Source organism: Methylosinus sp. sav-2, from assembly GCF_004366495.1.
Classification (GTDB): domain Bacteria; phylum Pseudomonadota; class Alphaproteobacteria; order Rhizobiales; family Beijerinckiaceae; genus Methylosinus.
In genome coordinates this window covers 1-56,020 of the sequence record NZ_SOEJ01000005.1, presented here as the reverse complement: position 1 = coordinate 56,020, position 56,020 = coordinate 1, and the positions used below count along the sequence as shown (strand labels likewise).

Genomic DNA, 56,020 nt, shown 5'->3' with positions numbered 1-56,020 from the left:
CGCGGGCCGACGCCGCGAGGGGCGGTGCTCATCGGCGGCGGCCTCTCGCTGATCGGCGCCGATCCCATGCCGACCGGCTGGTATGTCCTCGGCCGCACGCCCGAGCGTCTCTTCGCGCCGGAGCGCGATCCCTCCTTTTTCGTCGAGGTCGGCGATGCGCTGCGCTTCGAGCCGATCGACGAAGCGACATTTCGCGCGCTCGAGGAGAAAGGCGCGCGCGGCGAGATGATCGCGCGGCGCGAGACGACGCGATGAGCGCGCGGCTGATCCTCCGCGCGGTGGGGCCGGGCGTCACTCTGCAAGACGCCGGGCGGCGCGGCAGCCTGCGCTTCGGCGTGACGCCGGCCGGCCCGATGGACGCCCGCGCCTTCGCCGCCGCCAATCTCGCGGCGGGGGCCGCTCTGGGCGCTGCGGCGATCGAGGTTTCGCTCGGCGGATTGGAGCTGACGGCGGAAGGCGAGACCATCGGCCTCGCCATCGCCGGAGGCGAATTCGACATTCGCCTCGATGGCGCGCCGCTTCCCTTCGCTTGCGCGCTCTCGCTGGAGCCGGGCGCGCGGCTTACCATTCGCGCGGGGCGGAGCGGGGCGTGGTGCTATGTCGCCATCGCGGGCCGCATCGATCTGCCGCCGACGCTGGGCTCGCTCGCGACACATACGCGCTCTTTCATGGGCGGGCTCGAGGGGCGGGGCTTGCGCGCCGGCGATGTTCTGCCGCTCGCGGATATTATATCGCCGCCGCGGGAATTGCTGGCGCTCGAGGCGCCCTGGCTCGCCGCCTCGGAGGAGCCCATCCGCGCCGTGCTCGGGCCGCAGGCGGATTATTTTTCGCAAGAGGCGATCGGCGAATTTCTGTCGGCGCGCTGGCGGGTCGGGCAGCGCAGCGATCGCATGGCCTATCGGCTGGAAGGCGGGCGCCTCGCCCACGCCAAGGGCCATGACATTGTTTCGGATGGGGTGGCGCTCGGCGCGATACAGGTTCCGGGGGATGGCGCGCCGCTCGTGCTGATGGCCGATCGCCAGCCGACCGGAGGCTATCCGAAGATCGCCAATGTCATCGGCGCCGATATCGGCCGTCTCGCGCAGCGGCGGCCGGGCGAGGCGTTTTCCTTTTCCACAGTTTCGATCGAGCAGGCCGTCGCGGCGCGGCGGGCGCTGGGCGAGGCGATCGGCGCAGGCGTGCGGCTGCGCGCCGTGGGCGGGGAGATTTCGACGGAATTGCTGCTGTCCGCCAATTTGATCGGCGGCGTCGCCGATGCGTATCGGCCTTTGGATAAAGAGTAGGGCTTGCCCCCTCCCGTACCCTCCCCCGTTACGCGTGAGAGGGGAGGCGGCAAGCATTGCGCAAACTTTTGTGAAGGGCCGAATCTGCTCCCTCTCCCGCGCAGCGGGGGAGGGCTGGGGAGGGGGGCGTCCAGCGGCTAGACTACTCCTGCAACGGTCCCCAGGACGGATCAGACGCGTAGGACGGCGTCGGCACGGGGAATTCCGAGCGGCCGAAAATATCGACCATGAAAATCTTGGCGCCGCCGCCGCCGCCCGGATCGCGGAAGAACATCAGGAACAGTCCGTTCGGCGCCCAGGTCGGGCCTTCATTATGAAAACCTTCGGTGAGGATGCGCTCGCCGGAGCCGTCCGGCTTCATCACGCCAATGCCGAAGGAGCCGGAGGATTGCTTGGTGAAGGCGATGTAATCGCCCTTGGGCGACCATACCGGCGTCGAATAATGGCCCTGGCCGAAGGAGATGCGCCGCGCGCTGCCGCCGCCGCCGCCCATCACGTAAATCTGCTGCGAGCCGCCGCGATCGGATTCGAAGACGATCTCGCCGCCGCTCGGGGAATAGGAGGGCGAGGTGTCGATGGCGTTGGTGTCGGTGAGGCGGGTCGTCGTGCGCGAGCGGACATCCATCGCATAGAGATTGGTGGCGGCGCCCTGCGACAGCGACATCACGATCTTCTGGCCGTCCGGCGAGAAGCGCGGCGAGAAGGTCATGCCCGGAAAATTGCCGACCACCTCGCGCTGGCCGCTCTCTATGTTCAGCAGCAGCACCTTCGGATCGGCGGAGCCGAAGGACATATAGGTGACGTCCTGCGAGGACGGCGAGAAGCGCGGCGTGACGACGAGCTCCTCGCCGCGGGTCAGATAGCGCACATTGGCGCCGTCCTGATCCATTATGGCGAGACGCTTGCGGCGGTGCTCCTTTGGCCCGCTCTCGTCGACGAAGACCACGCGCGTGTCGAAAAAGCCTTTCTCGCCGGTGATACGCGTGAACACCGCGTCCGAAACGAGATGCGCCACGCGGCGCATATTGGCGGAATCGGTGACATATTGCTGGCCCGCCGCCTGCTCGCCGGTCGAGACGTCGAAGAGGCGGAACTCGGTCTTGAGCCGTCCGTCCGGGCTGCGCTGCGAGCGGCCGGTGACGACATATTGCGCATTGAGCGTGCGGAAGAGATCGAGATTGGGCGTGGCCTCGGAGCCGGCGGACTCCGGGACGGCGCCCGGCTCGATGGGGCGCAGAAAGACGGAGCGCTTGAAATTATTGACGATGACGCTCGTCACTATGCGCGCCGCCTCGTCGCCGGAGAAGTTCGTCACCGCGACGGAGACCGGCTGAAAGCCGCCGCCCGCGCGCAGATCGAGCACGCGCGCCGCGCGCGCCGGCGCGGCGAGAAGCGGCGAGAGAGTCGCGCCGGCGAGAAGATGGGCGGCCGAGCGGCGGGTGATGTCGAACGTCATGAGATGGAGGTCCTGGGCGTTTTCGAATTTCGGAGGCGTGGAGCGCTAGCCGCTACATATCCTCCCTCATGTCCAATTCCGTGACGCGCCAATAATCGTAATAGGGCGCGAAGGCGGCCGGAATCGGCATGGGGCTGCAGCGGCGCACGGCGCCGAGCGCCTGCTCGCCGCGGCTGTGCTCGACAGGATCGGAGGAGGGGTTGAGCAGGCGCGGCGCGCCTTCGAGCGCGCCCTCCCGCGACAGGCGGAATTCTACACGCGGCACATAGGTCTGCGCATTGATCGACAGCGACGCCTGCCAGCAGCGGCGATAATGATCGACCGTATAGGCGTCGATCTGCGCTTGCAGAGTCGGCGACATGCGCGGCGCGCTCGCCGTCGGCGCGCCGAGCGAGGCGGTTTTGGTCAGATCGGCGCCGGTCGCGGCGCGGCGCTGCGGCGCCTCATGGCTCAAGAGATTGGCGATATTGGCGGCGTCGAATTTCGATTTGGGCGCGGCCTCGTCGCCGGATTTCGGCTTGGCCGGCGGCTTGTCGGATTTCTTCTTTTCGTCGGAGTCGCTCGGCGCGCCCTTTTCTGCGGCCTTCTTCTTCTCGAGGAGCTTGGCCACCTCATCGACCTTCAATTGCTTGGTCGGCTCCTTGGCGGTCTCCTTGGGCTTCGCCGTCTCCTTTTTGGCCTCTTCTTTCTTGGCCTCGTCCCGGGGCTTCGGCTCGTCCTTGGGCTTCGGTTTCTCGGGCGGCTGCGGCGTCTCCTTGGCCTCCTTCTCGGCCTTCGGACGCATGGGGGGCTTGGGCTTCACCACCTCGGCCTCTTCCGGCTCCTCGCGCTCGGGCGGCGGCGGCGCGGGCTTGGCGCGCTCGGGTTTCGGCGGCTCGGGCTTGGGAGGCTCCGCCTTGGCCGGCTGCGGCTTCGGCGGCTCGGCTTTGGCGGGCTCGGGCTTCGGCGGGGTCGGGCGGAGAGGCGGCTCCGGCGTCGGCGGCAGAGCGGCGACGCGCTTGGGCGGCGGCGGGGCCTCGGGCTTGTCCTCCGGCTCCTCGAGCCGCGGCTTCAGCGGCGGGGGCGGGGCGGCGACGTCCTTCTTGGCCTCGGCGAGCGGCGGCAGCGGCTTGGTCTCGTGCTGCTCGGCGATCTTGTCGGCGCGCTGGACGGGCTTGATCTCCTTGGCCGCCTTCTCGCCCTTCATCACCTGATTGATCTGCGCATCCGTGACGATATCGACCGGCACGGTCTCCTGCGCGTCATCGAATTTCTTCGTGTCCGAAAAGGCGATGAGCGTCGCTAGCAGCAGTCCGGCATGGACGGCGGCCGATACGACGAGGCCAGGTTCGGAACGCGAGGGCTTCAACTCTTCCCCTCACTTCTTGTCCACTTCGGTCACAAGAGCGACCTTCTTGTAACCGGCGCTCGTCACCATCGACATGATCTCGGCGACGCGGCCGTAATTCACCGTCTTGGAGGCGCGCATATAGATGCGCTCGTCGAAGCCCGCTTTGGCGGTCTCCTTCAGACGGTCGAGCAGCTGGCCGATCTCGATCGGCTGATCCATCAGAAAGATCTGCCCCTTGTCGTCCACGGCGATGGCCAGCGGCTTCTGATCGATATTGAGCGGGCCGGCCTTGGTCTGCGGCAGATCGACGGCGACGCCGGTGGCGAGCAATGGCGCCGCCACCATGAAGATGATCAGCAGCACCAGCATGACGTCGATGAAGGGCGTCATATTGATCTCGGCCATGGCGCCATAGCGCGGCGTTCCGCGCCGGCGGCGGCCCGAGCCCTTGCGTCCTGCGGCGATCGAGGCGCCCATTTCCGCTTCTCCCGCTCAGGCCGCGCGATCGCGGCCGGACTGTCCGGCGTGCTGATCGATCTGGCGCGACAGAATGGCGGAGAATTCGTCGGCGAAGCTCTCGAGCCGCGCCTGGGTGCGGGCGACGTCGCCCTGCAGCTTGTTATAGGCGACCAGCGCCGGAATGGCGGCGAAAAGGCCGATGGCGGTGGCGAGCAGCGCTTCCGCTATGCCCGGCGCGACGACGGCGAGCGAGGTGTTCTTGGAGGCGGCGATGGAGCGGAAGGAGGTCATAATGCCCCAGACCGTGCCGAACAGGCCGACGAAGGGGCCGGCCGAGGCGACCGTCGCCAGCACCAGGAGATTGGATTCGAGCTTCTCGACCTCGCGGGCGATGGAGACGTCCAGCACTTTGTCGATGCGCGCCTGCAGGCCCATGAAGGAGGCGCCGGCGTTCTGGAAGGAGCGCTTCCATTCGCGCATGGCGGCGATGAACAGGCTGCCCATGCCGGTGGCCGGGCGCTCCTGCAGCTTGGCGTAGAGATCCTCGAGCGAGGAGCCCGACCAGAACACTTCCTCGAAGCGATCCATGGCGCGGCGCGTGCGCGAGAACAGCAGCGCTTTGTTGACGATGATCGCCCAGCACCAGACCGAGGCCAGCAGCAGGCCGACCATCACCAGCTTGACGACGATATGCGCGCCCCAGAACATGCCCCAGATGGAGACCTCGGCGGCGGCGCCGGAGAGCGGGGCGGCGATTTCGGCTGGATTCATGAAAGTCGTCCTCGGAAGTCGCGGGGTCGGCGGCGAAACTCTGGCGGCGAGCGGCGGAAGTCCTCGGCGCTCGCCCGCGCCGGGACTAAAGGCGCGGATAGAGGCAAATCACGTCGCGCCCGCTCCCGCAGCGCCGCGCCGAAGGCTGTGGAGCCCGAGCGGTATGGAGCGTGAATCCGCCGAGATTTTGTCCTGGATGCGCCGCACAATCAGAAAATATGAGCGGAAGGCTTAAGGGACCGTAAAGGTCACGCGCCGCGAGGCGTGGCGACCGCGGCGAATTTCTCGCGCACTTCGGTCGGAAGCCTTCGCGGCCGACCGCCTTCCACCGCGGCGATCCTCACTTGTGCGGAAACCAGCATCTCCTCGCCGCGCGTCACGCGCTGATCGAGATCGAACGACGCGCCGGACACTTCCCGGACGATCGTCTCCACAGTGAGGAGATCGTCCATTTGCGCGGGCTTGCGGAAATCGATCGTCATGGCGCGCACGACGAAGAACAGGCCGCCCTGCGCCTCCAGCAGCTCGCGCTGGCCGAGGCCGAGATCGCGCAGCAGCTCGGTGCGGGCGCGCTCCATGAAGCGCAGATAGGAGGCGTGGTAGACGAGGCCGGAGAAATCCGTGTCCTCGTAATAGACGCGGACGGCGAGTGTGTGGGTATGGGTCATTTCGCGCGCGCAGGATCGCTGGAGGCTCTGCTATACAGCAGCCGGCGACGTCTCGCACCCCTCGCGATCACGAGGCGGCGCGGTTCCGGTTTGCGGCGCAGCGAGCTGGTTGCGTTGCAATATGTAATTCTGATACACAGCGAAACGTCGCGCGCGTATCGAGGCTGAGAAGGGTCGATGAACAAAGAGCTTTGCATCCTCGTCTGCGGCGTCGGGGAAAGGGCCTCGGCGGTGGCGAGGCGGCTGATCGGCGAGGGCTATGCGACTGTGCTCCATCAGGAGCGGCCGCCGCGGGCTCTGCGGCGGCGCATGTGCTACGCCGACGCCTGGTTCGACGGCATCGCCACTCTGGGCGGCGTCGAGGCGCGCCGCGCCGACCGGCCGACGGAATTTCTCTGCGGCATGCAGACGCGGCAATTTCTTCCACTTCTGCTGCGGCCTTTCGACGAGGTGGTGGAGCGCTGGCCCTGGGACGTCATCGTCTCGGCGCCGGACCATGACGGCCGGCCGGCCCGCTCTCTCGCCAATGTGGCCGAGCTGACGATCGGCGTCGGCTCCGGCTTCGTCGCCGGCGCGGATTGCGATCTCGTCATCGCGACCGATGGGCTCGATCCGGGCGCCGTGCTGCGGGCCGGAGACGCGCCGCCGAGCCGCCGCGACGCGGATCGTCTGGCGCTCGACTATTGGGACGTGATCGCGATGACGGAGGGCGCGCTCGCCGCGCGCAAGACGATCGGCGAGCGCGTCGAGGCGGAGGAAATTTTGGGCTTCATCGGCGAGGAGCCGGTGCGTGCGCCGGTCGCCGGCCGAATCAGCGGGCTGGCGCGGCCGGACCAGATGGCGCCGGCGGGCGCGCCGATCGCGGAGATCGCGACATCGGACCGCGCGCCCATCGCCGGCGTTTCCGACCGCAACAAGCTCATCGCCCGCGGCGTCTCCTTCGCCGTGGAGATGGAGGCCGGGGGCTGGACGCCGGTCTCGATCGGCTCGCGCTGACGTCTTTCCTGTAATAAGCTCCGGCGCATATTTTTTGGCGCCGGCGATCGATTTGGCGTTTAGCCGTCGAGAGACGGCGCGCCGCGCGGATTTTTCGTCATGAGACCTTTTTTCTCGCTGACCTTGCTGGTCATCGTCACTCTCGTGCTCGGCGGGGTCCCGCGCCTGTGGAACTTCGCGCTCGCCGCTTTCAACGATCCGCGATGGTTGCCGGCGCTGGCCGCCGATTCGCCAGTGCATTTCGAGCCGGCGGCCGAGGGCTGCGCCACCATCGTCGGCCGCATGCTGCCGGAGGCGATTCGCAGCGTCGAGGACGCGCATGGACGCCCTTTCGCGCATGCGCCCATTGTCGGCGTCTACGGCTCCTACGAAAATTACGCCAAGGCCAATGGCACGGGCGATCCGCGCATTGCGGCGATGGCCTCGTTCGGCCGCGTCGTGCTCTCGCCGATCCTATGCGGCGCCGAGAGCGCGCGGCTGGCGCCGGTGCTGACGCGTGAGCTCTCCCATGCGCATTTCTTCGGCTGGCGGGGGCTATGGGCGGAACGTCCGCCGAGCTGGTTCGTGGAAGGCCTCGCCGTCATGATCTCGGGCGGCGCCGGCGCGGAGGAGATGAGCGAGAAGGAGGCGCGGGCGCGCATTCGCGACGGCCATGCGCTCATCATGAGCGAGCAGGGCGTCTGGCGGGATATTTCCTCCATCGCCTTCGCCGAGGAGCGTGGCGGCAATTTTGCGCGATTCGATCTCCTCTATCGTCAACGGCTGGCCTTGCGCCAAGCGGCGATGTTCGTGGCCTGGCTGAAGGCGCAGGACGAGGCGGGCTTCGCCGAGCTGCTGCGCGGACTGGAGGAGGGGAAGGGGTTCGCCGCCGCCTTTCAGGCGGCGTTCCGCGCCGATCTGCCGACGCTGTCGCGAAACTATCTCGCCACCATCGGCGGATAGGGCGATCGGGCGAAGGCCAGCAAACCTCCCCCTCATGCTGAGGAGCGCCCGAAGGGCGCGTCTCGAAGCGCGATGGGGAGCTCCAGATGGCCGCGCATGAAGGTTTCCTCGTCCTTCGAGACGCCGCTTCGCGGCTCCTCAGGATGAGGAAACCTTCACCCGATCGCCCTGGACATCGGCGGATGAGGCTCGGCGCGACATTCGCGGCGGCGGCGTCGCGTGGGCCGAGGCCATAGCGCGTCTCGGCCGCGAGAAGGTCCTGCCGCGGAGCGATGGCTCTAGCTGATCGCATGCATCGCCAAGGCATAGGCGATCCAGATAAATCCGACCGAGGACACGACGAAGCTCAGCGCCGTATAGCCCCTCCACAAAGGCTTGCTCCAGAAATTCGGATCGAAAGCCGCGATGGTGAAGACTGTCGGATTGGAGAAACCGCCGATCGCCACACACCAGCAAGCAATGACGGGCAGCTCGACGCCAGAGCCATAGAATCCGACGCCGAACAGCGCCATCAACGCATAGTCGACATGCGCTCTTATCATCGTCTTATAGTCGATGATGAAGCTGTCGAAGGCCTTTATCGGGAACCATTTCGCGAATGTCATCAACCACGCCGTCGTAATGAGGGCCGTGATACAGGCGGCGGAGCCGATCAGAAGGATTTTCATCCGAGCTTCCTCGAGTTTCTACGTGCACAGAGGAAGCTTTTTCGCCCGTAGGCGCTCCTTGTGTCTCGGGAGATTCGCCTAGTCGCCTTTGGGCGATTTTCCCGAGCACGTGCAGCCGCCGTCCCGCTCGGCGTGCCGAGGATTGTTGCGGCGCTCTAAAGTCACGCTTCCCGGTCCCGGCGGTCTCGACGCGCCATTATGGTCGTCGCGAGGCGGTCGTGCGCTCAGCGCGCCTCGGCGAGGCGCTCGCGCTATGCCACTGAAGTCGTGAGAAAATTTGGTCGGAGTGAGAGGATTCGAACCTCCGACCCCCTCGTCCCGAACGAGGTGCGCTACCAGGCTGCGCTACACTCCGATCTGGCGTCCGCGAAGCGGTCGCCGCTGGTCGAGGCGGGTTATAGCTTCAGGTTCTCCGACCTGCAACAGCTGTTTGCGCACTATCTGCAGCCGATCGGCCGCTCACCGGCGCTCGAGCCGAATATATTGGAAATCCGCCTCGTCCTCGGCCGTTCGCGGCGGCGTCTCGCGCGCTGTTTCACGCCATTCTGCCGGATCGAGCGTCGGAAACAGCGCGTCGCCGGCGACCGTCAGCGCCACCTCGGTCAGGTGAATCACATCCGCCTGGGGCAGAAAGGCGGAATAGATCTCCGCGCCGCCGGCGACGATGATCTCCGCCGCTCGCATGGCGTCCGCCAGCTCGGCGGCGAGGCCGAGCGCCTCCTCGGGGCTGCGCGCCGCATGGGCGCCCTCGGGGCGAAATCGCGGGTCGCGCGACAAGGCCACGGTCTCGCGGCCGGGCAGTGGGCGGCCGATCGAATCGAATGTGCGGCGTCCCATGAGCAGCGGCTTGCCCCAGGTGATTTCGCGAAAGCGCGCGAGATCGCTCTTCAGCCGCCAGGGCGTGCGCTCTCGAGCGCCGATGACGCCATTGCGCGCCACGGCGGCGACGAAGACCAGTTTGGGCGTCACGGGCATCGAGCCTCCTCGAACCGAGCTTTGCGCTCGAACGCGAACGTTCGAGAAAATTCGTTCTAAATGAAAAATTAGAAGAGTTTCCGACTACATGAGCGGCGGAAACCGATTCTGCCTTCCCGCCGCGCGGCCCTTTGCCGCAAGGTCGGAGCATTCCTATATAGATGGCGCCCGAGTGATTCCTCATCTCTGGGCGAACCGCTCGAGGATAGTCATGTCGACTTGGACATCGAACTCCAAATCTTTGCCGGCGCTCGCGCTCGCCCTGCTCATCGCCTTCGCCCCGGCGCTCGCCGAGGCCAAAATGGGCGGCGGCGCGAGCTCGGGAAGCCGCGGCTCGCGGACCTCTACGCCGCCGGCGGCGACAACCACCGCGCCGCGTCCGGCCGCGCCCATGGAGCGCAGCGTGGCGCCGCAGCCGGCGCCTCAGCCGCAGCCCTCGCCCGCCGCGCCGCAGCGCCCGGCCGCCGCTCCCGCGGCCAGCCCGCTCGGCGGCTCCTTCGGCCGCGGATTGCTCGGCGGCCTCGCCGGCGGCCTGCTCGGCGCCGGCCTGTTCGGCCTTCTCTCGGGCAATGGCCTGATGGGCGGCCTCGGCGGCCTCGCCTCCATCATCGGCCTTCTGGTCCAGATCGCGATCATCGCCCTTCTGGCGCGGCTCGCCTTTCAATGGTTCGCCAATCGCCGCCTCGCCGGCGCGATGGGCGGCGCCGGGGGCGGCTCGCGTCCGGGCGCCTTCGCCTTCACCGGCGGTGGGACGGGCTTCGGCAGCGGCACCGCGCCGCGTCACCCGACGAGCGAGCCTTTGAATCTGCGTCCGGAGGATTTCAGCGCCTTCGAGCGCGTGCTCGGTGACGCCCAAGCCGCCTATAGCCAGGAGGATATCGGCCGGCTGCATGATCTCGCGATGCCAGAGATGGTCTCCTATTTCTCCGACGACATTCGCGCCAACGCGCGCGAGGGCGTCATCAACCGCATCTCCGAGGTGAAGCTGCTGCAAGGCGATCTCTCCGAGGCCTGGCGCGAGGGCTCGGACGAATATGCGACCGTGGCGATGCGCTTCTCGCTGATCGATCTCTTCATCGATCGCGCGACGGGCAAGATCGTCTCCGGCGACGCCGCCCAGCCGACGCAATCGACCGAAGTGTGGACCTTCCGCCGCCCCGCCGGCGAAGCGCCCCAGGCCTGGAAGCTCTCGGCGATCCAGCAGGCCGCGTAAGTCTCGCCGCCTCTGCGAGAAAAGAAAAGCGCCCCTTTGAAGGGGCGCTTTTTTTATAGGCGCTCGTCGTCGGACGGGCGAGCCGCCCGCTTGCCTCAGCCGACCGATTCGAGGACAGGGGCGGCGGCCGCCTCTTTCTCCTTGGCGAGGAAAAATCGATAGGCGTCGGCGATTCCTTCCTCGAGGGAAATTTGCGGTGTCCAGCCGAGCGCGCGAAGCCGGCTCGAATCCATCAGCTTGCGCGGCGTTCCATCGGGCTTCGTCGAATCGAGGACCAAGCGGCCCGAAAAGCCGACGGCGCGCTGCACCGTCTCCGCGAGTTCGCGAATCGTCACCTCGGAGCCGGCGCCGCAATTGATATGCTCATAGCCGTCGTAATTATCGAGGCAGAACACGACGCCTCGCGCGAGATCGTCGACATGCAAAAATTCGCGCAGCGGCGTGCCTGTGCCCCAAATGACGACCTCGTCGCGGCCAGCCACTTTCGCCTCATGGAACTTGCGAATCAGGGCGGGCAGCACATGGCTCGTCTGCAGGTCGAAATTGTCGTTCGGCCCGTAGAGGTTGCAGGGCATGACGGAAATGTAGCTGCGGCCATATTGCTTGCGATAGGCTTGGCACAGCTTGATGCCGGCGATTTTGGCGATCGCGTACCATTCGTTGGTCGGCTCCAGCGGACCCGTCAGCAGCGCATCCTCGGTGATCGGCTGCGGTGCGAATTTCGGATAGATGCAGGACGATCCGAGAAAGACCAGACGATTCACCCCCGCCGCATGAGCAGAGTGAATGATATTTGTCTCGATGGCGAGATTATCATAGATGAAATCGGCCGGATAAGTGTCATTGGCGTAGATGCCGCCGACTTTCGCCGCAGCGAAGATGATCGCATCCGGGCGATTCTGCTTGAGCCAGACTTCCACGGCAATCTGATTACGTAGGTCGACGACGGAACGGTCCGCTTTGAGGACGGACTCTCCTCTCGCCTCAAGATGTCTCGTCACGGCGGAGCCGACCATACTTTATGTCCGGCGACCCAAACTCTGCGCGTGTTCGCCATATCTAAATTATCCCCTCGGAACCGTGGCCATTTAAATGCTCTGGATAGAAACCTCGGATTTCTACGGCAGTTCGGGGCCTCGGCGCAAATAGAAATTGCAGGAATGTCTCTGCGCAGCTCACGAGACCCGAGGCGAAGAATTCGAGCGCGCAAATGGTTCTGTTTCCGCGGCGGCGCGAAGTCTTTGACGCTGCACGGCATGCGTGCGGTCTCGAAATGGGACGTCGGCGCGATTTGCCGGACTTGACCGAGACATTGCTTCGATGACAGAACGCTCGCGCGGCGTCGACTCTCCCTCCGAGAGGCGGCTACGCGGCGCCGGCGGACATGCTTCCGACGAAGCCGAGTTTTCGGAGCCGCTCCCGCGCTGATTTCCGACCGAAATGCTCGCGCCGCGAGAAGGCGGGCGTCACGCTCGCCACTCGACGTCGGGGCGGATGTGCGCTGCCAGGGTCACGCGATGAAGATACTGATTGATCTGCAATGCTGTCAGACCGAGGCGCAATCCCGAGGAATGGGGCGCTATTCTCTCTCTCTCGCAAAAGAAATCGTCAGAATCGGCGGCGAGCATGACTTCATGTTTCTGCTCAACTGGCATTATCTGGACAAGTCCGCGGATCTCATCACGGAAATCGCGAAGCTCGACGATCTCGGCAATGTGATTTTGCACGACTATCCCAGCGTGCAATATGATTGGCATGAGCGGCAGAGGCGAGAGCAGGTCGCCAATGTCCTGCGCAATGATCGCATCGAGACGGTCAGCCCGGATGTCTATCACATCTCGAGCGTTTTCGAAGGCGAGAGCGTCTATGGCGCGGCGGCGGCTTTCATCGACTTTCCCAAGCCGCCGATCATTCGATCCGCCACTCTCTATGATTTCATTCCGCTGCTCTATCCGGACAAATATCTCACCGATTGGCCGGTCGCCCTCTGGTACAAGCGCACATCGAGCCTGATCCCGCAGCTCGATGTCGGATTGGCCATATCGGATGCGACGAAGAAGGACGCCGAGCGGCTTTTTCATATGAAGCCGGAGCGCGTCGTCAATATTTTCGGCAGCGTCGCGGATCACTTCCGCATCCTCCCCGCCTCCGAGGCGCATCGCGGGGCCGTCTGGCGCCGCTTCGCTCCCGGGCAGAAATTCATCCTCTATGTTGGCGGGCCGGACTTCCGCAAGAATCTCGATGGGACGCTCGAGGCTTTCGCCATCGCCAACAAGGAGCTGGCGGATAAATACAAGCTCCTGATCGTCTACGACATCAAAGGCGCGGAAGCGCTCGCTCTGCGCGAGAAAGCGGCGCGCCTCGGCGTGGCGCCGCTCGTCGTGACGACGGGCTTCGTGTCGGATGACGAGCTCGTCGAGCTCTACAACGCCGCTTCGCTCTTCGTCTTCCCCCCTCTCTATGAGGGACTGGGTCTTCCGGTGATCGAAGCGATGCGCTGCGGCGCGCCAGTGCTCGTCGGCGACAATTCCAGCCTGACGGAGATCGTGGACGATCCGGCCTATCGTTTCGACACGACCAAGCCGGCGGATATGGCGAAATCAATGGTGCGCGCGCTGACCCGCGAGGGCGAGCTTCAGCGCATGCGCGCCTATTCTCGCGAGCGCGCCGCGCTCTTCACCTGGGAGAAGAGCGCCCGCCGCGCGCTCGACGCCTGGGAGGAGACCTACGCCGCGCGCCGCGGGCGCAAGACGCCGAGCGCGGCAGGGCGGGTTCCGCGCATCGCCATGTTCACGCCGCTCCCGTCGGCGAAGTCGGGGATCGCCGATTACAGCGCGGAGTTTCTTCCCGCCCTCTCCAAATTCGCGTCCTTCGAGATTTTCGTCGACGATGTGGCCGAGGTCGAGACCTATTTCGACGACATGCCGATCTGGCATCACTCGCAATTTCCATTCAAGGCGCATCTCTACGATGCGATCGTCTATCAGCTCGGCAATTCGCCGTTTCACCACTATATGCTCCCTTATATCGAGAGCTTTCCGGGCGTCGTCGTCATTCACGACGCCTATCTCGGCTATTTGTCCTATGACCCCGGCAATCCCGACGCCTTCATCCGTCGCATGATCCAGGAGCATGGAGGTCCGGCGCGCGCCATCGTGCTCGACGGCGAGGGCGGCGACCGCACGGCGCGCTCGCTCGTCGATGCTCTTCCCTGCAGCGCCACGGCGACGCATCGCAGCCTCGGCGTCATCGTTCACTCGCGCTTCGCTCGCAATGTGCTGGTGGGCGCCGCTCGCCCGGGCGCCGCTCCACAAATCGCCGTGCTGCCGCAATATAGGGCGCGCCCGCCGCGGGAAACGACGCCGAGCAGGGCGCAGGCGCGCGAGACGCTCGCCATCGCGCCGGATTCGCTCGTCATCGTGTCGCTCGGCCATGTCGCTCACACGAAGGGCGTGCTCGAGCTGATCGAGGCCTTCACGCGCTCTACGGCGGCGAAATCGGGCAAGGCGCAGCTGATCCTCGTCGGCGAGCTGGAAGGGGGCGCGAACCACGATTCGCCCTATGCGCGCGAGGTGCTGCGCGCCATCGGCGACAGGTCCGACATTCACATCACCGGCTATGTCGAGAAGGAGGATTACGACCTCTACATAGCCGCGGCCGATATCGGCGTTCAGTTGCGGACGCTCACGCGCGGCGAGACGTCGAGGGCGATCCTCGATCTGCTCACCAGCGGAACGCCGCTCGTCTATAATCGCATGGGGTCCTCGGCGGAGCTGCCGTCCGAGGTGGGCGTCGCGCTCGAGGGCTATGCGTCCGCGGACATCGCCGATGCGCTCGATGCGCTGGCCGGCGATCCGCAGCTGCGCCAGACCTATAGAGAGGCTGCGCTGCGCTATTGCGACGAGACGCTGGACCCGGACAAGGTCGGCGCGCGCTTCGTCCAGACGGTCGTGGCGATGACCGCTCGCGCCGAGACCTGCGGGCCGAAGATCGTCAGCAAGACGATCGCGCGTCTGCTCCGCGACGCTCCCATCACCCGGGAGCTCGTGCAGGACATCGCCCGCGCCTATGTGCGCCAGGAGCGCTCCGAGATCGCGCCGCGCCTCTTGATCGACGTGACCCACATAAGGGAGGGCGATCTCGAGACGGGCGTGCAGCGCGTCGTGCGCGAGCTCACGCGCGCGGCCTATGGCTGGAGCGACGCGAAGGTGCGGCCGCAGGCTTTCGCCTATACGGACGCCGGGCTGATCTTCGCCGACGATTACGCGCAGCGCTGCGGCGCCCGCGCCGCCGTCGAGGCGGAGGACATGCGCTTCGGCGCCCTCGATTTTCGTCCCTTCGACAAGATTTTGATGGCCGATGGAACCTGGCATCTCGCCGATTGGATGCGCGAGCCGCTTGCGCGCCTCGGCGCCATCGGCGGAGAGGCGTTCGGCCTCGTTCACGACATTCTGCCGCTGCAGCATCCCGAGCTGTTCGAGGACCATGTCAAAATCTCTGTCACCAATTGGCTGACGCTGCTGCTGGAGAAAGGCTCCGGCCTGATCTGCACCTCGCAGAGCGGGGCGGATGGGCTCATCGAGTGGATCACGGGCAGCGGAGTCACGCCGCGGCGGGGGCTTCGGATCGGCTATGCGCGGCTCGGCGCCGATTTCTCCTCGCGAGTCGATGTCTTCACGCCGATCACGGCGGCCACGTCCGATCTGGCGCAACGTGAGAATTTGTTTCTGATGGTCGGCACGATCGAGCCGCGCAAGGGGCACGATTACGTGCTCGACGCCTTCGAGCGGCTATGGGCTTCGGGAGTCGATGCGACGCTGGTCTTCGTCGGCAAGGCGGGGTGGAGCGTGGACAGCCTGCTGCAGCGCTTCGAGAACCATGAGGAAAAGGGCAAGCGCTTCTTCTATCTCGGCTTCGTGCCGGAGGCGGACATGGCGCGGCTCTATCAGAGCGCTTCGGCGACCATCGTCGCCTCGATCGCGGAAGGCTTCGGCCTGCCGATCTATGAGGCGGCGCATTTCGGCTCGCCGCTGCTGCTCAGCGATCTTCCCGTTTTCCAGGAGCTCGGCGGCGAGCATGCGCGATATTTCGCCGCCGGCTCATCCGCGCAGCTCGCCGCGGCCCTGCGCGAGCAGCTCGCGCGCGGGCCTATTCCGTCGAAAGGCGTCTCGGCGCCGTCCTGGGCCGATTGCGCGGGCCGCATTTTCGAGTTCCTGGACGGGGAGCATGTCTATCGGCAGTTCTGATGGCCGTCGCGTGGGCTCGACGGTCGCGCGCAAAACCGTAATCATTCGCCGAAAGCTATGGAGGGCGGCATGACATTGATCGAATGGCTGGGGCGCAAGATCGCCGTTCGGACCTTTCGCGACAAGGATATCGCTGCGCATAGCCTGAAATTCGGCGGCAGCGTCGCCGGCGTCGTCGATGAGGTGACGCAAAAGCGCGTCCGCGGCTGGATTTGCGACGCCAAGCGCGAAGCACCGGTCGTGCTCGAAATCCTGCTCGACGACGAGGTGGTCCAGCAGACCAAGGCGAATCTCTATCGCGACGATATCGCCGAAAAGCTCGGCGACAATGGGCTTCATGGCTTCGACTGCGAGGTCGCCGCTTTCGCCACGCCCAGCGCGAAGACGCGCTCGGTGCGGTTGCGCATCGCCGATCGGCCGGAATATGAGTTCGGACCCTTCGATCTCGAGCCGAACAGATCGCCTTTGGAAGTGCCGTCGCCGGACGTCCCGCAGGCGCTGCATGATCGGCTCCAGCATATATTCAGCCATATAACGGCGACGCATGAGAACTCTTTGCGTCGATTCGACGCGATGCAGGCGTCCTTCGACCGACTGCAATCAGCGCCCCGCATCGCCGCGACGAGCGGCGGCGACGCCGACAGCGGCTCCTTGCTCTATCAATATCCGCGCAGCGCGATTTCCGGCGTGGGTCAGTTCCGCCTGCCGCTCACCGACGACGTCGAAACCACGCTGTTCCAAGCTCGGCTGGAGGTGGATTTGATGAAGGAGCGGCATTTTTCGTGAGGCGGGGGGCTAGCTCTTTCGCAAGGGCGAGTCCCCGCTCGATAATCATCTGAGGCGACCTTCGGCAATCGCGTTATAAAGTCTCTCAGGGTCGCAAAGATCGGCTGCCGGTAGTTGTAACATCAAACCGAAGTGATGATTGTGGGTGTTGAACTCGCAACGATCGATCAACTCCGCTTGTTCTGATGATTGCGCAAGCGTCATCAAATGCGGGTCATGTGGGATGAAGCGCGACCGATGCTGCGAGTAGACGAACTCTCCGTACCAGGCAAACTCGTAAGGAGCAATTTGTATCAAGCCGACGAATCCATTTACGCCTCTGCTATGCGCGAACGCGTCGAGTTCGGCTGACAAATCAGAGTTGAACATGCCGGTACAAGATATATAGGCGTTCGTGCTCTCGGTATGGTTCTCCATAACTGTACATATTCTATTGAATGATTCTGAAATATTAACGATCTTGCCATCGAGCCAGCCGTCTTCGTTGGTGTTTCGAAGGCGATCGAAAAAATCATTTTTAGAGGTCGGAGCCGCCGCAGTATAGATCGAACCATCATGCAAAAGAGACGAGTAGTCGAATTTTTTCGTGAATAGCATTGTGCTATCCATGGTAAGATAGTTGGCGGCAATTTTTATCTTTGAAAAGCATAGTTTTATCAGTTGCTGAATATGCCATCCAGACATTTCTGGAGTAGGCTCGATATTTGCCGACGCTAGCACCCACTCTTCAGAGAGAATGTTGGGGATATAGGATATTCGGCCATGATTCAGCTCTGTCGTGAAGGCGTCGATAAATATCGATAAATCGTTTTCCGGCACAACGATATAGAACGGGTGTTTAATTTCTGTAAATCGGCACCAGGAGCGATAGAGCGCGACTGTCCATGGCAAGTCTTTTCTGTACGATTTATTTAATATTGCAAAATCATGCATATATCTTGCTTGGTGAATTTTGACAGAGTCGATGCGAATATTCGCGCTTTCCGGCACGGATATGCAAACTTCCAAACCCTCCTCATTTTCTGGGCTAACATAAATAAACGACGCAAGCGTTTTTTGATCGTGGCAGATTCCCGCTAGCAACGACTGCTTGTATCGGCTGCGGCCGGCCGAATCGGAAATTTCTAAAAAGCTGTCTTCGAGGCCAGACAGCCCGAAATTCTCACCTTGAACTTTAATGAGATGGGCGCCTTTCGCTAAGCTGAATCTCGGGCCGCGCGTCAGGCAACCGCGGCGGCGCGACGAAAAAATGAAGTCGTCATAGGTCAGACCGGCTTCTGAGCCTACCAGTTCGGCCCCGGCTTGGAAGCTCGTCACCGAGCTTTCCCGTCCGGCCTCATTCGTGGACACGGTTTGTTGCAAACAGACCTCCTCGTGACGCGCCCTGTCGTGTGCTTTCCTTGGCATTGCTACTATCGCCTTGAAGGCGGAGGCAAGAGAGACCAACATTGAGAGAGAGACTGTCGGCAATTTCCTGATACCGAATGGAGGCAAGAGTTAGCACTATGCGCGTGGCGTCCCGGAAGGGATTCGAACCCCTGACCTACGGTTTAGGAAACCGTTGCTCTATCCTGCTGAGCTACCGGGACTTCGCTCCGATATCTACAAGAGCGCAGGGCGTTTGAAAAGGCGGGGGCGTCACAGGGGTCGGTCACATGCGGCCGGCCGGCAATCCCTGCCAGCGTGCGAAGATGCGGTCGATCTTCGTCGCCATGATGACGTCGTTCTCGTGCAGGCCGCCGATCTTCTTCGTCTGCAACGAGATCGTCGCATAGCCCCAGCCGAAGGCGATGTCCGGGTGGGGCCTTCGGCCTCGGCCAATTCCCCGATTTGGCGCACGAATTCGGCCGCCTCGCGAAAATTGCCGAAGCGAAAGCCGCGCTCGATGCGGCGCGCCTCGTCCATCAGCGTCCAGTCCGGCGCCGCGGCGAGCAGCGTCTCGGCCTCGGCGCGCCCGAGCGGCGGAACGCCGCCGCGGCAGGGCGTGCAGGTTTTTTCTGCAAGGGTCGTCTTTTCCGAAAGGGTCGGCATTTTCATCCTCCTTCTCAGCGGTCGATTTCTCCGAAGACGATGTCGAGCGAGCCGATGATGGCGGCGACATCGGCCAGCATATGGCCGGTCGAGAGCCGGTCGGTCGCCGCGAGATGGGCGAAGGAGGGCGGGCGCAGCTTGCAGCGATAGGGCTTGTTCAGCCCATGGGAGACGAGATAGACGCCGAACTCGCCCTTGGGCGCCTCCACCGCCGCATAGACCTCGCCGGCGGGCACATGAATCCCCTCGCTGTAGAGCTTGAACTGCTCGATCGTCGCTTCCATCGAGCGTTTCATCGCCTCGCGCCGCGGCGGCGTGATCTTGCCGTCGAGCACCGCGATGGCTCCCTGGCCGTCCGCGGCGCGCAGCTTCTGGACGCATTGCCGCATGATGCGGACCGACTGGCGCATCTCCTCCATGCGCACGCAATAGCGGTCGTAGCAATCGCCGTGGCGTCCGACCGGAATGTCGAAATCCATCTCCTCGTAGCATTCATAGGGCTGCGCCTTGCGCAAATCCCATGGCGCGCCGCAAGCGCGCAGGAACACGCCGGAAAAGCCGAGGCCCCAGGCCTGCTCGAGCGTCACGGCGCCGATATCGACATTGCGCGCCTTGAAGATGCGATTGTCGGTGAGCAATCCCTCGAGATCGTCGCAGGTCGCGAGGAAGGGATCGCAAAAGGCCTCTATGTCGTCGATGAGCGCGGGCGGCAAATCCTGATGCACGCCGCCGAAGCGGAAATAATTGGCGTGCATGCGCGCGCCCGAGGCGCGCTCGTAGAAGACCATCAGCTTCTCGCGCTCCTCGAAGCCCCAGAGATTGGGCGTCAGCGCGCCGCAATCCGAGGCCCAGCTGGTGATGTTGAGCAGATGCGAGAGCAGCCGTCCGATCTCGCAATAGAGCACGCGCACGAGCTGGGCGCGCCGCGGGACGGCGAGGCCGAGCAGGCGCTCGGCGGCGAGGCAGAAAGCGTGCTCCTGATTGATCGGCGCGACATAATCGAGCCGGTCGAAATAGGGCAGGGCCTGCAGATAGCTCTTGTCCTCTATGAGCTTTTCCGTGCCGCGATGCAGAAAGCCGATATGCGGATCGGCGTGGACGACGACTTCGCCGTCGAGCTCCAGCACCAGCCGCAGCACGCCATGCGCGGCCGGATGAACCGGGCCGAAATTCAGGATGAAGCTGCGCTCCTCGCCGGGCCGGGGGCGAGGCTGCGTTCTCTGTCCGAGACTCATCTGCGCCTCCTTTCGGCGGGAAACCGGATCGGCGCGCCGGCGTTATCACTCATCATCCTCGGTTTCGGGAGAAAGAAATGAGTGATCTTCTGCGCTGGGCCGTCGTCTTTCTGGTGGTCGCGCTGATCGCGGCCTTCTTCGGCTTCGGCGGCGTCGCCGGCACGGCGATCGACGCCGCGCGCATATTGTTCTGGGTGGCGGTCGTGCTCTTCATCATCGCCCTCGTCGGCGGCGTGCTCCGGCGCGGCGTCTGAGGGAGTCGGCGGCGGCGGCGCGGAGCGTCGCCGCCGCTTCTCGCGTCAACGTCCCGCGGCGGCGAAAGTTGCTGTCCTACGGATTGCGCGCGGCGCTATATTCCCTCGGGCGATGAGCGCGGGGAGCCGGCGCCGTGGACGAAGTCGAGAAAGCCGTTTTCCAGCGCGCCCTCGGGCCGCTCGCGCCACGGGCGGAGCGCCTTCCCGCGCCGCTGCGCGTCCCGCTGGACGCCTTCCTGCATTTCGTCGATCGCGACGGCTTCGCCATAGCGAGCCATATCGCGCTCTCGACATTGATGTCGCTGTTTCCCTTCCTCATCGTGGTGACGGCCTTCGCCGGCCTCATGGGCTCCAAGAGCCTCGCCGACGAGGCGGGGCGTCTGCTGCTCGACGCCTGGCCTCCCGAGGTTGCGGAGCCGATCGCGCGCGAGATCAAGCGCGTCGCGACGGAGCCCCAGGGCGGCAATCTCACCTTCGGCGCGCTCTTTGCCGTCTATTTCGCCTCCAGCGGCCTCGAGAGCCTGCGTATCGGCCTCAATCGCGCCTATGAGGCGCAGGAGACGCGCAGCTGGTGGCTGCTGCGGCTCGAGTCGATCTTCTATGTGGTCGGCAGCGCGGCGGGCCTGCTGGCGCTTTCCGTTCTCGTCGTGCTCGGACCGCTCATCACCGACGCCGCGGCGCGCTATCTCGATTGGTTCGCGCCCTTCGAGCAGATGGTCACTCTGGCGCGCTATGGCGTCGCGACGCTCATTCTGGCGCTCACGCTCTTCGCCATTCACGCCGGGCTGCCGGCGGGACGGCGGCGCTTTCTGGATATTCTCCCCGGCGTGCTGGCGACGCTCCTGCTGTGGCTCGTCGCCGGCGCCGCCTTCGGCCGCTATCTCGCGGCCTTCTCGGAGCGCTATGCGCTGACCTATGCGGGCCTCGCCTCGGCGATGATCGCGCTCGTCTTCCTCTATTTCTCGGGCGTCATCTTCATCTATGGCGGCGAGCTCAACGCCGCCATCGTCCGCGCGCGCCGCGGCGCTAGATAAAGCGCGAACAGCAAAGGGTCTCACCTCATGGCTCCACGCGCGCGCGCTTATTGGCAAGGCTATCTGCGGCTTTCGCTCGTCTCCATCGGCGTCGAGCTCTATGCGGCGACGTCGAGCGCCCAGGCGACGACGCTGCATCAGATCCACAAGCCCTCGGGCAAGCGCGTGCGCTATGAGAAGGTCGCGCCCGGCGTCGGTCCGATCGACTCCGCCGATATCGTCAAAGGCTTCGAGATCGGCGACGATTCCTATGTCGTGCTGGAGCCGGACGAGCTGGACGAGATCAAGCTCGACAGCGGCAAAGCGATCGAGCTGGTGCAATTCGTCGGGCGCGAGGAGATCGATCCGCGCTATTTCGACCGGCCCTATTATCTCGCGCCGGAGGGCGACGTCTCGACCGAAGGCTATGCAGTGATCCGCGAGGCGTTGCGCCGCGCCGGCAAGATCGGCATCGGTCGGCTCACCATGCGCGGGCGCGAGAGCATTGTCGCGGTGACGCCGCTCGGCAAGGGGCTGCTCGTCGAGACCTTGCGCTACGCCAATGAGCTGCGCTCCTATGAGCCTTATTTCGCCGAGATCGGCGAAGGCGACAGCGACGCCGAGATGGTGGCGCTGGCGACCGAGCTGATCGAGCGCAAGAGCGCGCCTTTCGATCCCAAGGCGTTCAAGGATTCCTACGCCGAGGCGCTGCGCGATCTCGTCGAGCGCAAGCGCGAAGGACAGGCGATCGTCACCACGGGCGAGGAGGAGCGTCGCGGTCCCGGCAAGGTGATCGATCTCATCGAGGCGTTGAAGCGCAGCGTCGGCGAGAGCGCGCCGCGGCCCGCGCACGGCAAGGCGCGCGCCGCGGAGCCGGCGAAAAAGGCGAGCGCGGCGAAGACGGCGTCGGCCAAGGCTGCGGCGAAGACTGGGCCGGTCAAGAAGCGCGCGTGACCGCGAGAGGAGCGCAAATTGGGTCCATCCGCGCGCTCGTCATCGGCTCATCGCGCCGCAAGACCGCTCGCAGCGAAGGACGAGCGGCTCTCCGCCTATCGCGACAAGCGCGATTTTCACCGCACCGCCGAGCCGGAAGGCGCCGCGCGCGCGCAAGGGCATGGCGCCTATGTCATGCAGAAGCATCGCGCTCGCCGGCTGCATTTCGATCTGCGCCTCGAGCTGGATGGCGTGCTGAAGAGCTGGGCCGTCACGCGCGGCCCCAGCCTCGACCCGAGCGAGAAGCGTCTCGCCGTGCGCACGGAGGATCATCCGCTCGATTATGGAAGCTTCGAGGGAGCCATCCCCAAAGGCCAATATGGCGGCGGCGAGGTGATGCTGTGGGACCGCGGCCGCTGGACGCCCAAGGGCGATCCGCATCGCGGCCTCGCCGACGGACGTCTCGAGTTCACGCTGGAAGGCGAGCGGCTGAGGGGCGGCTTCGCGCTGCTGCGCATGCCGCGCCGGGGCAAGGAGCCGAAAGAAAATTGGCTGCTCGTCAAAATGAAGGATGGGCAGGCTGACGCCGATCTCGATCCGGCGCGCGAATGGACGCGCAGCGTCACGACGGGCCGCAGCTTCGCGGAGATCGCCGATGGCGAAACCCATGCGCCGCGCCTGCCGAAATTCCGCGCGCCGCAGCTCGCGACGCAGGCCGCCGAGCCGCCCGCCGGCGAGGACTGGCTGCATGAGATCAAATTCGACGGCTATCGTGCGCTCGTCGCGACGGCGGGCGGCAAGTGCCGCGTCTACACGCGCTCCGGCCTCGATTGGACTGAGAAATTCCCCGGCATAGCGGAAGCCGCCGCGCAATTGCCGATGAAAAGCGCGCTCATCGATGGCGAGATCGTCGCGCTGGAGGAGAGTGGCCGCAGCGATTTCGGCCTGCTGCAGAAGATGCTGGAGAAGCGCCCGCGCGCGCTCGTCTTCTACGCCTTCGATCTGCTGGAGCTCGATGGCGAGGATGTTTCCAATGCGCCATTGCTCGAACGCAAGAATCGTCTCGCCGCGCTGCTCGCCGAGCCGCCGGCGGCGATACGCTACAGCGGCCATGTGATCGGCGCCGGCGCGCGTTTTCTCGCCGAATGCCGACGCTTGGGGCTCGAGGGTCTCGTCTCCAAGCGCGTCGACCGCCCCTATCTCTCGCGGCGCACGCGCGCCTGGATCAAGGTCAAATGCCTCGGCCGCGATGAGTTCGTCGTCGGCGGCTATCGTCCTTCGACGAAGAAGGGCCGCGACTTCGCCTCTCTGCTGCTCGGCGAATTCGTCGATGGCGCCTTGGTCTATCGCGGCCGTGTCGGCGCCGGCTTTTCCGATCGCGATCTCGCGCAGATCGGCGCCGCTCTGCGCGCGCATGCATGCAAGTCCTCGCCCTTCGCCGCCGTGCCGGCGGAGATCGCGCGTCACGCGCGCTATGTGGCGCCGCGGCTCGTCGTCGAGATCGATTACACGGAGCGCACCAAGGAGGGGCTGCTGCGCCATCCGACCTTCATCGGCCTGCGCGAGGACAAGCCGGCGAATGAGGTGAGCCCTCCCGCCTTCGATCCATCGCCCCGCGAGCTGAAGCGAGGCCCGCGATGATCCGCCTCACCAACCCGGACAAGCCGCTCTACCCGGCCGCTCTGCATGTCACCAAGCAGAGGCTGGTCGATTATTGGCGCCGGGTCGCGCCTTTCGCTCTGCCGCATATCACCGGGCGGCCGCTGTCGCTGCTGCGCTGTCCCAATGGCGCGGCGCATGGCTGCTTCTTCCAGCGCCATCATCGGCGCGGCCTGCCCGCGGGACTCAAAGCCGCGCCCATCGCCGGGAGCGACGGCGAACGGGAAGAATTTCTCTTCCTCGACGATCTCTCCGGCCTCGAAGGCGCGGCGCAGATGGATGCGCTGGAGCTGCATATTTGGGGCGTGCGCTTCGATGCGCTGGAGAGTCCCGATCGTCTCGTCTTCGATCTCGATCCCGATCCTTCCGTGACCTTCGAGGAGGTGAAGCGCGCCGCGCGCGATTTCCGCGCTTTGCTGGAGGCGGCGGGGCTCGCGAGCTTCGCGCTGCTCACCGGCGGCAAGGGGCTGCATGTCGTCGCGCCGCTGGATGACGCGCTCGACTGGCCGACCTTCACCGGTTTCGCCAGAGGCGTCGCCAGCCGTCTCGCGGCGGATGATCCGGCCCGCTTCACCGCAATGGCGACCAAGGCGCGGCGCCATGGCCGCATCTATATCGACTATCGGCGCAATGATCGCGGCGCGAGCGCGGTCGCGCCTTTCTCGCCGCGCGCGCGGGAGACGCCTTCCGTGGCGACGCCCGTTTCCTGGGACGAACTCGGCCGCATAGAGCGCGCCGATTTTTATTGCCTCGACAAGGTCGAGCGCCGCCTCGCCGCGCTGCGCGCCGATCCTTGGGCCGGCTATTTCGATCTGCGACAAGGCGTCTCGCCGGCGGCGCTGCGCATGTTCGCCGGCGCGCGGCTATAATTTCGCAGTTTCGCTATTCGGAAAGGCCGGCGCATGGAGACGACCGAATTGTTCCGCCGCCTGACGGTGGCGCTGGCGATTGGCCTTTTGATCGGCCTCGAGCGCGGCTGGCAGGCGCGCGAGGATGAGGAGGGCGAGCGCGCCGCTGGCTTTCGCACCCATGCGCTGGCGGCGCTGCTCGGCGCCGTCTGGGGCGCCATCTCCAATCAGACCGGCATAGGCGGCGCGGTGTCGCTCGGCCTCGCCTTCGTGGCTTTCGCAGGCGCGATCGTCCTGTTTCGTTATCGCGAGATCGTCCATGACGAGACCTTCGGCGCGACCACAGTGGTCGCCGCAATGCTGGCTTTCGCGCTCGGCGCTTTCGCCGTCGTCGGCGATGTCGAGGCCGCGGCCGCGGCGGGCGTCGCCACGGCGGGATTGCTAGCGCTGAAATCCGCGAGCCATGGCTGGCTGCGGCGCCTGAGCTGGGTGGAGTTGCGCTCCGGCCTGACGCTGGCCGCGATGACGGTCATTCTGCTGCCGCTGCTGCCGGACCGCGCCGTCGATCCCTGGAACACGGTCAATCCGCATGAGATCTGGCTGCTGACCGTGCTGATAGCGGTCATCAACTTCCTCGGCTATGTGGCCATGAAGGCGGCGGGCGGCGTTGGCGGCGTGGCGCTGACGGGAATCGCCGGTGGACTCGTCTCCTCCACCGCCGCGACGATGACGATGGCGCGCCTCTCGCGCGAGCAGAGCGAGGGCGCGCCGCTCTTCGCGGCTGGCGCGCTATTCGCCAACGCCACAATGGCGCTCCGCGTGCTGGCCGTCGTCGCGTTGATCGACATCGAGCTGCTCGGCGTTCTCGCGCCGCCCTTCGCGGCAGGCGGCGCCGTCATGCTCGCCTTTGCGCTTTTCTTCATGCGCCGCGCCGCCGCCGTTTCGACCGATGGCGGTCACGCGCCGAAGAACCCTCTCGATCTCGGCGCGGTGCTCGAATTCGGCGCGCTGCTCACCGTGATCGCGATACTGGCGCGTCTCGCCACCCGAGTGGCGGGCGGGGCCGGCGCGTTGGCCGTCGCGGCGATCTCGGGCGTCGTCGATGTCGACGCCATAACTTTGTCCGTCGCGCGGCTCGATCGTGCGACGCTCACGCTCGATGTCGCTGCGGCGTCGATCGGCCTCGCTGTCGCCGTCAACACGCTCTCCAAAGCGGCGCTGACATGGTGGATCGCGGGCGCCGGCCTCGGCTTTCGCGTCGCCGCCGCTTCCGTGCTGGCGCTCGCGGGCGGCCTCGCGGTCGCGCTGCTCACGCGCTGAAAAGCGCGGAACCTTCGCCAGCCCCACAAGTTTCCTCGGGTAAACCCACTTTTCCTCGGGAAAACACGGAGGCGAACGATGAAGATCAAGGACATCATGACTCGCGAGGTCTGTCTCGTCGAGCCCGATCAGACGATCTGCGACGCCGCCAAACGCATGGCCGATCTCGACATCGGCCTTTTGCCGGTCGGTGAGCACGATCGTCTCGTCGGCATGGTCAGCGATCGTGACATCGCCTTGCGCGCCATCGCCGCCGGCAAGGGCGCGGCGACGAAGATTCGCGACGTCATGACCAGAGACGTTCGCTATTGCTATGAAGATCACGACGTCGAGGACGTGGCGCAGAACATGGCCGAGCAGCAGCTGCGTCGGCTGCCCGTGCTCGATCGCGGCAAGCGCCTCGTCGGCATCGTTTCTCTCGCCGATCTCGCCATGGATCGCGACGCCGGCCTCAGCGGCGCGACGCTGCGCGGCGTCTCCCAGCCCGGCGGCCACCATTGCCAGAGCGCGCGCGCCGCCTGAGCGGCGAGAAAAGCAAATCCGCCTATTGGTCGGCCGAGGTCGGGCGCAAGAGCAATGCGCTGGACCTCGAGCCGGATGTCTTCACGCAGGGCGATCCCCGCGCCATAGCGCGCTCGTTGAGGCGCTCGGCGGAAAAAAGCGAGCGTCGCAAGAGCGCGCCTTTCCGCTCCGCGATGTCCATGCTGAATTTCTACATCAATCGCGCCGGCCGGGGCCTGCCGGCGGAGCGCCGGCGCATATTGGAGACGGCCAAGACAGAGTTGCGCAAGCTCTTCGGCCGCGCCTGAAACGTCGCCGCATCGTCGCCACGTCCGCGCTGTTAAACACATTTAAGTAAAACATTACACGAAATGGCAAAGTTATTGCTGGCGCGAGGGGCCGTCTCTAACCTGCCGAAAGATGCACAGCGTTGGAATGAGTCTATGTCGGATATTCTCGAGGGCGCCGGCGACAGTCTCGCCTGTCGCGCATTCGCGCCCTCTCGCGCGCAATCGATGCATCTGCGCCTGCACGAGCTCGATGGGTTGCGCGGCTGGGCGGCTTTCTCCGTTCTGCTCTTTCATTCGATCTGGCAGAGCTTCGGCGAGAATTTCCCCATATTGCGCAATGGCTGGACAGCGGGGCTCATCGACGGCTCGCTCGACGTCAGCGTCTTCTTCGTGGTCTCCGGCGCTGCGCTCAGCGCGCCTTTCTTCTCGGGCGGTGGCGGCGAGTATATTCTCTCGGCGGCGCTGCGCCGCTACATCCGCCTGACGACGCCGATCGTCGCGACGGTTCTGCTCCTCCTCGTCGCGGAGCGCCTCGGCTTGGCGCGGCTCGGCGAGGCCGCGCAATTTGCGCCGGGGCTTTCCGCCATCGCCGGCGAGACCGGGCTGAGCTTCGCGCAGGCGCTGAAATGGTCGCTCTGCAACGTCTATACGAAGCCCTCCGAATGGGGGCCGGCGCTGCCATTTCTGTGGACCATGCCTTGGGAGATGGTCGGCTCGCTGGCGCTGTTCCTGCTGCTCGCCTGCTATCCGGCGATGAAGCGGCCCGAGCGCTCCATCGCCATCGGCGCGTCATTTTTGATGCTGCTGTTTCCCTATCTCGCGGCTTTTCTCTTCGGCGCGCTGATCGGCAAGGCGAAGCTCACCGGCGCGCTCACTACGCCGGCGCCGGGGCGGCTCTCTCTTCTCGATTCAACGCCGGCGAAAATAATTGCGGCCGCGACGCTCTATGTGCTCGCCTCTTGGACGATGACGGCGGGCGCCGTCCCCCATGTTCATGTAATTCTCGCCGTGGCGATCGTCGCTCTGGCGCTGCGCTGGCGCGGTCTCTCGGACTTCCTCGGCGAAAGCGCCATCTCGCGCTTTCTCGCGAAAATCTCCTTCCCGCTCTATCTCATCCATTATGTGGTGATCGCGACGGCGACCTCCGCGGCGATCACGCTCGTCGGCGATAGGCTCACTCTGCCGCTCGCTCTGGCGATCTCGGCGGCGACGATCCTGCTCTCGATCGTCGCGGCCATGCTCTTCGCGCCGGTCGAGCGCTTCGCCCACGCGGCGAGCCGGCGCTTCGCCGCTCTGGTTCTCGGGTAACGCGGCTCAGCCCGGAAACGGGCCGAGCGCGGCTCTGATCTTCTCCGCCTGCGCCTTCAGCTTCTCGCCGTCGCCCATGGTTCCCGGCGGGCGCAGCGCGACGCCTTCGAAGCGCGGCAGAATGTGGAAATGCAGGTGGAAGATCACCTGTCCGCCGGCGCTCTCATTGAACTGCTGCAAGGTGAGGCCATCGGCGCCGAAGGCGTCCTTGGCCGCCTTGGCGACATGCTGAACGCGGGGAATGAGCGCTACGAGCGCGGCCGGGTCGATGTCCAGGAGATTGCGCGCCGGAACCTTGGGGATCACCAGCACATGGCCCTCTGCGCGCGGCATGATGTCCATGATCGCGAGCGCCACATCATCCTCATAGACCTTATGCGCAGGGATCTCCCCGCGCAGGATTTTGGCGAACACATTGTCATTGTCATAGGCTGCGGCCATGGGGCTTCTCCCGTCTGAAATGTCCTGCTGTCCTACGGTTTCCTCGATGATCGAGCCGTGCGATCGCTCCCTCTCCCCGCGTGCGGCGGCGAACGTTGCGCGTCGCTAATCGCCATATTCGAAGCTGCGCTTGTTCTCCAGGCGGAAGCGATGCGCCGGATAGACGCCGATGATCTCCAGCTCCTTGGAGAAGAAGCGCAGCTCGTCGAGCGCGCGGGCGAGCGGCGGCTCCTCGGGATGGCCGTCGACATCGGCGAGGAAGCGCGTCGCCGCGAACTCGCCGTCGACCATATAGCTCTCGAGCTTGGTCATGTTCACGCCATTGGTGGCGAAGCCGCCGAGCGCCTTGTAGAGCGCCGCGGGCACATTGCGCACGCGGAAGACGAAGCTGGTCATCGTCGGGCCATTGCCCGGCGCCGCCCATTTCGACGTCTTGGACAGAATGACGAAGCGCGTCGTGTTATGCGCGGCGTCCTCGACATTCTCGGCGAGAATGTCGAGCCCATATATGTCCGCGGCGAGGCGCGGCGCGAGAGCGGCTTTGCTCTTGTCCTTCCACTCCGCCACCTCACGCGCGGCGCCGGCCGTGTCGCCCGCCGTATGGGCGGTGAGGCCGAGCTCGCGAATGATCCTGCGGCACTGGCCGAGCGCATGCACATGGCTGTAGACGCCGCGCAGCGTGTCGCGCGTCGCGCCGCGCGGCGCCATCAGCTGAAAATGGATCGGCAAAAAATATTCGCCGATGATGTAGAGCCCGGCGTTGGGCAGGAAATGATGGATATCCGCCACGCGCCCGGCGATCGAATTCTCGATCGGGATCATGCCCAGCGCCGCGACGCCTTCGGTCACTGCCGCGAAAGCGTCCTCGAAGCTGGCGCAGGGCAGGGGCTCGCAATCGGGATAGGCGTCCCGGCAGGCGATGTCGGAATTGGCGCCGGGCTCGCCCTGATAGGCGATTTTCGGCCGCTCGCTCATCGACGGCTCCGTTCGTCTTTGTCCTGCGCCTTGCGCAGTCGTTGCAGATCGGCGCTGGTATCCACCCCACGGGCGGCTTTGTCCAGAATCATGGCGTCGATCCGCATGCCGGCCTCGAGCGCCCTCAGCTGCTCCAGCCGCTCGCGCAGCTCGAGCGGGGATGGCGGCAAAGCGATAAAGCGCGCCAGCGCCGCCCGGCGAAAAGCGTAGACGCCGATATGATGATAGTCCGGCCCCTCGCCATGCGGCGCCGGGGCGCGGGTGAAATAGAGCGCGCGCATCCGCCGCGGCGCGATCTCGGCGCCGATCAGCTTGACGACATTGGGATCATCGCGCTCGCCTGCCGCAGCCGGGGCCGCGAGCGTGGCGATATCGACCGAAGGATCCGCCAGTGGCTCCAGCGCGGCCGCCAGCGCCGCCGGATCAATGTCTGGCTGGTCGCCCTGCAGATTGACGATGACGTCATGCGCGCCCGCCGGATCGAGCCCGGCCAGCGCCTCGCCGATGCGGTCGCTGCCGCAGGCGTGGTCGCCTGTCGTCAGAGCCGCGCGCCCGCCGGCCGCGGAGACGACGCGTGCGATCTCCTCCGAGTCCGTCGCTACCGCGACCGGGCCGATGGCGGCGGCGAGCGCCTTCTCCAGGACATGGAGGATCATCGGCCGGCCGGCGATCGGCGCCAGCGCCTTGCCCGGCAGGCGGGAGGAGCCCATTCGGGCGGGGATGACGACGAGCGGACGGGCCATCATGAGGGGCGGCTCTCCTCGTGGTCGCGCCGCCGCTCTCGCGGACGGCTCAATAGGCGTTCTGGTCCTCGGCGACCCAGCCCTTGTCGGCGCGCACGAAATGCAGCGTGCCTTCGGCCTTCAGCACCTCGCCCTTCTGGAAGCTCTGGCTCTGAGTGAGGCCGAGATAGGCGCAGCGGCTGCGGTCCGAGCAATCGGCCTCATAGGCGTCCGGGAACTGCACCTCGGCCTCGTACCACAGCTCATAGGCTTCCGTGTTCGGCGTCTTCAGCGCCCGTCCGTCGATCTTCTTGAAAGAGATCAGCTTGCCGCTGACGCCCTGCTTGGAGAGCAGATTGCGCAGCACCTTGGCGCCGACGGCGTCATTGGGCTCGCGGACGCCGTTGCAGGCGGCGAGCGCCAACGCCGCCGCGCCGGCCAGCGCCAATCCGAGACCTCGAAGCTTCATCGATTTTCCTCCCGCGCCGCTGACGGCGCTCTTGCTTGGCGGCGGATGGCCCGGCTTTGGAAGGCCCCCGGCCGGGTGGGTTTGCCACAAAGCTCGATCCCGAGCAAAGGCGTCGTGGAAAACTCCGCTCGGGCGTCGCCTGGTGACGGTTCAGCGACATGGGGGTTCTTTCGTAAGGGGCTGTTTTCAGCTGCGTATTTCGAAACTTGTAGAAAATCTTGCCAGATGGTTGCATTTTTATGCAGCTGAGCTAACCTCAGCCATGCCAAAACGTGGTGCGCGTCAGGCAGCGTCGGGGGCTAAGAAGAATAAAGAACCCAAGGCGTGCTTTTGCGTTGGATGCGTATCGGCAGACAACTTCGAATACCCTGCGGAGTGCTCAGGTCCGCCGCATCTCCTGGGTCCGTGGGGTTGGCCGGCTGGCGTTGGTTGGAGTGGCCTCCTTAAAGCCAGCGCCAGTCGGCCGCCTTCGTTTCGGGGGAAACGAAGGCGGCCGCAGCCGGCAGGCGTGACGATCGAGGAATAATCTTCTCTCCGCCTGAAACGAAACGAGCCCGGAACGGAGAAATCCGTTTCCGGGCTCGTTTCGTTTCAGGCGCCTTTGGTTGCGAAGGCGCCTAGGGGCTGGCGAATGCCGGTCCGGCGCGTCGCCGGCGGCGGAAGAAGGCGGGCTGGCCCGCCTCGCCTCACTTGATCTTGGTTTCCTTGAACTCGACATGCTTGCGCACGACGGGATCATATTTCTTGAACACGAGCTTCTCGGTCTTGGTGCGGGCGTTCTTCTTCGTCACATAGAAGGTGCCCGTGTCGGCCGTCGACAGAAGCTTGATCTTGATCATGGCGGATTTGGCCATTGCCGTCAGTCCTGAACTTGTGAGGGGACACTCTCGCTCCGGTCCCGATCCTCACGAACCCGGCGGCGAATTGGCCGGCACCATAAGGACGCAGGCGCCTTTGTCAAGGCGGGCGGCGGCGCGCGATCTCGCCAAATTCACTCGTTATGGGGCATTTCGGTTCATATTCGGCGATAGTTTCGGCGTCGGAGACGCAAATGCCCGATATTTCGATTTCGACCGAAGCGCTGGACAAGCTCTTCCGAACCTTCGACGCGCTGGTCGGGGTCGGGCGCGCCGATTCCAGCGGCGCCATTCCCGCCCTTCTTTGGGCGAGTCGCTGCTATTCGACGACGGCCGCTGGCGAGACCATCGAGCATGGCGCGGGATTCTATATGCACTGCGCCGAGTCGGTCGATGATCGGATGGTGTTCGTCGAAACCGCGCGGGGCCGAGTCGGCGTCGGTCCGGCGCGCTTGTTCGGACAGGGCGTCCATCACATTTTCTTCATCGACGGGCGCTTCGGATGGCTTTCGGAATGATGGATCACCGCGCCGGACAGCCGCCGCCCGCGCGCCAGCGTTTCAGGCAGGCGCTATCCTGCGGCTGCACGAGCGGGACGAACCATTGCGCCTGTTGGCCGGCGATCAGCTGGCTCTGATCGATCCAGGTCCCGACCGCCGGAATCTCCGTCTGATAACGCACCTCCGCCGCGCCGGGCGCGGCGGTGAGGGTCGGTGTGGAGACGACGGGCTCCGGCCCGTAGATTCCTGCCGCCGTGGCGTCGCCGGCGCGACGGCCGCCGCTCACCAGCCAGAGCTGATTCTGCTTCGCGGCGGCATAGGGGAAGAAATCCGCGCGGCCGGTCGGCGGGTCGGCGACGCTGAACAGCGCCGAATCGATCTCGACCTTCAGCGGGGAGGGGGCGCCGGCGGGTGCGGCGAGAATATCGGTCCGCTGCACAGCATAGAGCGCGCCCAGCTCCGGCGTCGCCAGCTCCTCCGCCGTGGCGAGGCCGATGCGGCCGAGCGGCGTCTCGACGACGGCGATCTCGTCGCCAGGCGTCGCCCAGCCGCGCGCTGCGCCTGGATGAGTCGCGCGATAGCGGCCGAGAATCGTTCCCTCCGGCCCTGCGAGAGCGACGGTATGAAAGACGCGCTCGCCGGCCCGCTCGGGATAGCTCCCCGCCACATAGGCTCTATGGGCGCGGGCGAGCGCGGCGAGGGCGCGCTCGAAAGGGCCGTCTCGTTCTTCGGCGCGGGATTTTATCTCCTCGGGCGCGAGGCCAGAGGGGAGAGCGGACAGCTCGGGAAGGACGGTCAGCGCGGCCTTCGGCGGTTTTGCCTTCTCCATCGCCGACGGCCCCTCCGGCCATTGCGCGGCGACCAGCGTCGCCTTGCGTCGGGTCTTCGTGGCGTTGGCGTCGACAGGGCTGCGATGCAGCGCGAGCCAGGGCGCGTAGAGTTCCGGCCGCCGCAGGGCGAGCCGCTCGGCTCGGGGCGCGTCAGCGTCGGCGGGCGTGATCTCTGTGGCGTAGACGCCGTGAAGCCCGGGCAGCAGCTCCTCCGGCGGAACGACGGGCGCTTGCGCGAGCTTGTGGCCTTGCGGCGACCAAATGCTCGAGCCGCCATTGTAATAGAGCTGGCCGCCGGTAATCGGATTGGTCTCGACGCCGCTGCGCGTTGCGCCGATGACGAAGACGCCGTTCTGCGCGCTCATATATTGGACATTGGCGACGGTCGAGTGGTCGCCCTTGGATTGCGCGGCGGGCGTTCCCGGCGTCACGCGATCCGAGACGGAATGCCAGGCGATGATCTGCGCCCCGCGCAAGGCCGCGAGCCGCGCATATTGCCAATAAGTGTCGTCATAGCAGATCAGCAGCGCGATGCGGCCGATCGGCGTGTCGAAGACCGGAACGCCCGTGTCGCCGGGCGCGAAGACTTTTTGATCCTGCGGATTGAGGCCGTTCTTGCGATATTTGCCGATTATGCCCTTCGGCCCCAGCAGCACGGCGGTATTATAGGCGAGGCCGGTCTCGGCGTCGCGCTCGGCTATGCCGACGCTCATATGCAGTCCCGTCCTCGCCAGCACGGGAAGCAGAGCTTTCGTCGTGTCGCCGGGGATGGTGTCGAGATAGGGCGCGATCTGCGAGGGATCGCTGAACAAATAGCCGCTGACCGCCGTCTCCGGAAAAACCGCGAAGCCGACGCCCTGGCGCGCGACCTCCTCCGCCGCATCGGCGAGACGACGTATGTTGGCGTCGAGCGAGCCCCAGGCGGGGATGAAATCCACCGCGGCCACTTTTATGGAATGCGCGGGCGTCTGCGCGGCGAGATCTCCCGCGCAGAAGACGGCGAATAGAATAGCGACGAGCCTCTTCCACCACATGCGCATCTCCGCGGGATGCGAACCGGCCGCTGCGGCGGGTCCTGCGCATGAGATATCGGGCGCTATCGGCTCACGACCGCGCTCGAGACGAAACTTTCGTCACGGCGCCGGCGGCGTCATTTGCGACGCTTCTGCTTCGCGCGCTCGACGCGGCCGCGGCCCGAGAGCCGGCCGCTCTTCATCGGCGCCGCTCTGCGCGAGCCGCCCGCCACCTCGAAGCGCAGGGCGCCGGCGATCGGCGTCGCCTCGACGAGCCGCGCCTCGATGATGTCCCCTAGGCGAAAGCTCTCGCCCGAGCCGCTGGTCAGCGCATGGCCGGCCTCGTCATAGCGGAAGAATTCGCGCCCGAGCGTCGCCGCCGGAATGAATCCGTCCGCGCCCGTGTCGAGCAGCCGCACGAACAGCCCGGCGCGCGTCACGCCGGAAATGCGCGCGGGAAAACGCGCGCCGATCTGCTCGGCGAGATGCGCGGCGATGAGCCGATCGATGGTCTCGCGCTCCGCCGCCATGGCGCGCCGCTCGGCGCCGGAGATGCGCGCCGCGACTTCCGCCAGCTCGCCGGCGGAGACCTCCGGCATGGCGCCGGGGCCGAAATTCAGCGCGCGAATGAGCGCGCGATGGACGATGAGATCGGCATAGCGGCGAATGGGCGAGGTGAAATGCGCGTAGCGGCGCAGATTGAGGCCGAAATGGCCGTAATTCTCATTTGTATATTCGGCCTGCGCCTGCGTGCGCAGAATAATCTCATTGACGATGTTCTCATGCTCCTTGCCGCGCACGCGCGCCAGGATGACGTTGAAATGCGAGGGCCGCAGCACCTGGCCCTTGGCGAGCTTCACGCCGATCGTCGCGAGAAACTCCGAGAGCGCCGCCACTTTCTCGCGCGAGGGCTCGTCATGGGCGCGATAGATGAGCTGCTGACGATTTTCCTCGAGGACTTCCGCCGCCGCCACATTGGCGAGGATCATGAACTCCTCGATCAAGCGGTGCGTCGAGAGGCGCGGCGGCACGACGATTCGATCGACCGTGCCATCCGCCTTGAGCAGGATCTTGCGCTCGGGCAGCTCCAGCTCCAGCGGCGCGCGCAGCTCGCGCGCCTGATCCGCCGATTTATAGGCGCGAAACAGCGGCTCCAGCACGCCGCTCATCAGCGGCGCGCAAATCTCGTCCGGGCGTCCGTCGAGCGCCTCCTGCGCCTGCGCATAATTGAGCTTGGCCTTGGAGCGCATCATCACGCGATGAAACGTATGGCCGATCTTATGGCCCTTGTCGCTGATGCGCATGCGCACGGCGAGCGCCGGCCGATCTTCGTTCGGCTTCAGCGAGCAGAGGTCGTTGGAGATGCGCTCCGGCAGCATGGGCACGACGCGATCGGGGAAATAGACCGAATTGCCGCGCTCCAGCGCATCCTTGTCGAGCGCCGAATGCGGGCGGACGTAGTAGGCGACATCGGCGATGGCGACGGTGACGATATGCCCGCCTGGATTGTCCGCGGCCATGTCCGGCTCGGCGAAGACGGCGTCGTCGTGATCCTTGGCGTCGGGCGGATCGATGGTGACGAGCGGCAGCTCACGCCAATCTTCGCGATGCGATTCGAGCCGCGCGGGCAGAGCGGCGGCGGCCTCGGCTGCCGCCTCGGCGCGGAACTCGTCCGGCACGCCATGCACGCGCAGGGCGATCATGCTGATCGCCTTCTCGGTGGCGAGCGAGCCGAGCGTCTCGCGCACACGGGCGCGCGGCGCGCCGAGCCGCGTTTTGCCGATGAGGTCGACGGAGACGAGATCGCCGTCCTTGGCCTCGCCGCGATCCTCCGCCGCTATGGTCAGCTCGCGGCCGGCCTGCTTCTTTTCGACCGGCTCTATATGCGCCACGCCATTGGCGGCGACGCGCAGCACGCCGATGACGCGCGCCCGCGCCTTGGACAAGAGCTTCACCACACGCCCGGCATAGGGCGGATCATTCGGGCCGGCGTCATGGTCCGGCTCGGCGCGGACCAGAGCGCGATCGCCGACGCCGGGCAAAGGCTCGCCGGGCCTCGGCCGGCGCGGCGCCGAAATGCGGATGCGGGGCGGCGCGCCGAGCTCGTCCGAGTCCCATTCGGCCGGCGCGGCGATCAGCTCGCCGTCATGATCGCGGCCGATGATATCGGCCAGCACAACGGCGGGCAGCGCGCCCGGCTTGGCCAGCCTCTTGCCGCGCCGCTCCACCGCGCCTTCGGCTTCCAGCTCCGCCAATATGCGCTTCAGCCCGATTCGGTCGGCGCCTTTGACGCCGAAAGCGCGCGCGATCTCGCGCTTGCCGATTTTTCCCGCATGGCCGGCGCGGCTCATCGCCTCGCGCTCTCGCGCGATGAAGGCGAGAATATCCTCGCGGGAGGGAAGGGCGGCGGGAGGCGAGCCGAGCTCGCGGGTTTTTTTCGTCAAAGTCGATCTCGAAGGCCGCGGAATTGTCCGGGCGGCCGGCGCCGGCATGTCGTCATATACACGCCAATAGGCTCCGCGTCGCCGAAAGCGCGTCGAGGCGCCGCCGCGTCCATTCTGCTCCGTTTACGCTTTCTCGAGGTTATCGAACGTCAATTGCAATCGTTCGGATCGGTTTAGAGCCGGATGAGAAATTTGCCGTAAGCGTAGCTAATCTGATTTCCACCCCAACCTCGAGAGTTTCAAATGCGGCCAATAAGGACGTCGGGGCGGTCGGCGCTGTCCTTCGCGCGAGATCGGCGCGGCAATGTCGCCATCATACTTGGACTTACCTTCGTGCCGGCGGTCATGATGATCGGCGCTGGCATCGATTATGGGCGCATCGCCGCGGCGCGCGGCTCGCTGCAGCAGGCGGCGGACGCGGCCGTGCTCGCGGTCGCCAAGGGCATCGTCAGCTCCACCACCGATCAGCAGGCGCGCAGCCAGTCGCAGGTCTATCTCACCACCAATTATCGCAACGCCACGGCGACGGTGACGTCGGCGGCCATCGCCACCGATCGGCTGTCGGTCTGCATCTCTGCGCAGGCGCAGGTGGCGACCACCATCATGCATATTACCGGGCAGGCCTCCATGTCGACGCAGGTGACCTCCTGCGCCGCGCTGCAAGGCGGCATCAGCCAGACCGACACTTACGAGATCTCGTTGGTGCTCGACAATTCCGGCTCGATGACCCGCAGCACCAGCGGCACGACGAAGATTCAAGCGCTGCAGACCGCCGCGACCAGCTTCGTCAATACGATGTTCACCAAGGCGCCGAACCGTGTGAAATTTGCCATCACGCCCTTCGCCGCGGCGGTCGTCGCCGTCGATCCGACCAGCGCATCGACGCGCAATGTCGCTTGGGTCGACAAGAAAGGGGCCAATTCTCAGCATTGGATCGCCTTCGGCGGTCAGACGGCGGCCACGGCTGCGGGATTCAGCAGCCGCTTCGACATTTTCACCAAGCTCAAGGCGATCAATTCGTATTGGGATTGGGGCGGATGCTTCGAGCAGCCGGTCTACCCGCTGAACGTCTTCGATACGACGCCGAACCCTTCGGATCCCGAGACGCTCTTCGTTCCCTATCTCGCGCCCGACGAGCCGGATTCGGGATATGACAACGACTATCTCGACGACGATGGCTCGGTGACGACGACGACGCGAACGACCACGAGCAAGGGCAAGGGCAAAAAGACGACGACCACCACCACCACTTGCTCGGACGTGGCGAGTGGCGACTGGAACGAGCTCACCCATGTCTGCAAATACAATGTCACAACCGCTGCGGGAGGCGGCGACGGCCCCAACAGCTATTGCCCCGATTATTCGACGCAGACGATCATGCAGCTGACCTCGACGCAGTCCACAGTGACGTCGAAGATCAGCAACCTCGTCGCCAATGGCAACACCAATCTCCACGAAGGCTTCATGTGGGGGTGGCGCACGATCTCGCCCAGCCAGCCTTTCGCCAGCGGACGCCCCTATTCGTCGCCCAACAACCACAAGGTGGTCGTGTTCATGACCGACGGCTTCAACAATTGGGCGAGCGCGCCGGGAACCGTCACTGGCTCCGACTATGAGGCGGCCGGCTACTACAGCTACAATGGCGCGAAGAACAAGCGTTTCCCCGACGGCTCCACGGGGAATAAGGTCGATTATCAGACCGCTCTCAACGCCGCTTCCGGCAGCTGGTCGGATTATCACGACAAATCGCGCGAGATGCAGGACGAGCTGACGCTCGAGGCCTGCACCAACGCCAAGGCGGCGGGCATAGAGATCTTCACCATCGGCTTCTCGATCCCGAGCGATCCGATCGACGACGAAGGCCTGACGCTGCTGAAGAATTGCGCGACCAACAAGGACCATTATTTCGCAGCGACCGACGCGGCGAGCCTCAACCTCGCCTTCTCGACGATCGGCACGGGGCTCGGCTCGCTGCGGCTGACGCAGTGAGGTCGGCGCGGCCGCCTTTTCGGCGGCCGCCTCCCGCTCACTTCCCCGAGGCCGCCTTTTTCGTGGGCTTCTTGGCCGGCGCCTTGGCGGCGGCGGGTTTTTTCGCCGGCTTCGAATCCTCGAAGGGAACCTCGTCGCTCTCTTCTATGTCCTTCTTGGCGGCGGTTTTTTTCGCCGGAGCCTTGGAGGCGGGCGCTTTGGCCTTGGCGGCGGGGGCCTTTTTGGCCGGCGCCTTCTTGGCCTTCACCGGGCCGCCCTTCTCCTCGATGAGACGGATCGCCTCATCCAGCGTCACATCTTCCGGGCTCATATTCTTCGGCAGCGTGGCGTTGACTTTGCCGAGATTCACATAAGGCCCATAGCGGCCGTCGCGCAGCGTGATCGCGCCGCCTTGCGGATGCTCGCCGAGCACGCGGCCGCCGCCAGAGGGCGCGCCATTCGCCTTGGCGGCCAAAAGATCGACCGCCTGCTGCACAGTCAGGCTCTCGAGATCGGTTCCCTTGGGAAGGGTGGCGTTGACCTTGCCCCAATTCACATAAGGTCCGAAGCGCCCGCTCTTCACCGAGATTGCGCCGCCCTGCGGATGGTCGCCGAGCGTGCGGCCCGGGTCGGAAGCGCGGCCGAAGCGCGAGCCGCCGCCGCCGCTCTCCTTGGTGACGATGAGATCGATGGCGCGATTGCCGCCGATCGAGAGAATATCGTCGTCGCGGCCGATATTGGCGTAGGTCTTCCCGTGCTGGACGTAAGGCCCGAAGCGGCCGATGCCGGCGACGATCGGCTCGCCGCTCTCGGGATGCTTGGCCACCTCGCGCGGCAGCGACAGCAGCCGGATCGCCTGCTCGAGGGTCAGCTCGTCGGATTTTATGCTCTTGGGGATGGAGGAGCGCTTGGGCTTCTCGCCCTCCTCGGTCGCCTCGCCCTCCTGCACATAGTCGCCGAAGCGGCCGCCGCGCAGCGTGATCTCGGCGCCGCTCTCCGGGTCCTGGCCCAGCACCTTCACGCCCGGCCGCGCGCCCTCGGCGGCCTCGCCGGTGGGCGGCGAGAGCGTGCGGGTGAAGCGGCATTCGGGATAGTTGGAGCAGCCGATGAAGGCGCCGTATTTGCCGAGCTTCAGCGACAATTGGCCGGCGCTGCAGGCCGGGCAGGCGCGCGGATCGGAGCCGTCGGGCTTGGCCGGGAAAATATGCGGCCCGAGCAGATCATTGAGGCTGTCGAGCACCTGAGTGGTGCGCAGCTCCTTGGTGCCGTCGACGGCGCCGGAGAAATCGGCCCAGAAGTCGCGCAGCACCTCTTTCCAGTCGATCTCGTTATTGGAAACCTTGTCGAGCTTCTCCTCGAGGCCGGCGGTGAAGTCGAACTCCACATAGCGGGTGAAGAAGCTCTCCAGAAAGGCCGTCACGATGCGACCCTTGTCCTCCGGCACGAGGCGCTTCTTGTCGAGCCGCACATAGTCGCGCTCGCGCAGCACGGCCAGAGTCGAGGCGTAGGTGGAGGGGCGCCCGATGCCGAGCTCCTCCATGCGCTTGACCAGAGTGGCCTCCGTGAAGCGTGGCGGCGGCTCGGTGAAATGCTGGCTGGCCTCGATCTTGTCGCGCGTCGCCGGCTCGCCGGGCTGCATCGCCGGCAGGCGGCCGCCATCCTCGTCCTGATCGTCGTCGCGGCCTTCCTGATAGAGCTCGAGAAAGCCCGAGAAGCGAACCACCTGGCCAGAGGCGCGCAGCTCGAGGCTCCGCTTGCCGACGAGGGCGTCGATGTCGACAGTGGTGCGCTCCAGCTCTGCCGATTCCATCTGGCTGGCGATGGTGCGCGTCCAGATCAGCTCATAGAGCTTGGCCTGCTCCGGCTCCAAATGCTTGGCGACATGCTTGGGCAGGCGGGAGAGCTCGGTCGGGCGGATAGCCTCATGCGCTTCCTGGGCGTTTTTGGCCTTAACCGTATATTTGCGCGGAACCTTCGGCACGAAGCGATCGCCATATTCCTTGGCGATCACATTGCGCGCCGAGGCGATGGCCTCGGGCGCCATGTCGACGCCGTCGGTTCGCATATAGGTGATGAGGCCGGCGGTCTCGCCGCCTATGTCGACGCCCTCATAGAGGCGCTGTGCGATGCGCATGGTCTGCGCCGGGGCGAGGCCGAGCTTGCGCGAGGCCTCCTGCTGCAGCGTCGAGGTGGTGAAGGGCGCGTAAGGGTGCCGCTTGACGGGCTTGGCCTCCACCGAGCGAATGGTGAAGGCGGCGCTCTCCAGCGCCTTTTTGAAATCCTCGGCCTCCTGGCCGGAGCCTATGTCGAGGCGGGTGATCTTCTTGCCGTCGGCGCCCGAGAGGCGGGCGGTGAAGGGCTCGCCGGCCTTGGTTTTCAGATGCGCGATCAGCGACCAATATTCGCGCGTGACGAATTTCTCGATCTCCAGCTCGCGGTCGCAGACGAGGCGCAGCGCCACCGATTGCACGCGGCCGGCCGAGCGCGCGCCCGGCAATTTGCGCCACAGCACCGGGGAGAGCGTGAAGCCGACGAGATAGTCCAGCGCGCGGCGGGCGAGATAGGCGTCGACCAGCGCCTGGTCGATCTCGCGCGGATTCGCCATCGCCTGCTTGATCGCGTCCTTGGTGACGGCGTTGAAGACGACGCGCTCGACGCGCTTGCCGCCGAGCGCCTTCTTCTTCTTCAATATGTCGAGCAGATGCCAGGAGATGGCCTCGCCCTCGCGATCCGGATCGGTCGCCAGAATGACCGTGTCGGCGCTCTTGACGGCTTCCGCTATGGCGGAAATGCGCTTGGCCGATTTGGCGTCGCTCTCCCATTTCATGGCGAAATCTTCGGCCGGATCGACCGAGCCGTCCTTGGGAGGCAGGTCGCGCACATGGCCGTAGCAGGCGATGACATTGAAATCGCGGCCGAGATATTTGTTGATCGTCTGGGCCTTGGCGGCCGATTCGACGATGACGACGTTCATCGAGCAGTCCTTCAGAAATCCGGTCGCGGGCGGCTCGCCGCTAGGCTTCGCCGGGGAGCCCGGCCCGCGTCGGGGCGCGAACATGGGCAAAAGGGGGGCGTCCTGTCAAATTGGGGCTGAGACGGCCATCCGGCTCGCCCTCCCGGCGGAGACGTGGGCTCCGGCATGCGCAAGCGCACATTTTCGTCTCTTTCCAGGCGCTATGCAGGGGCGAATGCGGGGCGGAGCGGCTATAGTCGGGCGCGAGAAGGCGCGGCCGAGGTCGCGTCCGGCCCCCGAATGATTTTCTTGGACGGAAAGAATTCGTCATGGCCCGATCGAAATTCACCACCGACGATCTCGGCGCGGCGCTGGAGGCCGGCGTCATAGACGCCGACGCCCATCGGCGGCTCGCGCTTTTCCTCGCCGAGCGCGGAAGCGCGGGGGAGGGGGCGCCGCGCTTCGATGTCGTCAATGTGCTCTGGTATATGGGCGCGCTCATCGTCATGGGCGCGATGAGCCTGTTCAGCACCACCGCCTTCGGCCTCTGGGGTCCGCGCGCGCTGATGATCACCTCGCTGGCCTATGGCGTCGGCTTCGCCGCCGCGGGCGGCTGGCTGTGGCGGCGACGCGGCTTGCGCACGCCCGCAGGGCTGCTGGTGACATGCGCCGTCTCCATGGCGCCGCTCTTCGTCTTCGCGCTCCAGTTGCTCGGCGGTCATGATCCGACCGAATCCGTCCCCTATCACGACTTTTATGTCTGGGTGCGCGCGAGCTGGCTGCCCATGGAGCTGGGCACGATCGCCGCGGCGCTGCTGGCGCTGGCTTTTTTTCCATTTCCTTTCCTCACGATGATCATTGCCTTCACGCTATGGTTCATGTCGATGGATCTGACGCCCTGGCTCGTCGGCCGGGAGTCTTTCACCTTCGAGCAGCGCGCCAATGTGAGCCTCGCTTTCGGCGCGCTCGTCATCGCCGCCGCCTGGCTCGTCGATCTGAAGCGCTGGCGCGGCGGAGACTTCGCCTTTTGGCTGCATCTTTCCGGGCTTCTCGCCTTTTGGGGCGGGCTGACCGCGCAGCACAGCGGCGACGAGATCGGCAAGGCGCTCTATTGCGCGATCAATCTCGGTCTTCTCCTGCTGTCGCTGGTGCTGATGCGCCGCGCCTACGCCGTGTTCGGCGCCTTTGGAGTGACGCTCTATCTCGGTCATCTGGCGGCCGAGGTGTTCAAGGACTCGATTCTTTTTCCCTTCGCCCTCTCGGGGATAGGCGTCGCCGTCATCGCCGCCGGCCTGCTGTTTCATCGCCATGGGCCGCGGCTCGGCGCGGCGATCGGCGCGTCTCTGCCCGATTATGTGCGGGGATTGCGGCCCGCCCATGCGCGGGAAGGGGTTTGAGGGGGCGCAAAGGCGGGCGGTATCGGCGATTGCGCTTCGCCGGCGGCCAGTCTATATGGAGAGCATCCCCCGCATGGTAATCCGTAAAAATCGCGGCTTCGGCCCCGCGGCGCGGGATCGGCTTATCTCGCGCATCTTAAGGAGAATCGATCGATGAGCACCGCTCCGCTCATGCCCAAGGCGACCGCCGTCTGGCTCGTCGAGAACACGTCGCTCGCCTTCGACCAGATCGCCGATTTCTGCAAGCTGCACCCGCTCGAGGTGAAGGGAATCGCCGATGGCGAGGTCGCCGCCGGCATTCGCGGGCTCGATCCGATCACCTCCGGCCAGCTCAGCCGCGAGGAGATCGGCCGCGGCGAGCGCGACCCGGCCCATCGGCTGTCGCTGTCCGTCTCCAAGGTCAAGGTGCCGGAGGTCAAGCGCCAGCGCGGGCCGCGCTACACTCCGCTGTCGCGCCGCCAGGACCGGCCCAACGCCATTCTCTGGCTGGTGCGCAACCATCCCGAGCTGAAGGACGCGCAGGTCATGCGCCTCGTCGGCACCACCAAGAGCACGCTGAAGGCGGTGCGCGAGCGCACCCATTGGAATTCCGCCGCTCTCGCGCCGATGGATCCGGTGACTTTGGGCCTGTGCTCGCAGATCGATCTCGATTTCGAGGTCAATCGCGCCGCCAAGGACCGTCCCGTCGCGCTCGAGGAGCAGGGCCAGACGCTGCAGCCGGCCGAGATCACGACCGCGCCCCATCACGAGCCGACGACGACCGAGGACGTGTTCGGCAAGCGCCCGCCCGCGCCGCCCGTCGAGGAAGAAGATCATTTCGACGCCGATCGTGTCTTCGGCCGGATGAAGAACCTCGATTTCGACGATTGAGGGGGGGCGCGACAATCTGGCGCATTTACCGCAGGCGGCGCCCTGTGATTATGTGTCGACAGGTTCAGCCTCAGTCGGCTCGCGGATGAGCATTCTGAAGGAGGGGCCAAAAAAGTAACGCCAGCGACTGGCGGTCGCCGGCGTTACATTAGGACGATTGGTCTGGGAGCTCGCGGACAGAGACCCCCGGCTTTCGCGTCCGATCAGGGGGATAAGTCGATCGATTCGGCTTATTTGAAATAGAAGCCGAGAATGCCGCCCGCGAGGGCGCCGACGACAGCAGCGGAAAGCGTGTTTGCGACGCCGCCGAGGCCAGCAGCGCCGAGGCCGCCGAGCAGAAGGGCGCCGACGCCCGCGAAGATGTAGACGGTGGTGTTGATCTCGAAGTCTTTTTCAGCCATCGATGTCACTCCTCTGGTTTCCAGAACGTCCCGCCTTATCGTTCGAGCGGTGGCGGGTACGCTCTTGCCCCTCTCTGCGGGGATGTCTTTTCGACGATGGTGAGCCTAACATAACCTTGTCGACTGTCCAGCGCGCTCGGAGCGCGGATTTTTAAAAATTTGCGGCCTTTTTCCCTCCTCGAGGCAAATCAAGCGCTTGGCGCGGTGCCTGCCGATACGGCCAAAATCCCCGAAAAATAGCAGGGCGACGCGATGCGGCTTGGAATGTCCATGCTCGCGCGCTTATATCCGCCCGCATGACAGCCGAATCCCCTTCACGCGACTTTCGCTCGCGACTGCGCGCCTTCGACGCGCTGCGGCCGCTTTTTCCCTATGCCTATCGCTACAAGGGTCGAATCGCGCTCGCGCTGATCGCTCTCGGCGTGGCGGCGGTCTCCACGCTCACTCTGCCGCTCGCCGTGCGCGGCATGATCGATCACGGGTTCTCCTCCGACGACCCTTCCGCCGTGAACGCCTATTTCGGCGCGATGGTGGGCGTCGTCGCGATTCTCGCGCTCGCTTCGGGCACGCGCTATTATCTGGTGATGACGCTCGGCGAGCGAATTGTCGCCGATCTGCGCGACGATTTCTTTCGCCATCTCACATCGCTGGACGCCGGCTTCTACGACCGGACGAAAACCGGCGAGCTGACCTCGCGCCTCACGGCGGACACGACGCAGCTCAAATCCGTGTTCGGCTCCTCCGTGTCGATCGCATTGCGCAATCTCTTCATGTTCGCCGGCGCGATCGTGATGATGGTGCTGACGAGCCCCAAGCTCACCGGCGTCGCGCTTGCGGCGATTCCTTGCATCGTCCTGCCGCTCATCGCCTCGGGGCGGGTGATGCGACAACGCTCGCGCCATGCGCAGGATCGGCTGGCCGCGGCCAGCGCCTACGCCACGGAAAATCTCGCGGCCGTGCGCACCATGCAGGCGTGCAATGCGCAGCAAGTCGCGGCCGAGCGATTCGGCGCCGCCGCGGAAGGCGCCTATACGGCCGCGCGCGACGCCACGCAGACGCGCGCCATCGTCACTTCGGTGACGATCTTTCTGGCCTTCGGAAGCGTCGTCGCAATGTTGTGGCTGGGCGCGCAGGATGTGCTGGCGGGCCGCATCACCACGGGCGTTCTCTCGCAATTCGTGCTCTACGCCGTGCTGGCGGCGAGCTCGCTCGGAGAATTGTCGCAGGTCTGGAGCGAGGTTTCCGCCGCCGCCGGCGCAGCCGGCCGCATCGGCGAGATTCTCTCCATCCAGCCGGCCGTCGCCGCGCCTTCCGCTCCTCTCCATCTGCCGAAGCCCGTTCGCGGCGGCATCGCCTTCGAAGATGTCGGCTTCTCTTATCCCTCGGGCTCGGGACGGGCGGCCTTGGATGGGCTGAGCTTTTCTGTCGCGCCGGGCGAGCGCATCGCCATCGTCGGCCCATCCGGCGCCGGCAAATCGACCGTGTTCCAATTGCTCGAGCGCTTCTACGATGTTTCGCGGGGGGCGATCACGATCGATGGCGTCGATCTTCGCGCGCTCGATCCGATCGATCTGCGTAGCGCCATCGCGCTCGCGCCGCAGGACCCGATCGTCTTCGGCATGAGCGTCGCCGAGAACATCGCCTATGGCCGCGAGGGCATCTCGCGCAGCGCGATCATCGAGGCGGCGAAGCGCGCGCAGGCGGCGCAATTCATCGAGGCGCTGCCGCAGGGCTATGACACGGAGATCGGCGAGCGCGGCGTCACACTCTCCGGCGGCCAACGCCAGCGCCTCGCCATAGCGCGCGCCATTCTCGCCGATGCGCCGATCCTGCTGCTCGACGAGGCGACCTCGGCGCTCGACGCCGAGAATGAGGCGCTGGTGAAAGAGGCGCTGCATGATGTGATGCGCGGCCGCACCACGCTCGTCATCGCCCATCGGCTGGCCACAGTGCTCGAGGCCACCCGCATTCTGGTGATGAGCGAAGGCCGCATCGTGGAGCAGGGGACTCATGCGAGCCTCGTCGCCGCGGGCGGCCTCTATGCGCGGCTGGCGCGGCTGCAATTCGACACGGGCGCGGAAGCGGCGGCGCTGGAGATGGCCTGACGCCTTTTCCCCGGCCCGGATCGAGTTTTCCACCGCCGGCGCGCGCCGATTTTGCCTTCCGTCATATTGGTGCTATGAGCACGCGCCAACCCGGAAGACGGCCCAAGTCGCCGTCTCTTCGTCGTCCGGCCTCGAGCATGGCCGGATTTTGCGCCCCCGAGGGAGTTGGCTTCATGACATCATACGCACGACCGCCGTTGCACGAGGCTCTGACCTTCGACGATGTGTTGCTGCGTCCGAGCCATTCGCTGGTGATGCCGTCGCAGGTCGACATATCGACGCGGCTGACGCGCGACATAACGCTCAACCTGCCGATCATCTCCTCGGCCATGGATACGGTGACGGAGGCGCGCCTCGCCATCGCCATGGCGCAGGCCGGCGGATTGGGCGTCATCCACCAGAACCTCACGCCCGCCGCCCAGGCCGCCGAGGTGCGCAAGGTCAAGCGCTATGAGAGCGGCATGGTGGTCGATCCGATCACCATCTATCCGGACGAGACGCTCGCCGACGCGCTGGCGTTGATGGCGCGCTATGGCATTTCCGGCATTCCGGTGGTCGAGCGCGGCCATGGCGAGAGGCCCGGCAGACTGGTCGGCATTCTCACCAATCGCGACGTGCGCTTCGCAGACAATATGCGAGAGCCGGTCGCCGAGCTGATGACGAAGCAGCTCATCACCGTGCGCGAGGGGGTCGATCAGGAGGAGGCGCGCCGCCTCCTGCATCACCACCGCATCGAGAAATTGCTCGTCGTCGACGAGGATTATCACTGCGTCGGCCTCATCACGGTGAAGGACATAGAGAAGGCGACGCTGCATCCGCACGCCGCCAAGGACGCCGAGGGGCGGCTGCGCGTCGCCGCCGCCGCCACGGTCGGCGATCGCGGCTATGAGCGCGCGCTGCAATTGATCGACGCGGGCGTCGATCTCATCGTCATCGACACGGCCCATGGCCATTCGCAGGCGGTGCTCGATCAGGTCGCCCGCATCAAGAAATTCTCCAACAAAGTCTCCATCGTCGCCGGCAATATTGCGACGCGCGAGGCGACCAAGGCGCTGATCGACGCCGGCGCCGATGCGGTGAAGGTCGGCATCGGCCCCGGCTCCATCTGCACGACGCGAATCGTGGCGGGCGTCGGCGTGCCGCAGCTCACGGCGATCATGGACGCCGCCGAGGAGGCGTTCAAAGCCGGCGTGCCGGTCATCGCCGATGGCGGCGTCAAATATTCCGGCGATCTCGCCAAGGCCATCGCCGCCGGCGCTTCGGTGGTGATGATCGGCTCGCTGCTCGCGGGCGCCGAGGAGGCGCCGGGCGAAGTGTTTCTCTATCAGGGCCGCTCCTTCAAATCCTACCGCGGCATGGGCTCTGTCGGCGCGATGGAGGCGGGCTCCGCCGCCCGCTATTTCCAGCAGGACGTGAAGGAGAGCCTGAAGCTGGTGCCGGAGGGCATAGAAGGTCGGGTGCCGTATCGCGGGCCGGTCGCGCCGATCCTCTATCAGCTCGCCGGCGGCTTGCGCGCCGCCATGGGCTATGTCGGCGCGCCGACCATTCCCGAGTTCCAGACCAAGGCGGAATTCGTGCGCATCACCAACGCCGGCCTGCGCGAGAGCCATGTCCATGACGTGACGATCACGCGCGAGAGCCCGAACTATCCGACCGGCGGAGCCTGACATGCGCGCGCTCGTTCTCGGCGCGGGAGCCGTCGGCGGCTATTATGGCGGACGGCTCGTCGAGGCGGGCGCGGATGTGACTTTTTTCGTGCGGGAAGCGCGGGCGCAGCTCCTCGCCGAACGTGGGCTGCGGGTCGAGAGCCCTTTGGGCGACATGAATCTCGCGGCGAAAGCCGTCTTCGACCCGAAGGCGCTGACGCCTTTCGATCTCGTGATCCTCACTTGCAAGGCCTATGATCTCGAGGAGTCCCTGGAGACCGTCGCCGGCGCCGTCGGGCCGCGGACGGGCGTGTTGCCGCTACTTAACGGCTTTGCGCATCTCGATCGCATCGCGGCGCGCTTTCCCGAGGCGAATGTCTTCGGCGGCGTGGCCCAGATCAGCGCGACGCTCGCCGAGGACGGCGTCGTGCGTCACTTCGGCGAGCGCAACCGCTTGATTTTCGGCGCGCGAGACGGCGGACCGGAAGAGCGGCTCGCGGCGCTGGAGGCCATTTACGCGCGCACCTGCGTCGCGGCGACTTTCGTCGACGATATCGAGGGGCGGCTCTGGGACAAGTTCGTGCTGCTCGCGACGCTCGCGGGGATCACCTCGCTGATGCGCGCGAGCGTCGGAACCATTCTGGAGACAGTCTCGGGTGAGCGCCTCATCCGGCTTTTGCTCGCGGAATGCGAGAGCGTCGCGCGCGCGGAGGGCTGGACGCCGTCGCCCGAGCTTCCGGAACTCTTGTCTATATTATTCGTGCGCGGCTCCGCTCTCAAAGCCTCCATGCTGCGTGACATCGAGCGGGGAGGGCGCACGGAGGGCGAGCATATTCTCGGCGACATGCTGGCGCGGGCGCAGCGGGCAAGGCTAGAGACGCCGGTGCTGGAGATCGCAGCGACGCATGTGCGGGCCTATGAGGCGAGCCGGCGCGCGGCCGGCTGACGGCACGGATTTCGCGTAAATCTCGGCCTCTTCGGCGAAAGGCGCCGCAGACCGGGGATTTGAGACAATGAGCGATCCGAGCGCGAGCCTCGCCAAGGCGGAAGAACAGGTGCTCGCCGCCGCGCGGCGCAATTTCGACAGTTTCTTCCGCTGGATCGCCTTCCTCGACGAGTCGATCAAAAAGGATATCGGGCCGAAATTCGGCGTCGAGCTGGCGCTGAAGGCGAGCGCCGTCGAGCAGAAGGTGATGGGCCTGCTCTTCGTCTCGCGCCCGCTGAAGGAGCCGCTGCCGCTGCCCTTCGAGATCGAGGGAACCTCGATCCGCTTCGGCCATCCGAAATTCGAACGCGACGACGAGGCGACCGGCGAGAAAACCACGCGCTACGACGTCTCCACCATCGACGATGTGAACCGCATTCTGGGCGATGTGGTGCAGGACTTCATCGGTTGAGCCGGACGCGTCTGGGCTGAGCCGGTCTGGGTATGGCATGTCGATTGCTATCTAATTCTGAGACAAGCAATCAGACGGGTCCTGGCCCTTTCACGGGGAGCCCGGCCCTTTGTCGGAGATCGGACATGCTGCCGCAAGTCGTCCTGGTCGATGGCGTCCCCAGATGCGTTATTCGCCCGACCGATCAGAAAGCGCTCGACCGCTTCGTGCGCAATAGCAGGAAATGGCTTCAGGCCGGCAATGCCGAAGCCAAATGCACCTACCGCCCGGCCGATGACACGGAGAGGGCGGTTTGGACGGACGCTTTCGAGCTGCACAAGGCCGCCGGCTCGGATGAGGAGAGCTTTTTCGGCATTCCCCTCGTCGCCGCAGCGGCAATGGCGGCGGCTCCGTCCGAATAGCCCGACTCATACGATCTGATCGGTTTGCGCGGCGTTGGCCGCTTTCCTTCCCCCCGCTCGCAGGGGGAACGCCCCGAACCTTCTGCCGAACTCGTATCAGTCGACGTTGCAGCGGATCGGGGCTGGCGGTTGCGCCGTTCCGGTCGCCGCCTGCACGGCGGCGGCCAGGGCCATCGGACAATTGGCGCAATCGTGACCCGCGCAGCCTGCGCAAGGGGAGGGCGCGGCCGCCGCCTGAGCCGGGGCGGAGGCGCCCGTGAGGTTCTGCGCATCGGCTGGCTGGTCGCCCGCGGCGGCCAAGGCCGAGCCGGCGATCAGCAAAGCGGGCAGGGCGAGAGCAAAGGATTTCCGCATGGCGCCTGTCCTCAATGCTGGCCGGGCGCGAGCTTCACGCCGCGCCGCTCGAAAGTGATGTAGGAGACGAGCGCCGTCATGCGCGGATCGTCCGGCGGAAGATTGGCTCCCTGCAGCGGATTGCGAATGCACCAATTCACCATCTCGAAGAGCTGCGTCACCTTGCCGAGCTGCTTCTGGAATTTGGGATAGGTCTCTGGGTGCGTGTTGGCGGCGTTGGGATGGCATTGCGCGCAGGCGACGCCATTGGTCCCGAGCGCGCCGCTCGTCCATAATTCGCGGCCCTTGGCCGCCACCTGCTCGAACTCCTTCTGATAGCGCTCGACATCTGTCTTGGTGAATTCATCGGCGCGCGCTGTCGTCGCGCCGAAGGCGGCGAGACCGAAAGCGAGAAGCAAGGTCGAGCGAAGCATGGCGAACTCCGATCAATAATGGGTTTGCGGCAGACGGTGCTGCGTCGGCTCCTGATAGGCGATATCGACCGGGTGGCCGGCCTTGTGATCGAAGGCGACGGTGCGCTGGTCATTGTCCCAGAGCTGATAGCGCGCGGTGACGCGGCCCGAGCCTATGTCGATCAGCTGCCAGCCGGTGGCGTCGCGCTCGAAGAAAGGATCGGCGCGGTTCATCGGAATGGTGAGCACGGGCAGATGGCTCTCGGCTTGCGCATAGCTCTGCGGATAGGGCCAGGGCCAAGCGGTGGCCATCACCGAATTGAAGCTGATGTTGCCGATCTGATTGTACTGAATCTGGTGAACATGGCCGTAGATGACGTTGACGCTGTCGAAGGGCGCGAGCAGCGCCTGCACCTCCTCGGCGTCGTCGGTCCAAAAGTTCCAGCCCTTGTAGATCTTCTGCAGCGGCGAATGGGAGAAGACGACGAGCGGCGTCTTCTTGTCCAGCTTGGCGAGATCATTGGCGAGCCATTTGCGCTGCTTGTCGCCGACCATGAAGGGCGAGCCATTGGGATTGTCGAGCCCCGCCATCTCCAGCATGCGCTGCTCGGCCGTCGGCCAGCGATGGAAGGTCCATTGCTCGCTGGTCAAAATCGAGTTCAGCACGATGAAATGCACGCCCTTATGGTCGAAGCTGTAATAATGCGGACCGTAGAGCTTGCTCCAATAATCGCCGAGGTCGAGATAATAATCATGCTCGCCCATGACGGCGTGCAGCTTGCCTTTCAGCTTGGAGAGAATCTCGGCGCCGTGGTCGAGCTCCTCGCGCTTGCCGAGCTGGGCGAGATCGCCGCCGAAGATGACGAAATCGGATTCCGGCTTCACCAGATTGGCCTCGGCGACGGCGCGCTTCAGCCCCTGATCCCAATTGCGCACGAAGCTCGCGCCTTTGATCTGCTGAATATGCGCGTCGGAAATATAGGTGAAGGTGAAATCCTCGCGCGTGCCGCCGAAGGCGAGCGTGACCATGCTGATCGGCAGAGTGGTCAGCGCCGCGCTGGCGCCGGCTCCCGCCAGCACGCTGCGCCTGGTGATGAATTCGCTCATCTGCTCGGTTCCCTTATCGTGACCGCGTGGCGCGGCGCGCTCATCTCGTTTTGGCGCCGAAATAGGCCGGCGTGGTGAGCGTTTCCATGAAGGCGACGAGATCGTCCATCTGCTGCTCGGTGAGATTCAGAGGGCGAATGCCGCCGGAGAGATAGTCGTTCACCTGCGCCGGATCTCCCTCGCTGCGCCCGCCATTATTATAGTGCTTGACGACATCCTTCAGAGTTTTCAGCGAGCCGTCGTGCATATAGGGCGCTGTCACTGCGACATTGCGTAGAGTCGGCGTCTTGAAGGCCCCGATCACATCGAACTGATCGGTGACGGCGAAACGGCCGAGCTCGGACGTCTTGGGGTCGGTGAGCACGGCCTTGTCGACGTCCGCGCCTTTCGCCTTGGCGGTCAGAAATTCCGCCGAGAGACGAGGCACGTCGAATTGCGCGCGATTGATGCCGACGCCGATATTGTGGAAGCGATTATCGGTGAACAGCGCCTGATTCTGCTCGATCACATGGCAGGAGACGCAGCGCCCCTGGCCGACGAAGACCTCGAAGCCGCGCTTGGCGGCCTCCGATATCGCATTCTCCTCATTGCCGAAGCGCCAGCGGTCGAAGGGCGAATCGCCGGAAATAATCGTGCGCTCATAGGCGGCGATGGCCTTCTTCACCTCCTCCATCGTCACGCCGTCGCCGGTCTTGCCGAAGGCCTTCTTGAAGAGCACGACATAAAAGGGATCGGAGCGCGCTATGGCGAGGATCGGCTCATGCGTGGCCAGGCCCATCTCGACAGGATTGAGGAAGGGATGCTGCGACTGATCCTCGAGCGAGGCGGAGCGTCCGTCCCAGAACAGCGTCGTGAAATAGGCGGAGTTGATGACCGTCGGCGCATTGCGCGTGCCGGTCTTCTTGCTGATTCCGTCGGAGGCGCGAATCCCCTCGGAGGTGCGCAACGGGCTGTCGGTGAAGGCGTGGTCGTCCTTGTGACAGGTCGCGCAGGCGACCGTGCCGTCGGACGAAAAGCGTAGATCGTGGAACAGACGATTGCCGAGCGCGATCTTGTCGCTGGTCTGCGGATTGTCCTGTGGGATCGGGACTGGGGGCAGGCCCAGCGGCTCGGCGAAACCGACGCTCGCGAAACCAAGCCCCGAAAGACTGAGCATTGCCGCGAGCAGTGTCGCGGCGCGCTTGCGCACGGCCATGTCTTCCTCCCCGAGGTCTTCGTCGCGCCCTGTCGGATGGACCCGCTTCTCTCATCGGCGCGACGGCCATGATCCTGCCTGGAATTTTTCTGATCGGCAAGGCTTCTCATGGCTCGGGGCGGGCTTTTGTCTTTGCCTCGGCCAGCAACTGCAGCTGTGCAGCGCAAAAATATTTCCGCGTTCGGGGACGAGAACAATAACTGCGACGGAGACGATGTCGCCAAAGCGACATAATCGAGAAAATAGTAGAGTTATAGTTGCAATTACATGATTTCTCGCAATTTCCTGCATTATTGCCTTTGCCCGAGAGCCCAGCTTGTGGTAGGCGGGCGGCGGTTCGGGCCGAGGCTGTTTCGCAGCGCACGCTCGTTTCCCAATCGGAGGAGCCCTCGGAAAATGTCACGTGCATTCATCGCCACGCTGAGCGTGATGGCGCTGTTCCCGTTCGCCGCTATCGCGGGCGATCTGCGGAGCGACGCCAACGCCGTCTTCAAGCCGATCACCCCGGCGGCCGCCGCCAAGGCCGTGAAGAACAACGACCTCACACCCGCCAAGATCGAGCTCGGCAAGCAGCTGTTCTTCGATCCGCGCATCTCCTCGAGCCAGCTCATCAGCTGCAACTCGTGCCATAATCTGAGCCTCGGCGGCGTCGACGCCGGCTCGACCTCTATCGGCCACGGCTGGCAGAAAGGCCCGCGCCGCGCGCCGACCGTGCTCAACGCCGTGTTCAACGTCGCCCAGTTCTGGGACGGCCGCGCCGAGGATCTGAAGGCCCAGGCCAAGGGTCCGGTGCAGGCCGGCGTGGAGATGAACAATACGCCCGCCAATGTCGAGGCGACGCTGAACAGCATTCCGGGCTATGTCGCTTCCTTCCAGAAGGCCTTCCCCGGCGACAATAAGGCCGCCAACTTCGACAATTTCGCCAAGGCGATCGAGGCTTTCGAATCGACGCTGGTGACGCCGGGCTCGCGCCTCGACAAATTCCTCGGCGGCGACGAGGCGGCGCTGGACGCGACGCAGAAGAAGGGCCTGCGCCTCTTCATGGACAAGGGGTGTAGCGGCTGCCACGACGGCGTGAACGTCGGCGGCGGCAATTACACGCAGTTCGGCGCCGTGGCGAAGCCGGCGGCGGCCATTCTGCCGGAAGCGGACAAGGGCCGTTTCAACGTCACCAAGAGCCCGGCTGACGTCTTCTCCTTCCGCGTCGCGCCGCTGCGCAATGTCGCGCTGCGCGCTCCCTACTTCCACACCGGCCAGGTGTGGACGCTGGAGGAGGCGGTCAATGTCATGGCGAAGTCGCAGCTCGGCGTCGAGCTCGCGCCCGACGAGACCACGGCCATCGTCGCCTTCCTCGGCGCGCTGACCGGCGATCAGCCCAAGGTCGAATATCCGGTCCTGCCGGGGCGCACCAATGCGACGCCTCAGCCGCAGCAGGAGCTCGCCGGCAAGCACGCTCACTGAGCCGCTTTTCGCGCCAACGATACCAGAGCCTCCGCGCATCACTGCGCGGAGGCTTTTTCTATGGCTCGCGACATTCTACCTTCGCCCATCTCGCCTATGGCGAGGCTATTGCGACTGGAGCCGCGCCATGGATCTCTCACCAATTTGGACACACGCTCGAATTTCGACCCGATCGCGCGTTTTTGCCGGAGCGTCGGTCTTGCCGCTCCTCTGCGGCCTCGTCGGCCCCGCGCTGGCGGAGGCGCGGAACCCTTTCGCCGCCATCGGCCATATCGTCGTGATCTACACGGAAAACCGCAGCTTCGATAATGTCTTCGGCCTCTATCCCGGCGCCGATGGGCTCGGCATAGGCGCGGATCGCTTCGCCCAGGTCGATATCGACGGCAAGCCTTTCGGCGAATTGCCGCCGATCCGCGGCGATAAGGGCGTCGACGCCCGCTTTCCCGCCATTCTTCCCAATGCGCCTTTCGCGATCGACGCATTTTTGCCCAATGCGGAGAAGACGCCCGATCTGACGCATGATTTCTTCCAGGAGAAGGAGCAGATCGACGGCGGGAAGATGGATCGCTTCGCGGCCATTTCCGGCGCCGGCGGCTTGGTGATGGGCTATTACGACGGCCGCTCGCTCGCGCAATGGCGCCTCGCGCAGGAGTTCACGCTCGCCGATCATTTCTTCCACGGCTTCTTCGGCGGCTCCTTCGTCAATCACATGTTCCTCGTCTGCGCCTGCGCGCCGACCTTTCCATCGGCGCCGCCGTCGCTGATCGCCGAGGTCGACGAGGCCACCGGCCTGCTCGCCCGCGCCGCCGACTCGCCGAAGAGCGCTCGTATCGGCCCGCCGCGCTACAAAAAGTCCGGGCCGGTGACCAGTGACGGCTTCGTGGTCAGCACGATGCAGCCGCCGACCCCGCTCTCGCCGCTCGAAGCGCCGTCTGGCGTCGGCCTGCCGCCGCAAACGCAGCCGACGATCGGCGATCGCCTCTCCGAAAAGGGCGTCTCATGGGCGTGGTACGCAGGCGGCTGGAACGATATGCGGGCTGGACGAATCCGTCAGCGCGAGGCGCCGGAATATTTCCAGACGCATCACCAGCCTTTCGTCTATTTCGCCAATTTCGGACCCGGAACGCCGGCGCGCGAGCAGCATCTGAAGGACGCCGAGGATTTCTTCGCGGCGGCTGAGGCGGGGACGCTGCCCGCCGTGTCCTTCTACAAGCCGGTCGGCAAATTCAACGAGCATCCCAATTACGCCGATCTGAAGACCGGCGACGCGCATCTCGCCGATGTTGTCGCGCGGCTGCGGCGCAGCCCCAATTGGAACGACATGCTGGTCATCGTCACCGCCGACGAGAACGGCGGCGCCTGGGATCATGTCTCGCCGCCGCAAATCGACCGCTTCGGCCCCGGAACGCGCGTGCCCACGCTGATCCTATCGCCCTTCGCGAAAAAGGGATTCGTCGACCACACGACCTATGACACCGCGTCGATTCTGGCGACGATCGAGACGCGCTTCGGATTGGAGCCGCTCACCGCGCGCGACAAGGGCGCCGCAGACCTGCGCAATGCGTTGGATACTGTGGTTCCGGAGCCGGCGAGAGCCGCCCGCTGACCGGCGCCGCGCCGCGGCTCAAGTCATTCTGTCACAGCCCGGATGGGGAGGGCTACCCGAGGCTGTGGCGCCTGATCTATGGGCGCTGCCGAAATTTATAAGCACTGAATTAAAAGGATTTATTGCCGAGTCATCGGGCGCCTGCGACAAAGGCCGCGGGTGGGAGCGCCCGAAAGTGCGGCGCCGCATAAACTGCCTGATCGTGTGCTTCATACCATTCTATAGATTATTTTGACCTACCCCATTGGATATTGTCATTACGAGGCGGAACGGAAATGGTTGCGGCTCGCCGAACGAGGGCGTTTTGGATGTTTTGGCGCTGGGAGGCGCC

50 protein-coding genes, 2 tRNA genes and 1 pseudogene (1 of these 53 cut by a window edge) are annotated in these 56,020 nt (G+C 65.2%); 27 read left to right on the top strand and 26 right to left on the bottom strand.

Features of this window, described 5'->3' with window-relative positions:
- Positions 1 to 255 carry the end of an allophanate hydrolase subunit 1 gene (locus tag EDE12_RS11325; RefSeq protein ID WP_026598835.1) on the top strand. 474 nt of this gene lie to the left of the window's left edge, so the window shows 255 of its 729 coding nt (coding positions 475-729); the start codon falls outside the window, past its left edge; it ends in the stop codon at positions 253 to 255.
- Positions 252 to 1,283: a biotin-dependent carboxyltransferase family protein gene (locus EDE12_RS11320; RefSeq protein ID WP_026598834.1), complete on the top strand. Its 1,032-nt coding sequence runs from the start codon at positions 252 to 254 to the stop codon at positions 1,281 to 1,283. Before EDE12_RS11325 ends, EDE12_RS11320 begins: the two co-directional genes overlap by 4 nt.
- A gap of 142 nt (positions 1,284 to 1,425) precedes the next feature.
- On the opposite strand, the gene tolB is transcribed toward EDE12_RS11320, so the two are convergent.
- The 5 genes from tolB to ybgC form a co-directional block, all read right to left on the bottom strand.
- A complete protein-coding gene (gene tolB, locus EDE12_RS11315) occupies positions 1,426 to 2,739 on the bottom strand; it encodes a Tol-Pal system beta propeller repeat protein TolB (protein WP_024880217.1) in 1,314 nt (437 codons plus the stop codon).
- A 52-nt stretch (positions 2,740 to 2,791) separates the two neighbouring features.
- Complete coding sequence (locus EDE12_RS11310) at positions 2,792 to 4,087, bottom strand: hypothetical protein (protein WP_026598833.1); 1,296 nt, start codon at positions 4,085 to 4,087, stop codon at positions 2,792 to 2,794.
- Between the two features lie 9 nt (positions 4,088 to 4,096).
- Complete coding sequence (locus EDE12_RS11305) at positions 4,097 to 4,546, bottom strand: biopolymer transporter ExbD (protein ID WP_024880215.1); 450 nt, start codon at positions 4,544 to 4,546, stop codon at positions 4,097 to 4,099.
- A 15-nt stretch (positions 4,547 to 4,561) separates the two neighbouring features.
- Positions 4,562 to 5,299, bottom strand: a complete 738-nt coding sequence (gene tolQ / locus EDE12_RS11300) for a protein TolQ (RefSeq protein ID WP_024880214.1) — start codon at positions 5,297 to 5,299, stop codon at positions 4,562 to 4,564.
- 248 nt (positions 5,300 to 5,547) lie between these two features.
- Positions 5,548 to 5,967: a tol-pal system-associated acyl-CoA thioesterase gene (ybgC, locus tag EDE12_RS11295; protein WP_024880213.1), complete on the bottom strand. Its 420-nt coding sequence runs from the start codon at positions 5,965 to 5,967 to the stop codon at positions 5,548 to 5,550.
- A gap of 177 nt (positions 5,968 to 6,144) precedes the next feature.
- Between ybgC and EDE12_RS11290 the strand changes: the two genes are divergently transcribed.
- On the top strand, positions 6,145 to 6,963 hold the full coding sequence (locus EDE12_RS11290) for a hypothetical protein (protein ID WP_026598832.1): 819 nt from the start codon (positions 6,145 to 6,147) through the stop codon (positions 6,961 to 6,963).
- 99 nt (positions 6,964 to 7,062) lie between these two features.
- The gene (locus EDE12_RS11285; protein ID WP_051592498.1) at positions 7,063 to 7,905 is read left to right on the top strand and encodes a hypothetical protein; all 843 of its coding nucleotides are present in this window, start codon (positions 7,063 to 7,065) and stop codon (positions 7,903 to 7,905) included.
- 278 nt (positions 7,906 to 8,183) lie between these two features.
- Here EDE12_RS11285 and EDE12_RS11280 read toward each other — a convergent pair whose 3' ends face one another.
- The 3 genes from EDE12_RS11280 to EDE12_RS11270 form a co-directional block, all read right to left on the bottom strand.
- Positions 8,184 to 8,573 carry a hypothetical protein gene (locus EDE12_RS11280; protein ID WP_024880210.1) on the bottom strand — a complete coding sequence of 130 codons (390 nt, stop codon included), beginning with the start codon at positions 8,571 to 8,573 and terminating at the stop codon, positions 8,184 to 8,186.
- A 278-nt stretch (positions 8,574 to 8,851) separates the two neighbouring features.
- A tRNA-Pro gene (locus EDE12_RS11275) sits at positions 8,852 to 8,928 on the bottom strand.
- A gap of 104 nt (positions 8,929 to 9,032) precedes the next feature.
- A complete protein-coding gene (locus tag EDE12_RS11270; RefSeq protein WP_051592497.1) occupies positions 9,033 to 9,548 on the bottom strand; it encodes a dihydrofolate reductase in 516 nt (171 codons plus the stop codon).
- Positions 9,549 to 9,759: 211 nt separating this feature from the next.
- Here EDE12_RS11270 and EDE12_RS11265 point away from each other — a divergent pair, with 211 nt between their 5' ends.
- Positions 9,760 to 10,761: a Tim44 domain-containing protein gene (locus tag EDE12_RS11265; protein WP_026598830.1), complete on the top strand. Its 1,002-nt coding sequence runs from the start codon at positions 9,760 to 9,762 to the stop codon at positions 10,759 to 10,761.
- A gap of 95 nt (positions 10,762 to 10,856) precedes the next feature.
- On the opposite strand, the pseudogene EDE12_RS11260 reads toward EDE12_RS11265, so the two are convergent.
- Positions 10,857 to 11,818 (bottom strand): annotated as a pseudogene (locus EDE12_RS11260) (GDP-L-fucose synthase).
- 460 nt (positions 11,819 to 12,278) lie between these two features.
- On the opposite strand from EDE12_RS11260, the gene EDE12_RS11255 reads away from it, so the two are divergent.
- Both EDE12_RS11255 and EDE12_RS11250 read left to right on the top strand, forming a co-directional pair.
- Positions 12,279 to 16,007 carry a glycosyltransferase gene (locus EDE12_RS11255; RefSeq protein WP_026598829.1) on the top strand — a complete coding sequence of 1,243 codons (3,729 nt, stop codon included), beginning with the start codon at positions 12,279 to 12,281 and terminating at the stop codon, positions 16,005 to 16,007.
- Between the two features lie 69 nt (positions 16,008 to 16,076).
- Positions 16,077 to 16,793, top strand: coding sequence for a hypothetical protein (locus EDE12_RS11250; RefSeq protein WP_134188084.1), 717 nt, complete (start codon positions 16,077 to 16,079; stop codon positions 16,791 to 16,793).
- Between the two features lie 45 nt (positions 16,794 to 16,838).
- Here EDE12_RS11250 and EDE12_RS11245 read toward each other — a convergent pair whose 3' ends face one another.
- The 4 genes from EDE12_RS11245 to EDE12_RS11230 all read right to left on the bottom strand — a co-directional run bounded on the left by EDE12_RS11245 (position 16,839) and on the right by EDE12_RS11230 (position 20,059).
- Positions 16,839 to 18,155, bottom strand: coding sequence for a DUF6492 family protein (locus EDE12_RS11245; RefSeq protein WP_134188083.1), 1,317 nt, complete (start codon positions 18,153 to 18,155; stop codon positions 16,839 to 16,841).
- 150 nt (positions 18,156 to 18,305) lie between these two features.
- A tRNA-Arg gene (locus EDE12_RS11240) sits at positions 18,306 to 18,382 on the bottom strand.
- Between the two features lie 62 nt (positions 18,383 to 18,444).
- Complete coding sequence (locus EDE12_RS22520) at positions 18,445 to 18,552, bottom strand: hypothetical protein (RefSeq protein WP_348630680.1); 108 nt, start codon at positions 18,550 to 18,552, stop codon at positions 18,445 to 18,447.
- Between the two features lie 286 nt (positions 18,553 to 18,838).
- Positions 18,839 to 20,059 (bottom strand): NADH-quinone oxidoreductase subunit D, encoded by a 1,221-nt coding sequence (locus EDE12_RS11230; RefSeq protein WP_036290950.1) that lies wholly within the window; start codon positions 20,057 to 20,059, stop codon positions 18,839 to 18,841.
- A gap of 77 nt (positions 20,060 to 20,136) precedes the next feature.
- Between EDE12_RS11230 and EDE12_RS11225 the strand changes: the two genes are divergently transcribed.
- The 9 genes from EDE12_RS11225 to EDE12_RS11185 all read left to right on the top strand — a co-directional run bounded on the left by EDE12_RS11225 (position 20,137) and on the right by EDE12_RS11185 (position 28,185).
- Entirely contained in the window at positions 20,137 to 20,313 is a 177-nt protein-coding gene (locus EDE12_RS11225; RefSeq protein ID WP_024880202.1) for a DUF1328 domain-containing protein, read from the top strand.
- Between the two features lie 134 nt (positions 20,314 to 20,447).
- Entirely contained in the window at positions 20,448 to 21,347 is a 900-nt protein-coding gene (locus EDE12_RS11220; RefSeq protein ID WP_024880201.1) for a YihY/virulence factor BrkB family protein, read from the top strand.
- A 27-nt stretch (positions 21,348 to 21,374) separates the two neighbouring features.
- Positions 21,375 to 22,280 (top strand): Ku protein, encoded by a 906-nt coding sequence (locus EDE12_RS11215; RefSeq protein ID WP_024880200.1) that lies wholly within the window; start codon positions 21,375 to 21,377, stop codon positions 22,278 to 22,280.
- A gap of 18 nt (positions 22,281 to 22,298) precedes the next feature.
- Complete coding sequence (ligD, locus tag EDE12_RS11210; RefSeq protein WP_024880199.1) at positions 22,299 to 23,900, top strand: non-homologous end-joining DNA ligase; 1,602 nt, start codon at positions 22,299 to 22,301, stop codon at positions 23,898 to 23,900.
- Entirely contained in the window at positions 23,897 to 24,787 is an 891-nt protein-coding gene (gene ligD, locus EDE12_RS11205; RefSeq protein WP_026598824.1) for a non-homologous end-joining DNA ligase, read from the top strand. The genes ligD (EDE12_RS11210) and ligD (EDE12_RS11205) overlap by 4 nt, the downstream gene beginning before the upstream one ends.
- Before the next feature lie 33 nt (positions 24,788 to 24,820).
- Positions 24,821 to 26,086: an MgtC/SapB family protein gene (locus EDE12_RS11200; RefSeq protein ID WP_026598823.1), complete on the top strand. Its 1,266-nt coding sequence runs from the start codon at positions 24,821 to 24,823 to the stop codon at positions 26,084 to 26,086.
- Positions 26,087 to 26,164: 78 nt separating this feature from the next.
- Complete coding sequence (locus tag EDE12_RS11195) at positions 26,165 to 26,608, top strand: CBS domain-containing protein (RefSeq protein ID WP_026598822.1); 444 nt, start codon at positions 26,165 to 26,167, stop codon at positions 26,606 to 26,608.
- Positions 26,584 to 26,895 (top strand): DUF3175 domain-containing protein, encoded by a 312-nt coding sequence (locus tag EDE12_RS11190; RefSeq protein ID WP_051592496.1) that lies wholly within the window; start codon positions 26,584 to 26,586, stop codon positions 26,893 to 26,895. Before EDE12_RS11195 ends, EDE12_RS11190 begins: the two co-directional genes overlap by 25 nt.
- A 135-nt stretch (positions 26,896 to 27,030) precedes the next feature.
- Complete coding sequence (locus EDE12_RS11185; protein WP_026598820.1) at positions 27,031 to 28,185, top strand: acyltransferase; 1,155 nt, start codon at positions 27,031 to 27,033, stop codon at positions 28,183 to 28,185.
- A gap of 6 nt (positions 28,186 to 28,191) precedes the next feature.
- Here EDE12_RS11185 and EDE12_RS11180 read toward each other — a convergent pair whose 3' ends face one another.
- From EDE12_RS11180 to rpmG, 5 genes are all read right to left on the bottom strand, one after another.
- Positions 28,192 to 28,626, bottom strand: coding sequence for an HIT family protein (locus EDE12_RS11180; RefSeq protein ID WP_024880193.1), 435 nt, complete (start codon positions 28,624 to 28,626; stop codon positions 28,192 to 28,194).
- 105 nt (positions 28,627 to 28,731) lie between these two features.
- Complete coding sequence (locus EDE12_RS11175; protein WP_026598819.1) at positions 28,732 to 29,601, bottom strand: prephenate dehydratase; 870 nt, start codon at positions 29,599 to 29,601, stop codon at positions 28,732 to 28,734.
- Entirely contained in the window at positions 29,598 to 30,344 is a 747-nt protein-coding gene (locus tag EDE12_RS11170; protein WP_026598818.1) for a 3-deoxy-manno-octulosonate cytidylyltransferase, read from the bottom strand. Before EDE12_RS11170 ends, EDE12_RS11175 begins: the two co-directional genes overlap by 4 nt.
- Before the next feature lie 49 nt (positions 30,345 to 30,393).
- Positions 30,394 to 30,792: a hypothetical protein gene (locus EDE12_RS11165; RefSeq protein ID WP_024880190.1), complete on the bottom strand. Its 399-nt coding sequence runs from the start codon at positions 30,790 to 30,792 to the stop codon at positions 30,394 to 30,396.
- A gap of 686 nt (positions 30,793 to 31,478) precedes the next feature.
- Positions 31,479 to 31,646 carry a 50S ribosomal protein L33 gene (gene rpmG / locus EDE12_RS11160; RefSeq protein ID WP_003612885.1) on the bottom strand — a complete coding sequence of 56 codons (168 nt, stop codon included), beginning with the start codon at positions 31,644 to 31,646 and terminating at the stop codon, positions 31,479 to 31,481.
- 197 nt (positions 31,647 to 31,843) lie between these two features.
- On the opposite strand from rpmG, the gene EDE12_RS11155 reads away from it, so the two are divergent.
- Positions 31,844 to 32,167 carry a hypothetical protein gene (locus EDE12_RS11155; protein WP_134188082.1) on the top strand — a complete coding sequence of 108 codons (324 nt, stop codon included), beginning with the start codon at positions 31,844 to 31,846 and terminating at the stop codon, positions 32,165 to 32,167.
- A 4-nt stretch (positions 32,168 to 32,171) separates the two neighbouring features.
- Here EDE12_RS11155 and EDE12_RS11150 read toward each other — a convergent pair whose 3' ends face one another.
- Both EDE12_RS11150 and rnr read right to left on the bottom strand, forming a co-directional pair.
- Complete coding sequence (locus EDE12_RS11150) at positions 32,172 to 34,013, bottom strand: nitrilase-related carbon-nitrogen hydrolase (RefSeq protein ID WP_245275773.1); 1,842 nt, start codon at positions 34,011 to 34,013, stop codon at positions 32,172 to 32,174.
- A gap of 116 nt (positions 34,014 to 34,129) precedes the next feature.
- A complete protein-coding gene (gene rnr, locus EDE12_RS11145; protein WP_026598815.1) occupies positions 34,130 to 36,436 on the bottom strand; it encodes a ribonuclease R in 2,307 nt (768 codons plus the stop codon).
- A 243-nt stretch (positions 36,437 to 36,679) separates the two neighbouring features.
- On the opposite strand from rnr, the gene EDE12_RS11140 reads away from it, so the two are divergent.
- On the top strand, positions 36,680 to 38,425 hold the full coding sequence (locus EDE12_RS11140) for a TadE/TadG family type IV pilus assembly protein (protein WP_024880186.1): 1,746 nt from the start codon (positions 36,680 to 36,682) through the stop codon (positions 38,423 to 38,425).
- Between the two features lie 37 nt (positions 38,426 to 38,462).
- On the opposite strand, the gene topA is transcribed toward EDE12_RS11140, so the two are convergent.
- Positions 38,463 to 41,378 (bottom strand): type I DNA topoisomerase, encoded by a 2,916-nt coding sequence (gene topA, locus EDE12_RS11130; protein WP_026598814.1) that lies wholly within the window; start codon positions 41,376 to 41,378, stop codon positions 38,463 to 38,465.
- Positions 41,379 to 41,686: 308 nt separating this feature from the next.
- On the opposite strand from topA, the gene EDE12_RS11125 reads away from it, so the two are divergent.
- Positions 41,687 to 42,754: a hypothetical protein gene (locus EDE12_RS11125; RefSeq protein ID WP_026598813.1), complete on the top strand. Its 1,068-nt coding sequence runs from the start codon at positions 41,687 to 41,689 to the stop codon at positions 42,752 to 42,754.
- A gap of 153 nt (positions 42,755 to 42,907) precedes the next feature.
- A complete protein-coding gene (locus tag EDE12_RS11120; RefSeq protein WP_024880183.1) occupies positions 42,908 to 43,624 on the top strand; it encodes a cell cycle transcriptional regulator TrcR in 717 nt (238 codons plus the stop codon).
- 230 nt (positions 43,625 to 43,854) lie between these two features.
- On the opposite strand, the gene EDE12_RS21860 is transcribed toward EDE12_RS11120, so the two are convergent.
- Positions 43,855 to 44,025 (bottom strand): hypothetical protein, encoded by a 171-nt coding sequence (locus tag EDE12_RS21860; RefSeq protein WP_018265471.1) that lies wholly within the window; start codon positions 44,023 to 44,025, stop codon positions 43,855 to 43,857.
- Positions 44,026 to 44,321: 296 nt separating this feature from the next.
- Between EDE12_RS21860 and EDE12_RS11115 the strand changes: the two genes are divergently transcribed.
- The 5 genes from EDE12_RS11115 (at position 44,322) to EDE12_RS11095 (ending at position 49,574) form a co-directional block, all read left to right on the top strand.
- On the top strand, positions 44,322 to 46,130 hold the full coding sequence (locus tag EDE12_RS11115; protein WP_036290945.1) for an ABC transporter transmembrane domain-containing protein: 1,809 nt from the start codon (positions 44,322 to 44,324) through the stop codon (positions 46,128 to 46,130).
- A 173-nt stretch (positions 46,131 to 46,303) separates the two neighbouring features.
- A complete protein-coding gene (gene guaB / locus EDE12_RS11110) occupies positions 46,304 to 47,797 on the top strand; it encodes an IMP dehydrogenase (RefSeq protein ID WP_024880181.1) in 1,494 nt (497 codons plus the stop codon).
- 1 nt (position 47,798) lies between these two features.
- Positions 47,799 to 48,722, top strand: a complete 924-nt coding sequence (locus EDE12_RS11105; protein WP_026598811.1) for a ketopantoate reductase family protein — start codon at positions 47,799 to 47,801, stop codon at positions 48,720 to 48,722.
- 67 nt (positions 48,723 to 48,789) lie between these two features.
- Positions 48,790 to 49,173 (top strand): hypothetical protein, encoded by a 384-nt coding sequence (locus EDE12_RS11100; protein ID WP_026598810.1) that lies wholly within the window; start codon positions 48,790 to 48,792, stop codon positions 49,171 to 49,173.
- Between the two features lie 125 nt (positions 49,174 to 49,298).
- The gene (locus tag EDE12_RS11095) at positions 49,299 to 49,574 is read left to right on the top strand and encodes a hypothetical protein (protein ID WP_024880178.1); all 276 of its coding nucleotides are present in this window, start codon (positions 49,299 to 49,301) and stop codon (positions 49,572 to 49,574) included.
- 96 nt (positions 49,575 to 49,670) lie between these two features.
- Here EDE12_RS11095 and EDE12_RS11090 read toward each other — a convergent pair whose 3' ends face one another.
- From EDE12_RS11090 to EDE12_RS11075, 4 genes are read right to left on the bottom strand one after another with little or no spacing between them, the layout of a single operon-like run.
- Positions 49,671 to 49,928, bottom strand: coding sequence for a hypothetical protein (locus tag EDE12_RS11090; RefSeq protein ID WP_026598809.1), 258 nt, complete (start codon positions 49,926 to 49,928; stop codon positions 49,671 to 49,673).
- 11 nt (positions 49,929 to 49,939) lie between these two features.
- Complete coding sequence (locus EDE12_RS11085; RefSeq protein WP_024880176.1) at positions 49,940 to 50,341, bottom strand: cytochrome c; 402 nt, start codon at positions 50,339 to 50,341, stop codon at positions 49,940 to 49,942.
- Positions 50,342 to 50,353: 12 nt separating this feature from the next.
- Positions 50,354 to 51,427, bottom strand: a complete 1,074-nt coding sequence (locus tag EDE12_RS11080) for a metallophosphoesterase (RefSeq protein WP_026598808.1) — start codon at positions 51,425 to 51,427, stop codon at positions 50,354 to 50,356.
- 40 nt (positions 51,428 to 51,467) lie between these two features.
- A complete protein-coding gene (locus EDE12_RS11075) occupies positions 51,468 to 52,622 on the bottom strand; it encodes a cytochrome c peroxidase (RefSeq protein WP_026598807.1) in 1,155 nt (384 codons plus the stop codon).
- A gap of 396 nt (positions 52,623 to 53,018) precedes the next feature.
- Here EDE12_RS11075 and EDE12_RS11070 point away from each other — a divergent pair, with 396 nt between their 5' ends.
- Both EDE12_RS11070 and acpA read left to right on the top strand, forming a co-directional pair.
- Positions 53,019 to 54,083, top strand: a complete 1,065-nt coding sequence (locus tag EDE12_RS11070) for a cytochrome-c peroxidase (protein ID WP_026598806.1) — start codon at positions 53,019 to 53,021, stop codon at positions 54,081 to 54,083.
- A gap of 199 nt (positions 54,084 to 54,282) precedes the next feature.
- On the top strand, positions 54,283 to 55,689 hold the full coding sequence (acpA, locus tag EDE12_RS11065; protein WP_245275771.1) for an acid phosphatase: 1,407 nt from the start codon (positions 54,283 to 54,285) through the stop codon (positions 55,687 to 55,689).
- Positions 55,690 to 56,020 lie beyond the last annotated feature (331 nt).

What these genes read in the sequence shown, in the direction of transcription:
- EDE12_RS11320 (WP_026598834.1), top strand. Translation starts at nt 252, where the DNA reads ATGAGCGCGCGGCTGATCCTCCGCGCGGTGGGGCCGGGCGTCACTCTG.
- tolB (WP_024880217.1), bottom strand. Translation starts at nt 2,739, where the DNA reads ATGACGTTCGACATCACCCGCCGCTCGGCCGCCCATCTTCTCGCCGGC.
- EDE12_RS11305 (WP_024880215.1), bottom strand. Translation starts at nt 4,546, where the DNA reads ATGGGCGCCTCGATCGCCGCAGGACGCAAGGGCTCGGGCCGCCGCCGG.
- tolQ (WP_024880214.1), bottom strand. Translation starts at nt 5,299, where the DNA reads ATGAATCCAGCCGAAATCGCCGCCCCGCTCTCCGGCGCCGCCGCCGAG.
- ybgC (WP_024880213.1), bottom strand. Translation starts at nt 5,967, where the DNA reads ATGACCCATACCCACACACTCGCCGTCCGCGTCTATTACGAGGACACG.
- EDE12_RS11290 (WP_026598832.1), top strand. Translation starts at nt 6,145, where the DNA reads ATGAACAAAGAGCTTTGCATCCTCGTCTGCGGCGTCGGGGAAAGGGCC.
- EDE12_RS11285 (WP_051592498.1), top strand. Translation starts at nt 7,063, where the DNA reads ATGAGACCTTTTTTCTCGCTGACCTTGCTGGTCATCGTCACTCTCGTG.
- EDE12_RS11280 (WP_024880210.1), bottom strand. Translation starts at nt 8,573, where the DNA reads ATGAAAATCCTTCTGATCGGCTCCGCCGCCTGTATCACGGCCCTCATT.
- EDE12_RS11270 (WP_051592497.1), bottom strand. Translation starts at nt 9,548, where the DNA reads ATGCCCGTGACGCCCAAACTGGTCTTCGTCGCCGCCGTGGCGCGCAAT.
- EDE12_RS11265 (WP_026598830.1), top strand. Translation starts at nt 9,760, where the DNA reads ATGTCGACTTGGACATCGAACTCCAAATCTTTGCCGGCGCTCGCGCTC.
- EDE12_RS11255 (WP_026598829.1), top strand. Translation starts at nt 12,279, where the DNA reads ATGAAGATACTGATTGATCTGCAATGCTGTCAGACCGAGGCGCAATCC.
- EDE12_RS11250 (WP_134188084.1), top strand. Translation starts at nt 16,077, where the DNA reads ATGACATTGATCGAATGGCTGGGGCGCAAGATCGCCGTTCGGACCTTT.
- EDE12_RS11230 (WP_036290950.1), bottom strand. Translation starts at nt 20,059, where the DNA reads ATGAGTCTCGGACAGAGAACGCAGCCTCGCCCCCGGCCCGGCGAGGAG.
- EDE12_RS11225 (WP_024880202.1), top strand. Translation starts at nt 20,137, where the DNA reads ATGAGTGATCTTCTGCGCTGGGCCGTCGTCTTTCTGGTGGTCGCGCTG.
- EDE12_RS11215 (WP_024880200.1), top strand. Translation starts at nt 21,375, where the DNA reads ATGGCTCCACGCGCGCGCGCTTATTGGCAAGGCTATCTGCGGCTTTCG.
- ligD (WP_026598824.1), top strand. Translation starts at nt 23,897, where the DNA reads ATGATCCGCCTCACCAACCCGGACAAGCCGCTCTACCCGGCCGCTCTG.
- EDE12_RS11200 (WP_026598823.1), top strand. Translation starts at nt 24,821, where the DNA reads ATGGAGACGACCGAATTGTTCCGCCGCCTGACGGTGGCGCTGGCGATT.
- EDE12_RS11195 (WP_026598822.1), top strand. Translation starts at nt 26,165, where the DNA reads ATGAAGATCAAGGACATCATGACTCGCGAGGTCTGTCTCGTCGAGCCC.
- EDE12_RS11185 (WP_026598820.1), top strand. Translation starts at nt 27,031, where the DNA reads ATGTCGGATATTCTCGAGGGCGCCGGCGACAGTCTCGCCTGTCGCGCA.
- EDE12_RS11180 (WP_024880193.1), bottom strand. Translation starts at nt 28,626, where the DNA reads ATGGCCGCAGCCTATGACAATGACAATGTGTTCGCCAAAATCCTGCGC.
- EDE12_RS11175 (WP_026598819.1), bottom strand. Translation starts at nt 29,601, where the DNA reads ATGAGCGAGCGGCCGAAAATCGCCTATCAGGGCGAGCCCGGCGCCAAT.
- EDE12_RS11170 (WP_026598818.1), bottom strand. Translation starts at nt 30,344, where the DNA reads ATGGCCCGTCCGCTCGTCGTCATCCCCGCCCGAATGGGCTCCTCCCGC.
- EDE12_RS11165 (WP_024880190.1), bottom strand. Translation starts at nt 30,792, where the DNA reads ATGAAGCTTCGAGGTCTCGGATTGGCGCTGGCCGGCGCGGCGGCGTTG.
- rpmG (WP_003612885.1), bottom strand. Translation starts at nt 31,646, where the DNA reads ATGGCCAAATCCGCCATGATCAAGATCAAGCTTCTGTCGACGGCCGAC.
- EDE12_RS11155 (WP_134188082.1), top strand. Translation starts at nt 31,844, where the DNA reads ATGCCCGATATTTCGATTTCGACCGAAGCGCTGGACAAGCTCTTCCGA.
- EDE12_RS11150 (WP_245275773.1), bottom strand. Translation starts at nt 34,013, where the DNA reads ATGTGGTGGAAGAGGCTCGTCGCTATTCTATTCGCCGTCTTCTGCGCG.
- EDE12_RS11140 (WP_024880186.1), top strand. Translation starts at nt 36,680, where the DNA reads ATGCGGCCAATAAGGACGTCGGGGCGGTCGGCGCTGTCCTTCGCGCGA.
- topA (WP_026598814.1), bottom strand. Translation starts at nt 41,378, where the DNA reads ATGAACGTCGTCATCGTCGAATCGGCCGCCAAGGCCCAGACGATCAAC.
- EDE12_RS11125 (WP_026598813.1), top strand. Translation starts at nt 41,687, where the DNA reads ATGGCCCGATCGAAATTCACCACCGACGATCTCGGCGCGGCGCTGGAG.
- EDE12_RS11120 (WP_024880183.1), top strand. Translation starts at nt 42,908, where the DNA reads ATGAGCACCGCTCCGCTCATGCCCAAGGCGACCGCCGTCTGGCTCGTC.
- EDE12_RS21860 (WP_018265471.1), bottom strand. Translation starts at nt 44,025, where the DNA reads ATGGCTGAAAAAGACTTCGAGATCAACACCACCGTCTACATCTTCGCG.
- EDE12_RS11115 (WP_036290945.1), top strand. Translation starts at nt 44,322, where the DNA reads ATGACAGCCGAATCCCCTTCACGCGACTTTCGCTCGCGACTGCGCGCC.
- guaB (WP_024880181.1), top strand. Translation starts at nt 46,304, where the DNA reads ATGACATCATACGCACGACCGCCGTTGCACGAGGCTCTGACCTTCGAC.
- EDE12_RS11105 (WP_026598811.1), top strand. Translation starts at nt 47,799, where the DNA reads ATGCGCGCGCTCGTTCTCGGCGCGGGAGCCGTCGGCGGCTATTATGGC.
- EDE12_RS11100 (WP_026598810.1), top strand. Translation starts at nt 48,790, where the DNA reads ATGAGCGATCCGAGCGCGAGCCTCGCCAAGGCGGAAGAACAGGTGCTC.
- EDE12_RS11095 (WP_024880178.1), top strand. Translation starts at nt 49,299, where the DNA reads ATGCTGCCGCAAGTCGTCCTGGTCGATGGCGTCCCCAGATGCGTTATT.
- EDE12_RS11090 (WP_026598809.1), bottom strand. Translation starts at nt 49,928, where the DNA reads ATGCGGAAATCCTTTGCTCTCGCCCTGCCCGCTTTGCTGATCGCCGGC.
- EDE12_RS11085 (WP_024880176.1), bottom strand. Translation starts at nt 50,341, where the DNA reads ATGCTTCGCTCGACCTTGCTTCTCGCTTTCGGTCTCGCCGCCTTCGGC.
- EDE12_RS11080 (WP_026598808.1), bottom strand. Translation starts at nt 51,427, where the DNA reads ATGAGCGAATTCATCACCAGGCGCAGCGTGCTGGCGGGAGCCGGCGCC.
- EDE12_RS11075 (WP_026598807.1), bottom strand. Translation starts at nt 52,622, where the DNA reads ATGGCCGTGCGCAAGCGCGCCGCGACACTGCTCGCGGCAATGCTCAGT.
- EDE12_RS11070 (WP_026598806.1), top strand. Translation starts at nt 53,019, where the DNA reads ATGTCACGTGCATTCATCGCCACGCTGAGCGTGATGGCGCTGTTCCCG.